General features: G+C 59.1%; 53 protein-coding genes, 2 tRNA genes, 1 rRNA gene and 4 pseudogenes (1 of these 60 running past the window's edge). 31 read left to right on the forward strand and 29 right to left on the reverse strand.

What is annotated here, in order from left to right:
- Together hemH and AC1DIH_RS23655 are read right to left on the reverse strand one after the other, a co-directional pair.
- Nucleotides 1-355, reverse strand: partial view of a ferrochelatase gene (gene hemH, locus AC1DIH_RS23650; protein ID WP_477773482.1) — the 5' portion only. It extends 668 nt beyond the left edge of the window; only the first 355 of its 1,023 coding nucleotides appear in the window; it begins with the start codon at nucleotides 353-355; its stop codon lies off the left edge, out of view.
- A 13-nt stretch (nucleotides 356-368) separates the two neighbouring features.
- A complete protein-coding gene (locus AC1DIH_RS23655) occupies nucleotides 369-1,271 on the reverse strand; it encodes a TIGR01777 family oxidoreductase (protein ID WP_477773483.1) in 903 nt (300 codons plus the stop codon).
- 196 nt (nucleotides 1,272-1,467) lie between these two features.
- Here AC1DIH_RS23655 and AC1DIH_RS23660 point away from each other — a divergent pair, with 196 nt between their 5' ends.
- The 6 genes from AC1DIH_RS23660 (at nucleotide 1,468) to AC1DIH_RS23685 (ending at nucleotide 7,175) form a co-directional block, all read left to right on the forward strand.
- A complete protein-coding gene (locus tag AC1DIH_RS23660) occupies nucleotides 1,468-2,454 on the forward strand; it encodes an NAD(P)/FAD-dependent oxidoreductase (RefSeq protein ID WP_427531450.1) in 987 nt (328 codons plus the stop codon).
- 163 nt (nucleotides 2,455-2,617) lie between these two features.
- Nucleotides 2,618-3,580 (forward strand): YbgA family protein, encoded by a 963-nt coding sequence (locus AC1DIH_RS23665; RefSeq protein ID WP_477773484.1) that lies wholly within the window; start codon nucleotides 2,618-2,620, stop codon nucleotides 3,578-3,580.
- On the forward strand, nucleotides 3,581-4,510 hold the full coding sequence (locus AC1DIH_RS23670) for a MerR family transcriptional regulator (RefSeq protein WP_477773485.1): 930 nt from the start codon (nucleotides 3,581-3,583) through the stop codon (nucleotides 4,508-4,510). It begins immediately after the preceding gene.
- 21 nt (nucleotides 4,511-4,531) lie between these two features.
- Entirely contained in the window at nucleotides 4,532-5,977 is a 1,446-nt protein-coding gene (phrB, locus tag AC1DIH_RS23675; RefSeq protein ID WP_477773524.1) for a deoxyribodipyrimidine photo-lyase, read from the forward strand.
- A 13-nt stretch (nucleotides 5,978-5,990) separates the two neighbouring features.
- Entirely contained in the window at nucleotides 5,991-6,773 is a 783-nt protein-coding gene (locus AC1DIH_RS23680) for an SDR family NAD(P)-dependent oxidoreductase (RefSeq protein ID WP_477773486.1), read from the forward strand.
- A 96-nt stretch (nucleotides 6,774-6,869) separates the two neighbouring features.
- The gene (locus tag AC1DIH_RS23685) at nucleotides 6,870-7,175 is read left to right on the forward strand and encodes a YkgJ family cysteine cluster protein (RefSeq protein WP_145019823.1); all 306 of its coding nucleotides are present in this window, start codon (nucleotides 6,870-6,872) and stop codon (nucleotides 7,173-7,175) included.
- Nucleotides 7,176-7,317: 142 nt separating this feature from the next.
- Here the strand turns inward: AC1DIH_RS23685 and AC1DIH_RS23690 are convergent, their stop codons facing one another.
- The 6 genes from AC1DIH_RS23690 to hemA all read right to left on the reverse strand — a co-directional run bounded on the left by AC1DIH_RS23690 (nucleotide 7,318) and on the right by hemA (nucleotide 12,684).
- Entirely contained in the window at nucleotides 7,318-7,836 is a 519-nt protein-coding gene (locus tag AC1DIH_RS23690) for an acyloxyacyl hydrolase (protein WP_477773487.1), read from the reverse strand.
- Between the two features lie 115 nt (nucleotides 7,837-7,951).
- Nucleotides 7,952-8,743, reverse strand: coding sequence for a glutamate racemase (gene murI / locus AC1DIH_RS23695; RefSeq protein WP_429540278.1), 792 nt, complete (start codon nucleotides 8,741-8,743; stop codon nucleotides 7,952-7,954).
- A complete protein-coding gene (locus AC1DIH_RS23700; RefSeq protein WP_103318437.1) occupies nucleotides 8,736-9,491 on the reverse strand; it encodes a molybdopterin-synthase adenylyltransferase MoeB in 756 nt (251 codons plus the stop codon). Before AC1DIH_RS23700 ends, murI begins: the two co-directional genes overlap by 8 nt.
- Nucleotides 9,485-10,315 carry a peptide chain release factor N(5)-glutamine methyltransferase gene (prmC, locus tag AC1DIH_RS23705; protein WP_477773488.1) on the reverse strand — a complete coding sequence of 277 codons (831 nt, stop codon included), beginning with the start codon at nucleotides 10,313-10,315 and terminating at the stop codon, nucleotides 9,485-9,487. Before prmC ends, AC1DIH_RS23700 begins: the two co-directional genes overlap by 7 nt.
- Nucleotides 10,316-11,398 (reverse strand): peptide chain release factor 1, encoded by a 1,083-nt coding sequence (gene prfA / locus AC1DIH_RS23710; protein ID WP_477773489.1) that lies wholly within the window; start codon nucleotides 11,396-11,398, stop codon nucleotides 10,316-10,318.
- On the reverse strand, nucleotides 11,395-12,684 hold the full coding sequence (hemA, locus tag AC1DIH_RS23715; protein WP_145019834.1) for a glutamyl-tRNA reductase: 1,290 nt from the start codon (nucleotides 12,682-12,684) through the stop codon (nucleotides 11,395-11,397). Before hemA ends, prfA begins: the two co-directional genes overlap by 4 nt.
- A 216-nt stretch (nucleotides 12,685-12,900) precedes the next feature.
- Here hemA and AC1DIH_RS23720 point away from each other — a divergent pair, with 216 nt between their 5' ends.
- The 8 genes from AC1DIH_RS23720 (at nucleotide 12,901) to ychF (ending at nucleotide 19,819) form a co-directional block, all read left to right on the forward strand.
- The gene (locus AC1DIH_RS23720) at nucleotides 12,901-14,625 is read left to right on the forward strand and encodes a tetratricopeptide repeat protein (protein WP_477773490.1); all 1,725 of its coding nucleotides are present in this window, start codon (nucleotides 12,901-12,903) and stop codon (nucleotides 14,623-14,625) included.
- Between the two features lie 4 nt (nucleotides 14,626-14,629).
- The gene (gene lolB, locus AC1DIH_RS23725) at nucleotides 14,630-15,247 is read left to right on the forward strand and encodes a lipoprotein insertase outer membrane protein LolB (RefSeq protein ID WP_477773491.1); all 618 of its coding nucleotides are present in this window, start codon (nucleotides 14,630-14,632) and stop codon (nucleotides 15,245-15,247) included.
- A gap of 1 nt (nucleotide 15,248) precedes the next feature.
- On the forward strand, nucleotides 15,249-16,100 hold the full coding sequence (ispE, locus tag AC1DIH_RS23730) for a 4-(cytidine 5'-diphospho)-2-C-methyl-D-erythritol kinase (protein ID WP_477773492.1): 852 nt from the start codon (nucleotides 15,249-15,251) through the stop codon (nucleotides 16,098-16,100).
- 36 nt (nucleotides 16,101-16,136) lie between these two features.
- Nucleotides 16,137-16,211 (forward strand) — tRNA-Gln (locus AC1DIH_RS23735).
- 46 nt (nucleotides 16,212-16,257) lie between these two features.
- Nucleotides 16,258-17,199: a ribose-phosphate pyrophosphokinase gene (locus AC1DIH_RS23740; RefSeq protein WP_003171603.1), complete on the forward strand. Its 942-nt coding sequence runs from the start codon at nucleotides 16,258-16,260 to the stop codon at nucleotides 17,197-17,199.
- Nucleotides 17,200-17,341: 142 nt separating this feature from the next.
- Entirely contained in the window at nucleotides 17,342-17,941 is a 600-nt protein-coding gene (locus tag AC1DIH_RS23745; RefSeq protein WP_054595617.1) for a 50S ribosomal protein L25/general stress protein Ctc, read from the forward strand.
- A 169-nt stretch (nucleotides 17,942-18,110) separates the two neighbouring features.
- Nucleotides 18,111-18,695 carry an aminoacyl-tRNA hydrolase gene (gene pth, locus AC1DIH_RS23750; RefSeq protein WP_123582826.1) on the forward strand — a complete coding sequence of 195 codons (585 nt, stop codon included), beginning with the start codon at nucleotides 18,111-18,113 and terminating at the stop codon, nucleotides 18,693-18,695.
- Between the two features lie 23 nt (nucleotides 18,696-18,718).
- Nucleotides 18,719-19,819, forward strand: coding sequence for a redox-regulated ATPase YchF (gene ychF / locus AC1DIH_RS23755; protein ID WP_477773493.1), 1,101 nt, complete (start codon nucleotides 18,719-18,721; stop codon nucleotides 19,817-19,819).
- Between the two features lie 73 nt (nucleotides 19,820-19,892).
- Here the strand turns inward: ychF and AC1DIH_RS23760 are convergent, their stop codons facing one another.
- The 3 genes from AC1DIH_RS23760 to AC1DIH_RS23770 all read right to left on the reverse strand — a co-directional run bounded on the left by AC1DIH_RS23760 (nucleotide 19,893) and on the right by AC1DIH_RS23770 (nucleotide 21,761).
- The gene (locus tag AC1DIH_RS23760) at nucleotides 19,893-20,480 is read right to left on the reverse strand and encodes a hypothetical protein (RefSeq protein WP_477773494.1); all 588 of its coding nucleotides are present in this window, start codon (nucleotides 20,478-20,480) and stop codon (nucleotides 19,893-19,895) included.
- 3 nt (nucleotides 20,481-20,483) lie between these two features.
- Nucleotides 20,484-20,927, reverse strand: a complete 444-nt coding sequence (locus AC1DIH_RS23765; protein ID WP_477773495.1) for a DUF3592 domain-containing protein — start codon at nucleotides 20,925-20,927, stop codon at nucleotides 20,484-20,486.
- A 255-nt stretch (nucleotides 20,928-21,182) separates the two neighbouring features.
- Nucleotides 21,183-21,761, reverse strand: coding sequence for a hypothetical protein (locus AC1DIH_RS23770; protein WP_477773496.1), 579 nt, complete (start codon nucleotides 21,759-21,761; stop codon nucleotides 21,183-21,185).
- 216 nt (nucleotides 21,762-21,977) lie between these two features.
- Between AC1DIH_RS23770 and AC1DIH_RS23775 the strand changes: the two are divergent.
- A pseudogene (locus AC1DIH_RS23775) lies at nucleotides 21,978-22,372 on the forward strand (aldo/keto reductase); the annotation flags it as partial.
- Nucleotides 22,373-22,387: 15 nt separating this feature from the next.
- Here AC1DIH_RS23775 and AC1DIH_RS23780 read toward each other — a convergent pair.
- The 6 genes and pseudogenes from AC1DIH_RS23780 to AC1DIH_RS23805 form a co-directional block, all read right to left on the reverse strand.
- Nucleotides 22,388-23,011 carry a glutathione S-transferase family protein gene (locus AC1DIH_RS23780; protein ID WP_477773497.1) on the reverse strand — a complete coding sequence of 208 codons (624 nt, stop codon included), beginning with the start codon at nucleotides 23,009-23,011 and terminating at the stop codon, nucleotides 22,388-22,390.
- A 152-nt stretch (nucleotides 23,012-23,163) separates the two neighbouring features.
- A pseudogene (locus AC1DIH_RS23785) lies at nucleotides 23,164-23,479 on the reverse strand (LysE family translocator); the annotation flags it as partial.
- Between the two features lie 455 nt (nucleotides 23,480-23,934).
- Nucleotides 23,935-24,822 (reverse strand): helix-turn-helix transcriptional regulator, encoded by an 888-nt coding sequence (locus AC1DIH_RS23790; RefSeq protein WP_477773498.1) that lies wholly within the window; start codon nucleotides 24,820-24,822, stop codon nucleotides 23,935-23,937.
- A gap of 218 nt (nucleotides 24,823-25,040) precedes the next feature.
- Nucleotides 25,041-25,328 carry a putative quinol monooxygenase gene (locus AC1DIH_RS23795; RefSeq protein ID WP_018929562.1) on the reverse strand — a complete coding sequence of 96 codons (288 nt, stop codon included), beginning with the start codon at nucleotides 25,326-25,328 and terminating at the stop codon, nucleotides 25,041-25,043.
- A gap of 103 nt (nucleotides 25,329-25,431) precedes the next feature.
- Nucleotides 25,432-25,596, reverse strand: coding sequence for a hypothetical protein (locus tag AC1DIH_RS23800; RefSeq protein ID WP_477773499.1), 165 nt, complete (start codon nucleotides 25,594-25,596; stop codon nucleotides 25,432-25,434).
- Nucleotides 25,597-26,133: 537 nt separating this feature from the next.
- Nucleotides 26,134-27,351, reverse strand: a complete 1,218-nt coding sequence (locus tag AC1DIH_RS23805; protein ID WP_477773500.1) for an MFS transporter — start codon at nucleotides 27,349-27,351, stop codon at nucleotides 26,134-26,136.
- 332 nt (nucleotides 27,352-27,683) lie between these two features.
- On the opposite strand from AC1DIH_RS23805, the gene AC1DIH_RS23810 reads away from it, so the two are divergent.
- Together AC1DIH_RS23810 and AC1DIH_RS23815 are read left to right on the forward strand one after the other, a co-directional pair.
- Complete coding sequence (locus tag AC1DIH_RS23810; RefSeq protein WP_477773501.1) at nucleotides 27,684-29,741, forward strand: methyl-accepting chemotaxis protein; 2,058 nt, start codon at nucleotides 27,684-27,686, stop codon at nucleotides 29,739-29,741.
- A gap of 116 nt (nucleotides 29,742-29,857) precedes the next feature.
- A tRNA-Met gene (locus tag AC1DIH_RS23815) sits at nucleotides 29,858-29,934 on the forward strand.
- Between the two features lie 123 nt (nucleotides 29,935-30,057).
- On the opposite strand, the gene AC1DIH_RS23820 is transcribed toward AC1DIH_RS23815, so the two are convergent.
- A complete protein-coding gene (locus AC1DIH_RS23820) occupies nucleotides 30,058-31,161 on the reverse strand; it encodes a DUF2817 domain-containing protein (RefSeq protein ID WP_477773502.1) in 1,104 nt (367 codons plus the stop codon).
- Between the two features lie 200 nt (nucleotides 31,162-31,361).
- Between AC1DIH_RS23820 and ggt the strand changes: the two genes are divergently transcribed.
- The 3 genes and pseudogenes from ggt (at nucleotide 31,362) to AC1DIH_RS23835 (ending at nucleotide 33,736) form a co-directional block, all read left to right on the forward strand.
- A complete protein-coding gene (gene ggt, locus AC1DIH_RS23825; protein WP_477773503.1) occupies nucleotides 31,362-33,206 on the forward strand; it encodes a gamma-glutamyltransferase in 1,845 nt (614 codons plus the stop codon).
- Nucleotides 33,207-33,249: 43 nt separating this feature from the next.
- Nucleotides 33,250-33,361: pseudogene (locus tag AC1DIH_RS23830) on the forward strand (type II toxin-antitoxin system HigB family toxin); the annotation flags it as partial.
- A 3-nt stretch (nucleotides 33,362-33,364) separates the two neighbouring features.
- Nucleotides 33,365-33,736, forward strand: coding sequence for a helix-turn-helix domain-containing protein (locus tag AC1DIH_RS23835; RefSeq protein ID WP_477773504.1), 372 nt, complete (start codon nucleotides 33,365-33,367; stop codon nucleotides 33,734-33,736).
- A gap of 44 nt (nucleotides 33,737-33,780) precedes the next feature.
- Here AC1DIH_RS23835 and AC1DIH_RS23840 read toward each other — a convergent pair whose 3' ends face one another.
- A complete protein-coding gene (locus tag AC1DIH_RS23840) occupies nucleotides 33,781-34,134 on the reverse strand; it encodes a gamma-glutamylcyclotransferase family protein (RefSeq protein ID WP_477773505.1) in 354 nt (117 codons plus the stop codon).
- Between the two features lie 174 nt (nucleotides 34,135-34,308).
- On the opposite strand from AC1DIH_RS23840, the gene AC1DIH_RS23845 reads away from it, so the two are divergent.
- Together AC1DIH_RS23845 and AC1DIH_RS23850 are read left to right on the forward strand one after the other, a co-directional pair.
- Nucleotides 34,309-35,118 carry an AraC family transcriptional regulator gene (locus AC1DIH_RS23845; protein WP_477773506.1) on the forward strand — a complete coding sequence of 270 codons (810 nt, stop codon included), beginning with the start codon at nucleotides 34,309-34,311 and terminating at the stop codon, nucleotides 35,116-35,118.
- 77 nt (nucleotides 35,119-35,195) lie between these two features.
- Nucleotides 35,196-35,564: a cupin domain-containing protein gene (locus tag AC1DIH_RS23850; RefSeq protein WP_477773507.1), complete on the forward strand. Its 369-nt coding sequence runs from the start codon at nucleotides 35,196-35,198 to the stop codon at nucleotides 35,562-35,564.
- 21 nt (nucleotides 35,565-35,585) lie between these two features.
- On the opposite strand, the gene AC1DIH_RS23855 is transcribed toward AC1DIH_RS23850, so the two are convergent.
- Complete coding sequence (locus tag AC1DIH_RS23855) at nucleotides 35,586-36,017, reverse strand: methyl-accepting chemotaxis protein (protein WP_401123478.1); 432 nt, start codon at nucleotides 36,015-36,017, stop codon at nucleotides 35,586-35,588.
- Between the two features lie 108 nt (nucleotides 36,018-36,125).
- A pseudogene (locus tag AC1DIH_RS23860) lies at nucleotides 36,126-37,010 on the reverse strand (PAS domain-containing protein); the annotation flags it as partial.
- Nucleotides 37,011-37,114: 104 nt separating this feature from the next.
- Between AC1DIH_RS23860 and AC1DIH_RS23865 the strand changes: the two are divergent.
- Nucleotides 37,115-37,612 (forward strand): RidA family protein, encoded by a 498-nt coding sequence (locus AC1DIH_RS23865; protein WP_477773508.1) that lies wholly within the window; start codon nucleotides 37,115-37,117, stop codon nucleotides 37,610-37,612.
- Nucleotides 37,613-37,634: 22 nt separating this feature from the next.
- Here AC1DIH_RS23865 and AC1DIH_RS23870 read toward each other — a convergent pair whose 3' ends face one another.
- A complete protein-coding gene (locus tag AC1DIH_RS23870) occupies nucleotides 37,635-38,951 on the reverse strand; it encodes an MFS transporter (protein ID WP_477773509.1) in 1,317 nt (438 codons plus the stop codon).
- Nucleotides 38,952-39,156: 205 nt separating this feature from the next.
- Between AC1DIH_RS23870 and AC1DIH_RS23875 the strand changes: the two genes are divergently transcribed.
- The 4 genes from AC1DIH_RS23875 to AC1DIH_RS23890 all read left to right on the forward strand — a co-directional run bounded on the left by AC1DIH_RS23875 (nucleotide 39,157) and on the right by AC1DIH_RS23890 (nucleotide 44,358).
- Entirely contained in the window at nucleotides 39,157-40,575 is a 1,419-nt protein-coding gene (locus AC1DIH_RS23875; RefSeq protein ID WP_477773510.1) for a short-chain fatty acid transporter, read from the forward strand.
- Between the two features lie 102 nt (nucleotides 40,576-40,677).
- Nucleotides 40,678-42,378 carry an acid phosphatase gene (locus AC1DIH_RS23880; protein WP_477773511.1) on the forward strand — a complete coding sequence of 567 codons (1,701 nt, stop codon included), beginning with the start codon at nucleotides 40,678-40,680 and terminating at the stop codon, nucleotides 42,376-42,378.
- Between the two features lie 112 nt (nucleotides 42,379-42,490).
- Complete coding sequence (locus AC1DIH_RS23885; RefSeq protein WP_477773512.1) at nucleotides 42,491-43,657, forward strand: hypothetical protein; 1,167 nt, start codon at nucleotides 42,491-42,493, stop codon at nucleotides 43,655-43,657.
- 182 nt (nucleotides 43,658-43,839) lie between these two features.
- Nucleotides 43,840-44,358, forward strand: a complete 519-nt coding sequence (locus AC1DIH_RS23890) for a lysine methyltransferase (protein WP_477773513.1) — start codon at nucleotides 43,840-43,842, stop codon at nucleotides 44,356-44,358.
- A 21-nt stretch (nucleotides 44,359-44,379) separates the two neighbouring features.
- Here the strand turns inward: AC1DIH_RS23890 and can are convergent, their stop codons facing one another.
- Complete coding sequence (gene can, locus AC1DIH_RS23895; protein WP_103318388.1) at nucleotides 44,380-45,024, reverse strand: carbonate dehydratase; 645 nt, start codon at nucleotides 45,022-45,024, stop codon at nucleotides 44,380-44,382.
- A gap of 150 nt (nucleotides 45,025-45,174) precedes the next feature.
- On the opposite strand from can, the gene AC1DIH_RS23900 reads away from it, so the two are divergent.
- Nucleotides 45,175-45,579 (forward strand): serine kinase/phosphatase, encoded by a 405-nt coding sequence (locus AC1DIH_RS23900; RefSeq protein ID WP_477773514.1) that lies wholly within the window; start codon nucleotides 45,175-45,177, stop codon nucleotides 45,577-45,579.
- Nucleotides 45,580-45,581: 2 nt separating this feature from the next.
- Here the strand turns inward: AC1DIH_RS23900 and rimI are convergent, their stop codons facing one another.
- A complete protein-coding gene (rimI, locus tag AC1DIH_RS23905) occupies nucleotides 45,582-46,034 on the reverse strand; it encodes a ribosomal protein S18-alanine N-acetyltransferase (RefSeq protein ID WP_477773515.1) in 453 nt (150 codons plus the stop codon).
- Complete coding sequence (locus AC1DIH_RS23910; protein ID WP_477773525.1) at nucleotides 46,027-46,773, reverse strand: energy transducer TonB; 747 nt, start codon at nucleotides 46,771-46,773, stop codon at nucleotides 46,027-46,029. The genes rimI and AC1DIH_RS23910 overlap by 8 nt, the downstream gene beginning before the upstream one ends.
- A gap of 218 nt (nucleotides 46,774-46,991) precedes the next feature.
- Here AC1DIH_RS23910 and mksB point away from each other — a divergent pair, with 218 nt between their 5' ends.
- Genes mksB through mksF form a run of 3 tightly spaced genes read left to right on the forward strand, consistent with a single transcriptional unit; the run spans nucleotide 46,992 to nucleotide 51,797 of the window.
- Nucleotides 46,992-48,269 carry an Mks condensin complex protein MksB gene (gene mksB, locus AC1DIH_RS23915; RefSeq protein ID WP_178098849.1) on the forward strand — a complete coding sequence of 426 codons (1,278 nt, stop codon included), beginning with the start codon at nucleotides 46,992-46,994 and terminating at the stop codon, nucleotides 48,267-48,269.
- A complete protein-coding gene (gene mksE / locus AC1DIH_RS23920) occupies nucleotides 48,259-48,960 on the forward strand; it encodes an Mks condensin complex protein MksE (protein ID WP_145019932.1) in 702 nt (233 codons plus the stop codon). The genes mksB and mksE overlap by 11 nt, the downstream gene beginning before the upstream one ends.
- Entirely contained in the window at nucleotides 48,957-51,797 is a 2,841-nt protein-coding gene (mksF, locus tag AC1DIH_RS23925) for an Mks condensin complex protein MksF (RefSeq protein WP_477773516.1), read from the forward strand. Before mksE ends, mksF begins: the two co-directional genes overlap by 4 nt.
- A gap of 75 nt (nucleotides 51,798-51,872) precedes the next feature.
- Here the strand turns inward: mksF and AC1DIH_RS23930 are convergent, their stop codons facing one another.
- The 4 genes from AC1DIH_RS23930 to rrf all read right to left on the reverse strand — a co-directional run.
- Nucleotides 51,873-54,176 (reverse strand): PqiB family protein, encoded by a 2,304-nt coding sequence (locus tag AC1DIH_RS23930; protein WP_477773517.1) that lies wholly within the window; start codon nucleotides 54,174-54,176, stop codon nucleotides 51,873-51,875.
- Nucleotides 54,169-54,792, reverse strand: coding sequence for a paraquat-inducible protein A (locus AC1DIH_RS23935; protein ID WP_019693707.1), 624 nt, complete (start codon nucleotides 54,790-54,792; stop codon nucleotides 54,169-54,171). Before AC1DIH_RS23935 ends, AC1DIH_RS23930 begins: the two co-directional genes overlap by 8 nt.
- Nucleotides 54,779-55,438, reverse strand: a complete 660-nt coding sequence (locus AC1DIH_RS23940) for a paraquat-inducible protein A (protein ID WP_477773518.1) — start codon at nucleotides 55,436-55,438, stop codon at nucleotides 54,779-54,781. The genes AC1DIH_RS23935 and AC1DIH_RS23940 overlap by 14 nt, the downstream gene beginning before the upstream one ends.
- Before the next feature lie 147 nt (nucleotides 55,439-55,585).
- A 5S ribosomal RNA gene (gene rrf, locus AC1DIH_RS23945) occupies nucleotides 55,586-55,668 on the reverse strand; the annotation flags it as partial.

A 55,668-nucleotide genomic window follows, 5' to 3' on the forward strand; every position in this document is an offset into this window, starting at 1 on the left:
TTTTCTTGATCCCTTGAGCAGCCATCCGGGTCAACACCGACTCAATCGACGGCTCGCCGTAACGCATGGCCAACTCGACCGGCCCCTGGGTCCACTGCGCGGTCATCGCTTGCTGCAAACGGCGACTGAGCACCACCAGCGGCGAACCTTCGTCCCACCAGATCGAGGCATAGGCGTGAGCCGATTGCTCAGGGCGCTTGATCAGAATCAGCGAGACCAGCAAACGTCGCACCGGCCATGGCAGGTCGATGACATAAGGGTCCATCAGAAATTGATTGAGGTAGCTGCGCACGTCCGCCACCTGTGTGGAAGCGGGCGAACCCAAATTGACCAGGAGCAACGCGTGATCGGTCATGCAACGTCCTATTTCAAAGGCGGCTGGACACGTCGTCCAGGGCCGCACGCAAATCAGTGAAGCGGAATGTGAAACCCGCCGCCAGCAGGCGCGCGGGGGTTGCCCGCTGACCACCCAGCAGCAACAGTGACAACTCGCCAAGACCGACCTTCAGCACAAATGAAGGCATCGGCATAAACGCCGGCCGGTGCAAAATGCTGGCGAGGGTCTTGGCGAACTCGCGATTGCGCACCGGTTTTGGCGCGCACGCATTATAAGGACCGCTGGCGTCTTTCTGATGCAGAAGAAAATCAATCAGGGCGATTTGATCATCAATGTGAATCCACGGCATCCACTGCCGACCATTGCCGATCGGCCCGCCCAGCCCCAATTTGAATKGCAATAACAGCCGCGACAAAAAGCCGCCCTCCGCCGACAGCACCAACCCGGTACRCACCAGCACTACCCGAATCCCCAACGCCTCGGCGCGCTGTGCGGTCTCCTCCCAGGCAATGCACAACTGGCTGGCGAAGTCTTCGCTGACCGGCGGTGATTTTTCGGTCAACTCACGCTCACCGCCGTCGCCGTACCAGCCGACCGCAGAGCCCGAAATCAACAGCTGCGGTTTCTGCTCACGGCTTTCAAGCCACGCCAGCAGGGTTTCGGTAAGCTTGATACGACTGCTCCAGAGCAGCGCCTTGCGTCGATGAGTCCAGAGGCGATCAGCAATCGGGGCGCCCGCGAGATTGATCACCGCATCCACCGGGCGTTGGCCAATGTCTTCCAGACGCCTGACGCCACGTACCTGAGCGCCGCACAATTTGGCGACTTGTTCGGGCCTGCGACTCCACACCGTCAGGCTATGACCCTGGCTCAACCAGTGTCGGCAGAGTTGACGTCCTATCAAACCAGTACCGCCGGTCAGCAATATGTGCATGACTTCTTCCTCGCGTGGCGTTTTACCCTGATCACTAGTCTATTTTTATAAGCAGGGGTGTTTCGGATCAGACAGGTTCTGTGTTTAACAATAGGCGAACCTGTCAGAACGAGAACGCTGAAAGTTATACCAGAAATCGATGTTGTACAGGTTTAACCTGCAGCGTAGCCTGTACAGAAAGGTAAACGAGGCCTCTATGACTGTACCCATCGCAATCATCGGCACCGGCATTGCCGGACTCTCGGCAGCCCAAGCCTTGCAAGAGGCCGGGTACGTCGTTCAATTGTTCGATAAAAGCCGTGGCAGCGGCGGTCGCATGTCGAGCAAACGCAGCGACGCCGGCGCACTGGACATGGGCGCACAATATTTCACCGCCCGTGATCGCCGCTTTGTCATTGAAGTCCAGCGCTGGCAAGCCAATGGCTGGGTCGCCGAATGGACGCCGCAGCTCTACCACTATCAGGGCGGCCAGCTCAGCCCATCACCGGATGAACAGACCCGCTGGGTCGGCACCCCTCGCATGAGCGCCATCACCCGAGCGCTGATCGGCGATACGGAAGCGCATTTCGCTTGCCGGATTACCGAGGTCTATCGCGGCGAAGAACATTGGCATTTGCAGGATGCCGAAGGCTTCACCCACGGTCCCTTCAGCCATGTCGTCATCGCTACGCCTGCGCCGCAGGCCACCGCCCTGCTGGCCGCCGCGCCGAAACTCGCCGGGGTCGCCGCCGGGGTAAAAATGGACCCGACCTGGGCCATTGCGCTGGCCTTCGACACGCCGCTGGATACGCCGATGGAAGGCTGCTTTGTGCAGGACAGCCCGCTCGACTGGCTGGCGCGTAACCGTAGCAAGCCGGGGCGCGACACCACCCTCGACACCTGGGTATTGCACGCCAACAGCAACTGGAGCCGACAACATATCGACCTGTCCAAAGAGGCAGTGATCGAACAACTGCACGGTGCCTTCGCCGAGTTGCTGCACGACTCCATGCCCGCACCGGTCTTCAGCCTTGCCCATCGCTGGCTCTACGCACGCCCGTCCAGCAGCCATGAATGGGGCGTATTGGCCGATGCCGACCTGGGTTTGTACGTGTGCGGCGACTGGTGCCTGTCAGGGCGTGTCGAAGGGGCCTGGATGAGCGGTCAGGAAGCGGCTCGTCGTCTGCACGCCCACCTGCAGTGAAGCGCATCAACCCGCGCATCCACTGAACGATGGGGCAGCTACAGAGGTTTAGCCTTCGAGCGAAACTTGTACAAACAATTTGACTTGTACACCTTTGGATCTATGATCAAACCGAGCTGTACAGCGCAAACAGCCTGTACAGGTATAGATCCGAGGTGCCTCCATGCCCAGCGACTCCGCAAGCAAACCAAAAATCGCTATCAGTGCCTGCCTGATGGGCGCCGAGTTGCGTTACAACGGCGGGCATAAAGCCTCTTCGCTGTGCAGTCGAACCCTCACGGATTATTTCGAGTTCATTGCAGTGTGCCCGGAAGTTGCCATCGGTCTGGGAGTTCCCCGGGAACCGATTCGACTGGTCGGCGATCCGCAGCATCCTCAAGCCGTCGGTACGGTTCACCACGAACTGGATGTCACTCAGCCGCTGGCGAACTACGGCCAGCAAATGGCCGGCGCGCTGGGCGACATTTGCGGCTATATCTTCATGCAGAAATCACCGTCCTGTGGCCTGGAGCGGGTCAAGGTTTACCACCCCAATGGCAGCCCGCGCGACGGCGGTGCACGCGGCATCTACGCTCAAGCGTTTTGTGCCCGCCACCCGGACCTGCCGGTGGAAGAAGACGGTCGACTGAACGATCCCGTACTACGCGAAAACTTCCTGACCCGGGTATTTGCCTACGCGGCCTGGCAGGAGCTGCTGAAAAACGGCTTGAGTCGCAATGGCCTGACCGACTTTCACGCACGCTACAAGTACCTGTTGATGGCCCATAACCCACTGCAATACAAAGCCTTGGGCAAACTCCTGGGTGATATGGGCCAGACCGATCCCGATGAACTCGGCCCGCGTTATTTCAGCGAACTGATGACGGCACTGAAAAAATGTGCCACCCGCGGCACCCACACCAATGTGCTGCAACACCTCAGCGGCTATCTCAAACAGGTCATCAGCGCCGAAGACAAACAGGAAGTGCAGCATGTGATCGGCCAGTACCGCCACGGCATCGTGCCCTTGGTGGTGCCGCTGACATTGCTCAAGCATCACTTGCGCCATCATCCCGATCCGTACGTCACGCGGCAGGCGTACCTGCAACCGCACCCGGAAAATCTCAGCTTGCGAAATGCGATTTAAATGAAAACCAAACCTGACGACGACCTCGGCGCCGACTATCAACAGGCCCTGGAGGACGGTTGGCTGCCGATCCGCGATGTCGCCCGAATCACCGGCGTCAACGCCGTGACTCTGCGCGCCTGGGAACGCCGTTACGGGCTGATCGTGCCGCAGCGCACGCCCAAGGGACACCGGCTGTTCTCGGCCGAGCATGTGCAACGGATCCATAACATCCTCACCTGGCTCAATCGCGGCGTAGCCGTCAGCCAGGTCAAGCAACTGCTGGGGACGCGACAAACGTTGAGCGGCCCAGTCGGGAACGACTGGCACGCCTTGCGACTGAACCTGATACAGGCGATCAGCCAACTGGCCGAGCGTCAGGTCGACGACACGCTCAATCAGGCCATGTCGCTGTATCCACCGCGTACTTTGTGCGAACAACTGCTGATGCCGCTGCTGGCCGAACTCGAGCAGCGCTGGCAAGGTCAGTTCGGCGCGCAGATGGAGCGGGGGTTCTTTTATTCCTGGTTGCGCAGCAAGTTCGGTGCGAGGGTCTACCACAACAACCGTCAGTTGCGCGGCACGCCGTTGCTGCTGGTCAATCACTCCGACTTACCCCTGGAGCCGCATCTGTGGCTCACTGCCTGGCTGCTCAGCAGCGCCGATTGCCCCGTGGAAGTGTTCGACTGGCCGTTGCCGACCGGCGAACTGGCTCTGGCGGTCGAGCATCTGCAAGCGCGCGGTGTGCTGCTGTATTCCAGCCAATCAATCGATCTCAAACATTTATCGAAACTTCTGACCAATGTCGGCTGCCCAAAACTCATTGCCGGCCCTGCGGTGTGCATCCACCACGCCGAGTTGTCCGCCAAAACCTCTGAAATAGCCGATTTATTTCTGGCCGAAGATCCGTTGTCGGCCCATCAGGCACTGGTTCAGCGTGGGCTCATTTAAATGCGTGTACGCAAAAACCTTCTGCAATTGATCTGGCTGCGCAGCGACTTGCGCGTACATGACAACACCGCCCTCTCGGCCGCCGCTGCTCGTGGCCCGTGCGTGGCGGTGTATTTGTTGAGCCCGCAGCAATGGCAGATCCACGACGATGCACCGTGCAAAGTGGATTTCTGGCTGCGCAACCTGCGCGAGTTGAGCCAGGCCCTCGGCGAGCTGAACATTCCCTTGCTGATCCGTACTGCCGAGCGCTGGGAAGATGCACCGCAGGTACTTGGCCAGTTAGGCACAGTGCTGAACGTCGAGACGGTTCACGCCAACGAGGAATACGGTGTGAACGAAAGTCGCCGTGATGCGGCCGTCAGCAAGACTCTCGACGCTGCGGGCATTGGCTTCAACAGCTACCTCGATCAATTGCTGTTCAAACCCGGCAGCGTGCTGACCAAAACCGGTACGTACTTTCAGGTCTTCAGCCAGTTCCGCAAAGCTTGCTACGCCCGCCTGCACGGCGTGTTACCGCGCCTGATTGCCGCCCCGGGAGTTCAGGTGCCAACGGCCATCATCCGGGACCCGATTCCATTGCAGGTCGAGGGTTTCGACACGCCAAGCGAACCTCTGCGCGCGCTCTGGCCGGCCGGTGAAGGTGAGGCCCATCGGCGTCTGGCGAACTTCGCCCAAGGGCAGATTGATCACTACAAAGACCAACGCGACTTCCCGGCACAACCCGGTACCAGCCAGCTGTCCGCGTACCTCGCAGCCGGGGTGATTTCGCCACGCCAGTGCCTGCACGCCGCCCTGAAAAGCAATCAAGGCGAGTTCGACAGTGGCAGCGCCGGTGCTGTCGCCTGGATCAACGAATTGCTCTGGCGCGAGTTTTACAAACACATTCTGGTGGGCTATCCACGGGTCTCCCGACACCGCGCCTTTCGCCCGGAAACCGAAGCGCTGGCCTGGCGCGACGCTCCGGATGAGCTGGCGGCCTGGAAAGAGGCGCGTACCGGGTTGCCGATCATCGACGCGGCCATGCGCCAACTGCTGGAAACCGGCTGGATGCACAACCGTCTGCGGATGCTCGTCGCAATGTTCCTGACAAAAAACCTGCTGATCGACTGGCGCGAAGGCGAGCGATTCTTCATGCGCCATTTGATCGATGGCGATCTGGCCGCGAACAACGGCGGCTGGCAGTGGAGCGCTTCCACCGGCACCGATTCGGCGCCCTGGTTCCGGATTTTCAACCCGCTGAGCCAGTCGGAAAAATTCGACACTGAAGGTCTGTTCATCAAGCACTGGCTGCCGGAACTGACGGGGCTGAACAACAAAGCTATCCACAACCCGGCGACCCTGGGCGGACTGTTTGGCGTGGCCGACTATCCACTGCCGATCGTCGATCTGGGGCTGTCACGCGAACGCGCACTGGCGGCGTTCAAACACTTGCCTTCGCGCCTGGATGTCGGAGCGATACATGGCTGAAAAGGAGAATGGATTGAGTCATACAACGCCACGGCGATACTGGCTGACAGGAGCCGGCAACGGTATTGGCGCTGCAATGGCCGAAGAACTGTTGAAGTCCGGCGCGCACCTGGCGGTTAGCGCCCGCACGATTGCACCATTGAAAGTCCTGGCCCAGCGCTATCCGGGACAAGTGCTGGTGGTGGCGGGCAATCTGACCAACAGCCAGACCGTGCGCGAGATCTGCGAGCGGATCCATCAGGAGTGGGGCTCGCTGGACACCGTGATCCTCAACGCCGGCACCTGTGAATATGTTGACACCAGGCGATTCGACAACTCGATCATCGAACACGTGGTGCGCACCAACCTGCTCGCCTGCAGCTATTGCATCGAAGCCGCATTGCCGTTACTGCGCGCCRGAGTAAAGCCACATCTGGTGGGTATCGCCAGCTCGGTGACCGACCTGGCCCTGCCTCGGGCCGAAGCCTATGGCACCTCGAAACCCGGGCTGCGGTGCCTGTTTGAGTCCCAACGCATCGATCTGGCACCGGAAGGTATTGAAGTCACGCTGGTTAGCCCCTGCTTCATCGGCACCCCGCTGACCGGGAACAGCGACCATCAGATGCCACAGATGTGGTCAGCCGACAAAGCTGCACACTATGTCGTCGAAACACTCGGGCAGCGCCCACAGGAAGTCCCCCTCCTCGCCCTGTCCATGGCAGCACTCTGGCCGCTGTCGACAATGTCCAGCCGCGGAAAATTAGTGATCGGAAAACGCATGGCCAGGCGCTCACCACCGAGTATCGATACACCGTAAACAGGTCATGACCAACGCCTGTCGGCAGCCTCATCGGATTGAGCGTCCGTCAGGCCTTTCACACAGTACCGGCGCGCTGCCTTACACTGCGCGCCTATGAACACGATCCCCATCAAGACCATCGCCGAACCGGCGGTCACCTGCTCGACCTGTGCAGCCTGCTGTTGCCAGCTCGAAGTCATGCTGATCACCGACACTGGCGTGCCCGAACGTTTCATCGACACCGACGATTGGGGCGGGGAAGTCATGCTGCGCCTGGATGACGGTTGGTGCGCCGCGCTGGATCGCGACAGCATGATGTGCACCATTTATGAAAAACGCCCGCTGATCTGCCGGGAGTTCGAGATGGGTGCGCCGGAGTGCATCGACGAGCGTCAGGGGATTGCGACGGCGTATCGCTGAGTGCAAGTCAGCCAAATATACCTGTGGGAGCGAGCCTGCTCGCGATAGCGGTTTAACATTCAACATTGCAGCTGACTGTCAGACCGCTATCGCGAGCAGGCTCGCTCCCACAAAAGCCCGCACACAATAAAGCAGCCCGTCATTACAGCGGCATCGTGTAATGCAACGCGAAGCTTTCTATACCGTCATTGGTGACGTTGATATGGGCGTTGGAGTAATGCGTCGCGCGAATCCCGATTTCATGCCCGCCAGCAAACCGCAGGCCGAACCCCAATCGATCCTCAAATTGAAAAGCCTCGCCCAACCGGCGATCGTCCACTTCGTCGTGAGCGAATACCGCAACGCCGATGCCGGCCTCCAGATAAGGTTTGACGGTTTGCCCGGAAAACTCATAAACGAACACCGGAGAGAACGACAGGCTGTGATTGCTTACGGTCTTGTCACCATTCCAATAGGTGTACGCACCGCTCCAGTAGCCCGTCACGCGCCCGACATCTGTCTGCCACCAGCTTTTATCCCAATCCCATTGCAGGCCCAGGCGATAAGTCTGGGTCGAACCGCTGGTCTGGCCAACCGCAAACTCGACGCCAGCCGCTTGTGCGGTAAAACTGTGCCCCAACAACGCGACCGCGATCGCGGCTAAACAGAACAGTCGCTTCATGAGAAACATCCCTTTCTGAACGATTGTGTTTGTTTTTTTGGCTCAACAGACGTGCTATGAAGATCCACGCTTCAATAGGAATGCACCCACTTGAAGCGCTCCCCAAAACGACTTTCTACAGACTGAAGCTTTGCACAACCCCGGCGTTACGCCAGAGCAGCGGCAGGATATTTCTCAAATGCTCGGGGCTGGCACTGGTCCAGAACTGCGCGTCGCGAGGTGGCCCCTCTGCGAGCAACTCACGCTCGGCCAGCAGGCGCTGGGTTTGCCGGGCAACCGCCGCGCCAGTGTCGATCAGGCTGATGTCGGCGGGGAGCATCTGCTTGAGCAATGGCTTGAGGAAAGGATAGTGCGTGCAACCGAGAATAATCGTGTCACATCCAGCCGCCAGCAGAGGTTCGAGATAACCGGCCAGTAACTGGCACAGCTCCTGGCTGTGCAGGTCACCGGCTTCGATCAGCTCCACCAACCCTGGGCACGGCTGAGTGATGACCCGCACATCGGTAGCAAAACGGTCGAGCAAGGCAGCGAACTTGGCGCTCTGCAACGTCCCGGTGGTGGCGAGTACACCGACCACGCCACTGCGAGTGGCCGCAGCGGCGGGCTTGACCGCAGGCTCCATGCCGATGATGGGCCAGTCCGGGTAGTCGCGACGCAAATCCGCGACACCGGCCACGGTTGCCGTGTTGCAGGCCACGACCAAGGCCTTGGCACCCTGCCGGACAAAAAACTCCGCGACTACGCTGCAACGTTGGCGAATGAACTCGGGAGATTTCTCGCCATAGGGAATGTTCCCGCAATCGCCGACATACAACAGCGATTCATTGGGTAACAATTGCTGGATCTCAGCCAGCACCGACAACCCGCCGACCCCGGAATCGAACACGCCGATGGGCGCTTCACGCATGCCTGCCCCCGCAAACACTGCAGCCTGGATCACGCTTGACCCGCAACTCACGGAACCGCGCCCCCAAGGCATCGATTAATAATAACCGTCCCACCAACGGCTCACCGAACCCGACCAACAGTTTCAGCGCCTCAAGCGCTTGCAGGCTGCCCACCAACCCCACCAGCGGACCGAGCACGCCAGCTTCGCTGCAGGTCAGTTCGGCTTCGCTGCCGTGCCCGTATAAGCAGTGGTAACACGGGCTCTCGGCGCGACGTGGGTCGAACACCGACAACTGCCCTTCCAGGCGAATCGCCGCGCCGCTGACCAAGGGTTTTCGCGCCGCCACACACGCCGCGTTCACCGCTTCGCGGGTGGAAAAATTGTCGGAGCAGTCGAGCACCACGTCGACCGCCGACACCGCAGCCGCCAACGAGTCTTCGTCCAGTGCGGTGCGATGAGCGATCAGTTGAATCTCGGGGTTGATCGCCGTCAGACGCCGGATCGCCGAGTCGACCTTGCTCAACCCGACGCTGTCGGTGTCGTGAATGATCTGCCGTTGCAGGTTGGTCAGGTCGACCGTGTCGAAATCCGCCAGATGCAACTCGCCGACGCCGGCCGCCGCCAGGTACAGCGCGACCGGCGCACCGAGCCCGCCGAGGCCGACTATCAAGACGCGGCTTTGCTTGAGTCGCAATTGGCCGTCGATGTCGACGTGTTGCAACAGAATCTGCCGGCTATAACGCAACAGCTCCTGATCATTCAGCACGGTAGACGCCCCAGACTGATACGTTCATGGTCACCGAGGTCCTTGCGGCTGTGGACCTCTTCAAAACCTTGGGTCAGCAACAAATCGCGCACGGCATCGGCCTGATCATAACCGTGCTCGAGCATCAACCAGCCGCCCGCTTCCAGGTGCTGCGGCGCCTGGGCGACGATCAAACGCAAATCATCGAGCCCGTCGGTGCCGGCCACCAACGCGCTGGCTGGTTCGAATCGCACGTCACCGGCCACCAGATGCGGGTCGGCGCAGGCGATATAAGGCGGGTTGCTGATGATCAGCGTGTAGCGATGATCTTTCAGCGCACTGAACCAGTGACTGCTCAGCACCGTGACGTTGTTCAAGTTCAGACGCTGGCGATTGCGCTCGGCCAGGGCCACGGCCTCGAGGATCCGGTCCACTGCCGTGACTTGCCAGGCTGGACGCTCGCTGGCCAACGCCAGGGCAATCGCGCCGCTGCCGGTGCCCAGATCGAGAACCGTGGCGGGTGTTGCGGGCAACAGTTCCAGCGCAGCCTCGACCAGCAACTCGGTGTCCGGGCGCGGGATCAGCGTGTGCGGCGCCACTTCCAGGTCCAGCTTCCAGAAACCCTGCTGGCCGAGAATATAGGCCACCGGCTCGCCGGCGCGGCGACGTTGCAGGTACTCGGCAAAGGTCAGCGCGGCTTCGCTGGGAACGATGCGCTCCGGCCAGGTGTGCAGAAAACTGCGTGACTTGCCCAGGGCCGCGGCCAGCAGCAACTCGGCATCCAGGCGCGCGGTCGGCGAGTCTGGCAGGTCGGCTGCACGTAACAAACTGGCAATGATGGTCATTTATTCACCTATCGCTGCCAGTTGGTCAGCCTGATACTCGGCCAGCAACGGCTCGATCACAGCTTCGACGCCACCCGCGAGGATTTCGTCGAGGGAATACAGCGTCAGGTTGACCCGGTGGTCGGTGACCCGGCCCTGGGCAAAGTTGTAGGTACGGATTCGCTCGGAACGGTCGCCCGAGCCCACCAGCAATTTGCGTTCGCTGGCGATGGCATTCGCCGCGGCGCTGGTTTGCTGGTCGTTCAATTTAGCCGAGAGCCAGGACATCGCCCGCGCCCGGTTCTTGTGCTGGGAACGCTCTTCCTGGCACTCGACCACGATGCCCGACGGCAAGTGGGTAATCCGGATCGCCGAGTCGGTCTTGTTCACGTGCTGACCGCCTGCACCGGAGGAACGATAGGTATCGACGCGCAAATCTGCCGGGTTGATCTCGATCGCTTCCTGTTCGTCCGGCTCCGGCAACACCGCCACGGTGCAGGCCGAGGTGTGGATACGGCCCTGGGACTCGGTGGCCGGAACCCGTTGCACGCGGTGTGCGCCGGATTCGAACTTCAGCTTGCCGTAGACATTGTCGCCTTCGACCCGCGCGATAACTTCTTTAAAGCCGCCGTGCTCCCCGATGTTCTCCGACAGAATCTCGACCCGCCAGCCACGCCGTTCGGCGTAACGCGAATACATGCGGAACAGGTCACCGGAGAAAATCGCCGCTTCGTCACCACCGGTGCCGGCACGAATTTCCAGAAACACGTTGCGCCCGTCGTTCGGGTCCTTGGGCAGCAGCATGCGTTGCAGGCTGGCTTCAAGTTCGATCAGTTGCTCTTTGGCTTCGCGGACTTCTTCGACGGCCATTTCGCGCATGTCCGGATCGCTGTCCTTGAGCAGCGCCTGGGCACCTTCGAGATCGCCCTGAACCTTGAGCAGCTGTTTATAGGTGGCGACAATCGGCTCAACTTCCGCGTACTCCTTGGAATAGGTGCGGAATTTGTTCTGATCGGAAATGACTTCGCCATCGCCAAGCAAGGCGGTCAGTTCCTCGAAACGGTCCTGGAGGATGTCCAGCTTATTGAGCAGTGACGCTTTCATTGCGGTTTTTTATCCGAAGAGCTATCCGAATTACCCTCACCGAGGGCAAAGAGTTCCTGGGCCATGGCCAGCGCATCGAGGCGGCCTTCGGCGGTAAGCTTTTTCAACTGCACGCTGGGGGCATGCAACAGTTTGTTGGTCAGGCCACGAGCCAGTTGCACCAGCACGTCTTCAGCGCTGCTGCCGTTGGCAAGCAGGCGCTGGGCTTTTTGCAATTCTTCATCGCGCAGGCGTTCGCTCTGTTGACGATAGGCCTTGAGCACATCCACCGCCGCCAGTTCACGCAGACGAACCATGAAGTCGTCGGCACCGATGGAAACCATTTCTTCCGCCGCCTGGGCAGCACCCTGACGGCTCTTGAGGTTTTCGGCGACCACTTCGTGGAGATCGTCGACGCTATAGAGGTAAACGTCGTCCAACTCGCCGACTTCCGGTTCGATATCCCGTGGTACAGCGATATCAACCATGAAGATCGGTTTATGCTTGCGCAATTTCAAGGCACTTTCTACCGCGCCTTTGCCAAGAATCGGCAACTGGCTGGCGGTCGAGCTGATGACGATATCACTGCGCACCAGTTCTGCCGGGATGTCCGAGAGCAGCACCGCGTGGGCGCCAAACTGCTCAGCCAGGATGCTGGCGCGCTCCAGGGTCCGGTTGGCGACCACGATCCGCTTCACGCCCAGCTCATGCAAATGGCGGGCGACCAGGGTAATGGTCTCGCCAGCGCCGATCAGCAATGCCTGGCTGCGCTGCAAATCGCTGAAAATCTGTTTCGCCAGGCTGACCGCGGCAAACGCCACGGACACCGGGTTTTCACCGATGGCGGTGTCGGTGCGCACCTGCTTCGCCGCATTGAACGTGGCCTGGAACAAACGCCCAAGCAGCGGACCAATGGTGCCGGCCTCGCGGGCCACGGCGTAGGCCGATTTCATCTGGCCGAGAATCTGTGGTTCGCCCAACACCAGCGAATCGAGCCCGGAGGCGACACGCATCATGTGACGAACGGCCGCATCATCTTCATGCACATAAGCGCTGGCACGCAGCTCATCGAGGCTCAAATGGTGATAATCGGCCAACCAGCGCAACACGGTATCGGCAGAAAGCTGATCCTGTTCTATATAGAGTTCACTGCGATTGCAGGTGGAGAGGATCGCAGCTTCGCGGCTGTCGGTGAGTCGGCAGAGCTGCTGCAAGGCCTCAACCAGCTGTTCCGGGGTAAAAGCCACGCGCTCGCGGACGTCTACGGAAGCAGTCTTGTGGTTAATACCGAGTGCGAGGAAGGCCATTCAAGATCGCTGATGATGTCGAGAAGCCGACAATTGTCCTACTTCGCCTGACTCAGAACAACCATTGCCGACTATTGTCCTGATACCTTGCCTCTATACTGGGGCTCGGGCACCTGCACAGGGATTAAGTTCAACGGCAAATTGACAGGCCGGTTATGTTTGGCCGAAGGCTTGTGTCATGATGATCCGACCGCAGGTTAGTCGTCCTCTTCCCCTATGAATAGATCTTCCGCGTTGCTCCTCGCTTTTGTCTTCCTCAGCGGCTGCCAGGCCTTGGCACCCGTTTCGCCGAGCGGTACGCCGCCGGTCGAAGACAGCACGAAAGCCCCTGAAAAGCCCAAGGTTTACAGCTCGTTCAGCGAAGACACGATCTTCAGCCTGCTGAGCGCGGAACTGGCTGGCCAGCGCAATCGTTTCGACATTGCGCTGGACAACTACGTGACCCAGGCCGTCAACACCCAGGACCCGGGCATCTCCGAGCGAGCCTTTCGCATCGCCGAATACCTGGGCGCCGATCAGGCAGCGCTTGATAGCTCGCTGATCTGGGCAAAAAACGCCCCGAACGACCTCGAAGCACAGCGGGCCGCCGCCGTGCAACTGGCCCGCGCCGGGCGTTATGACGACTCCATGGCTTATATGGAGAAGGTTCTGCTGGGCAAGGGCGATACTCACTTCGACTTCCTCGCCCTGTCTGCGGCCGATACCGATCAGGACACCCGCAACGGCCTGATGAAAAGTTTTGACCGCTTGCTACTGCGCCACCCGAAGAACAGCCAGCTGATTTTCGGCAAGGCCCTGTTGCTGCAACAGGACGGTGACAGCAAGGGTGCACTGGCGCTGCTTGAGAAAAACCCTCCGCAAGACGGTGAAATCGCCCCGATCCTGTTGCGCGCGCGCCTGCTGCAAAGCCTTAGCCGTGGCAAAGAAGCGCTGCCGCTGCTGGAAAAAAGCATCCGCAAATACCCGGACGACAAGCGCTTGCGCCTGACGTATGCCCGCATGCTGGTCGAACAGGACCGCATGGACGACGCCAAAGAGCAGTTTTCAAGCCTGGTCCAGCAGTATCCGGAAGACGACGAGTTGCGCTATTCCCTGGCACTGGTTTGCCTGGAAGCCAAGGCCTGGAAGGAGGCTAAGGGTTACCTGGAAGACCTGATCGCCCGGGAAAGCCATGTCGACTCGGCCCACCTGAACCTGGGGCGCATCGCCGAAGAACGCAACGACCCGCAAGGCGCCCTGATCGAGTACGCACTGGTCGGTCCGGGCAACGACTATTTGCCGGCGCAACTGCGTCAGTCCGACATCCTGATGAACAACGGACGCACCGCCGAAGCCCAAAGCCGTTTGGCCAGAGCACGCGACGAACAACCGGATTACGCGATCCAGCTGTATCTGATCGAAGCCGAAACCCTGTCTGCCAACAAGCAGGACGATCGCGCCTGGGCCGTTCTCGATAAAGGCTTGAAGCAGTATCCGGACGATCTGAATCTGCTTTATACCCGGGCCATGCTCGCGGAAAAACGCAATGACCTGGCGCAGATGGAAAAAGACCTGCGACTGATCATCAAGCGTGACCCGGACAACGCCATGGCGCTGAATGCCCTTGGTTACACCCTGTCCGACCGCACCACGCGTTATGACGAAGCCAAGACCTTGATCGAGCACGCGCACCAGCTGAACCCGGAAGACCCGGCCGTTCTCGACAGCCTCGGCTGGGTGAATTACCGCCTGGGCAACCTCGATATAGCCGAACGCTACTTGCGCCAGGCCCTGGAGCGTTTCCCCGATCAGGAAGTCGCGGCGCACCTGGGCGAAGTTCTGTGGGCCAACGGCAAGCAACGCGAAGCCAAACAAATCTGGGGCAAATTCCTCAAGGAACAACCCGACAGCCCAACCCTGCGCAGCACCATCAAGCGCCTGACCGGTTCCGAGACTCTTTAAAATCATGTTTTTGCGCCACATCATCGCTTTCAGCTTCATCGCCCTGCTCGCCGGTTGCGCGGGCTTTGGCGCCCGTGAATCCGTCGAGGGCCACGGCAACCCCGCGCAATGGCGCGAGCATAAACAGCAACTGACCAGCCTCGATGGCTGGCAAATCAACGGCAAGGTCGGTATCCGGGCCCCGAAAGACTCGGGCAGCGGCACCGTGTTCTGGCTGCAACGACAGGACTACTACGATATTCGCCTGTCCGGCCCGTTGGGTCGCGGTGCTGCCCGCCTGACCGGTCGTCCTGGCCAGGTCTCGCTGGAAGTGGCCAACCAGGGTCGCTTCGAGGCATCAACGCCTGAAGCCCTGCTCGAAGAACAGCTGGGCTGGAAACTGCCGGTTTCGCATCTGGTCTGGTGGGTTCGCGGATTGCCCGCGCCTGACAGCAAAAGCCGCCTGAACCTGGATGCCGACAGTCGCCTGGCCACGCTTGAACAGGATGGCTGGCAAGTCGAGTACCTCAGCTACATCCAGCAAAACGGTTATTGGCTGCCCGAGCGGATCAAACTGCACGGCACCGACCTTGATGTCACGCTGGTGATCAAGGACTGGCAACCTCGCAAATTGGGGCAATGACATGCCTGCCACTCGCCTGACCCTGCCCTCGCCGGCAAAACTGAATTTGATGCTGCATATCCTGGGTCGCCGTGAAGACGGCTACCACGAGTTGCAGACGCTGTTTCAATTTCTCGATTACGGCGACGAAATTACCTTCGCCGTACGCGATGACGGTGTCATTCGCCTGCACACCGAGTTCGAAGGCGTCCCTCACGACAGCAACCTGATCGTCAAAGCCGCCAAAAAACTTCAGGAACAATCCGGTTGTTCGCTGGGCATTGATATCTGGATCGAAAAAATCCTGCCCATGGGCGGTGGAATCGGTGGCGGCAGTTCGAATGCGGCCACCACGCTGCTGGGCCTCAATCATCTCTGGCAACTGGGCTGGGACGAGGATCAACTGGCCACGCTGGGCCTGACACTCGGCGCGGACGTCCCGGTTTTCGTGCGTGGGCACGCGGCTTTCGCCGAAGGCGTGGGAGAAAAGCTCACCCCTGTAGACCCGGAAGAACCGTGGTATCTCGTACTGGTGCCGCAAGTATCTGTAAGTACAGCAGAAATTTTTTCAGATCCGCTGTTGACACGTAACTCTTCTCCCATTAAAGTGCGCCCCGTTCCCAAGGGAAACAGTCGAAATGACTGCTTACCGGTGGTAACAAGGCGTTATCCAGAGGTACGTAACGCTTTGAATTTGTTAGGTAATTTTACCGAAGCAAAACTCACCGGAACTGGAAGTTGTGTGTTTGGGGGCTTCCCAAGCAAAGCTGAAGCTGATAAAGTCTCGGCCCTTCTTACAGAGACCCTTACAGGGTTTGTAGCAAAAGGAAGCAACGTTTCGATGTTGCATCGCAAGCTGCAAAGTCTGCTCTAAAAGAACCGGGTACTGGGTACTCGTTGCAACAGATACAGGGGCGTCGCCAAGCGGTAAGGCAGCAGGTTTTGATCCTGCCATGCGTTGGTTCGAATCCAGCCGCCCCTGCCATTTTCCTATACTCATCCAGGTTACCCTCAGCCTTCAGGTACTGCGCGTGTCCAAGATGATGGTCTTTACGGGGAACGCTAACCCCGATCTGGCTCGGCGTGTTGTACGTCAGCTGCATATCCCTCTCGGTGACATTTCTGTCGGTAAGTTTTCCGACGGCGAAATCACTGCGGAGATCAATGAAAACGTCCGCGGTAAAGACGTCTTCATTATTCAGCCGACTTGCGCTCCGACCAACGATAACCTGATGGAACTCGTCGTGATGGCTGATGCCTTCCGTCGTTCCTCAGCCACTCGAATCACTGCGGTGATCCCCTACTTTGGTTATGCCCGTCAGGATCGCCGTCCGCGTTCCGCACGTGTGGCTATCAGCGCGAAAGTCGTCGCTGACATGCTTACCGTAGTCGGCATCGATCGTGTTCTCACGGTTGATTTGCATGCTGACCAGATCCAGGGCTTCTTCGATATTCCGGTAGATAACATCTACGGCTCCCCGGTACTGGTGGATGACATTGAAGATCAACGCTTCGAAAACCTGATGATCGTGTCCCCGGACATTGGCGGCGTCGTGCGTGCACGTGCTGTTGCCAAATCCCTGGGCGTGGATCTCGGGATCATCGACAAGCGCCGTGAGAAAGCCAATCACTCTGAAGTGATGCATATCATCGGTGATGTCGAAGGGCGTACCTGTATTCTGGTTGACGACATGGTCGATACCGCCGGCACCCTGTGCCACGCGGCTAAAGCCTTGAAAGAGCATGGCGCTGCCAAAGTCTTTGCCTACTGCACACACCCTGTGCTGTCGGGTCGGGCCATCGAAAACATTGAAAATTCCGTGCTGGACGAGCTGGTGGTGACTAACACCATCCCGCTGTCCGCTGCAGCACAAGCCTGTGCACGTATCCGCCAACTGGATATCGCACCGGTAGTTGCCGAAGCGGTTCGCCGCATCAGCAACGAAGAATCGATCAGCGCGATGTTCCGCTAAGGGCCCTGCCCTTCGGATACATCTCGATGACGAAAAGCGCCCCGCCCCGGCATAACCTGTCGGGGCGGGGCTTTTTTGCCCATATCGCCTTTAGCGCTGGTCGCAAACGCTGGGGCGAATGTGGTTATTTTGGAGATACAACATGAACGATTTTACTCTGAATGCTGAAGTGCGTTCCGACCTGGGGAAAGGTGCGAGCCGCCGCCTGCGTCGTCTCGCAAGCCTGGTTCCAGCTGTAGTTTACGGTGGCGAAAAAGCCCCTGAATCCATCAGCATGCTGGCCAAAGAAGTTGCCAAACTGCTCGAAAACGAAGCGGCTTACAGCCACATCATCGAGCTGAATGTTGGCGGCACCAAGCAAAACGTAATCATCAAGGCTCTGCAACGTCACCCGGCCAAAGGCCACGTGATGCACGCTGACTTCGTACGCGTTGTTGCTGGTCAGAAACTGTCCGCTCACGTTCCTGTGCACTTCGTCAACGAAGCTGCTGCAGTGAAAAAAGGCGGCGAAATTTCGCACGTTGTTGCTGAAGTTGAAGTTTCCTGCCTGCCAAAAGACCTGCCTGAATTCATCGAAGTCGACCTGGCTAACGCCGAAATCGGTTCGATCATTCACCTGTCCGACCTCAAGGCCCCTAAAGGCGTTGAATTTGTTGCTCTGGCTCACGGTAACGACCTGGCTGTTGCCAACGTTCACGCTCCACGTGTTGCTCCAGAAGCTGCAGAAGGCGCTGCAGAGTAATTCACTCTGTACGCCGGAGTGAGCAAGTAACATCGCGGACTGGAACGTAGCGAGAAAGCGGGCGGGAACGCGAAGTTTACATCATGGTAAATGAGCACTTTTCGTCCACTTTCGCCGCACATCCCCATTGCAGCGATGTTATCCACCACTCCAAAGAAGGGCCCCTGATGTGACTGCCATAAAACTGATCGTTGGCCTGGGAAATCCAGGCGCCGAATACGAACAGACCCGGCATAACGCAGGGGCCTTTTTTGTTGAGCGCATCGCGCAAGCACAAGGCGTCAATCTTGTGGCCGATCGCAAATATTTCGGCCTGACCGGGCGCTTCTCGCATCAGGGTCAGGATGTTCGTCTGTTGATTCCCACCACCTACATGAACCGTAGCGGCCAGGCCGTGGCGGCTCTTGCCGGTTTTTTCCGGATCAAACCGGAAGAAATCCTGGTGGCGCATGACGAACTCGACTTGCCACCCGGCGTTGCCAAGCTCAAGCAGGGCGGCGGGCATGGCGGTCACAACGGGTTGCGCGACATCATCGCGCAACTGGGCAATCAAAATACCTTTTACCGCTTGCGGCTCGGCATTGGCCACCCAGGCGTTGCCAGTATGGTTTCAAACTTTGTCCTGGGTCGTGCGCCACGCGCCGAACAGGAAAAACTCGATGCCAGCATCGACTTTGCCCTCGGCGTGCTGCCGGATATCCTCGCAGGTGAATGGAACCGCGCGATGAAAAACCTGCACAGCCAGAAGGCCTGACTCTAACTCCTTGGGGAAATACCATGGGATTCAACTGCGGCATCGTCGGCCTGCCTAACGTCGGCAAGTCCACCCTGTTCAACGCCCTGACCAAATCCGGTATCGCGGCCGAGAACTTCCCCTTCTGCACCATCGAGCCGARCAGCGGCATCGTGCCGATGCCGGACCCGCGCCTGGAAGCCCTGTCGGCCATCGTCAATCCGAAGCGCATCCTGCCGACCACCATGGAATTCGTCGACATCGCTGGCCTGGTTGCCGGCGCCTCGAAGGGTGAAGGCCTGGGCAACAAGTTCCTGGCCAACATCCGCGAAACCGATGCCATCGCTCACGTGGTCCGCTGCTTCGAAGACGAGAACGTGATTCACGTCTCCAACAGCGTCGACCCGAAACGCGATATCGAAATCATCGACCTCGAACTGATCTTCGCCGACCTCGACAGCTGCGAGAAGCAACTGCAGAAAGTCGCGCGCAACGCCAAGGGCGGTGACAAGGACGCAGTGGTCCAGAAAGGCCTGCTGGAGCAACTGATCGCTCACTTCACCGAAGGCAAGCCTGCGCGCAGCCTGATGAAGAACATGGGGACCGACGAAAAAGCAGTGATCAAGGGCTTCCACCTGCTGACCACCAAGCCGGTCATGTACATCGCCAACGTCGCTGAAGACGGCTTCGAGAACAACCCGCATCTGGACGTGGTCAAGGCCATTGCCGAAGAAGAAGGCGCCGTGGTCGTACCGGTCTGCAACAAGATCGAAGCGGAAATCGCCGAGCTTGAAGACGGCGAAGAAAAAGACATGTTCCTCGAAGCCCTGGGCCTCGAAGAACCTGGCCTGAACCGTGTAATCCGCGCCGGCTACGAAATGCTGCACCTGCAGACCTATTTCACCGCCGGTGTTGAAGAAGTCCGCGCCTGGACCGTCCGCGTCGGTGCCACCGCACCACAAGCCGCTGGCGTGATCCACACCGACTTCGAGAAAGGCTTCATTCGCGCCGAAGTCATCGCCTACAACGACTTCATCCAGTACAAGGGCGAAGCCGGTGCCAAAGAAGCCGGTAAATGGCGTCTGGAAGGCAAGGATTACATCGTCAAAGACGGCGACGTGATGCACTTCCGCTTCAACGTCTAGCGTTGTCGGAATCGAAAAAGCCGCGTTGATTCGCGGCTTTTTTGTGGGCGTTATATCGACCCGCTATGCGCGACTAGAACAGATAGCCCATGTAGATCGCGGCGGCTCCACCGGCCTGCACGCCAGCGTTCATGCCGGCCATGACCACCGCCCCCTTGGCCGACTGCAGCAACTGCCGGTTGACCGTGGAGGAGGCAATGAGCGAGGTCGCCGGGTTGGAGCTTAGCACCGCCGCCAACGCCAGCAGCTTGGGGTCAAGCCCGAACAACAGGGCCGTGGCCGAACCGCCGACCACCAGCCCCGCCCCCACTTCGGTATACAGGCAAGGCCCGGTGATGTCGTCACTGGTCAGGTCACGACTGACCAGGGCGTCGCTGACAAACACCTTGCCAGTGCTGGGAAAAGCCTCCGCCGCACCGGCGGCCCCTACGCTCTTACCCTTGAGCTGGATATTGATCTTGCCGAAACGCGGCAGGCGCGCGCCAAACCCGACCCCCAACCCGACGCCGCCGTAGCGGTAGCTGACGTTCTCGCCCTGGGGCGAACGCAGGATGATCGAACCACCACTGCCCGCCACCAAGGCTACGGCCAGACCGCCGCCGCTGGCGGTCTGATACTGCCAGCGACTGTCATTGAGCGGGATCGGGATGTTGTAGCTCATCGTTCAAAGTCCTTTATGTGAATGAACTGCGCCGCGATCGCACTGGCCGATGCCCCTTAACAGGCCGGCAAGGGTGAACAGCAGACCAATACAACCCAGTACCCCGGGAGTGGCCCACAGTGCGGCAGGGTTATCGACCACGGCGCTACTGGCCGGCTGCTCGGGCAGGTAATACACCCGCACCGGCTGACCCTGCCGATAGCCAAAAATAAAGCCGCCCTGGGGATAGGAAATCTTTTCACCACTGCTGGTGGTGAAGGCGATTTCGGGATGCGAACCACCGGCATTCAAGTGGCTGACAATGCCATCGGCGGTCTGTGCATGGGCGAGGAATTCGCGTCGTTCAAGCGTGAGATTGACGGCAATGCCCAACAAGCCGATACCAATCAGGGCAAAGAGCAGCCCCTGAAGCATCTTCCCGAGGCGTGACGGGGTGAGGTTAGCCATGGCGTGTCTCGGTATTCGTCCATGAAAGAAGGCGGTCAGGATAACAAGAAACCACCGGGAAGTGCCTTGTACGACGCAGCAGATAATGCCTGTTCGAGCATTGCGACGCCCTGACCGAAGCAGTTCATAAATAGGTGGACACCATCGCCCTAAGCGATGGCGTCAGGAAGGCGTGTCTGCCGGACACTTGCCGGGTAGCGGCATTGAAGCTGTTCCTGGGTGAGTGAAGGGCAAGCAGGTGACACTGAATCCAGCTTAGTAAAATTTTTCTTGCGATTTCACCACACTCACTGGTTTGCGCTCACCCGAACTCGAAATCTCATAAACAGTCATGACGTAGTTTTCCGCGATCACTGTTTCAATGAGATAGGTGGTCATCGGCTTAGGGGTAAAGACTTGAGTGTCAGGCTGCGCCGTTATGGCATAACCAAACATGGAGTGCATGGGAATACCGTTGAGGGTAGCAACCTGCTGCTTGACCTGCGCATTCACCTTTAGAGGCTTATTCGCCTCTACCAACTTGTCGATAGCGGACGTGCCTCCGGCTATTTTCTTCAAGTACCCAGGTATGCGCTCGAAATAAGCCGAGTCATACATGCGCTCACCCGCAGACTGCATGCCATACGGGCCTGCGCCACCAGGCCCGGTGGAATAACTGACGGGATGATCGCCTGCACTGCCGACGGTGCGGAATGCAAGACTTGCATGCTGCTCATCGGGAGCGATTGTCACCAGCGCTGGCGGTGTGGCAGGAACAGCTGGCTGACGGCTTGAACAACCGGTGATGGCAATAGCCAGAGTAATGCCGAGGGTAAAAGCGAGAGATGTTTTCATTCGGTCCCTGAATTCAGATGTGATGGGCAAAAAACATGACTGGAGAGCTATTCCAGCCTGGACAGGTCCAGTTCCATGGCCTGAGACATGAGACTGGAATTTTCGCGCAATGGTTCCAAAACCCCGACAGGACGAAAGCCATGAGCCTTGTACGGGTGCCACCCGCTCGATGCTGCCATCCACATCAAATGCTCCAAGTCAGCGTCAGCAGCCAGTGAGTGGGCCGGGATGGGTGTCCTTGCCTATTCCACGCTTCAATGGGGCTACTTTCCAGCAGCATGACACGCGAACGCATCTTGCAACTGCCCGAAGCCGATTGGCGTAAGACCAGAAGTGCTGACTTCCAGGAGCCCCGTTTGAGCGCGAACCTGACATTGGTTGATGTTATGGCACGCATCGGAGAAAGGCACGGGGTGAGCGCTGCTGCGGTTGCCATCGCCTGGGTACTTCGCAAACCTGTAGTGACGGGCGCTATTGTCGGCGCCCGCCGTCCCTCACAAGTAGACGGGCTGATTGCAGCCTCGGAGTTGCGCCTTCACACGGCGGAAATCGACGAAATTCGGCCGTTTCTGCCGTCGGGCATGGGAACAAATGTCCCTGGCGCCGCCTGACACCATGCTGAACTATTACGGAGTCCCGTTTCTTCCATGCAGGAGGTAGCCAGGTCGACGACTCAACCGTTCGTAATAGGCACTTACAGCAGGAAAGTCTGGATGATCGAGCGGTGTTTCAAACCACCGGTTAACCGACAGGCCTATCGGTATGTCAGCGAGAGAAAACCCGTCTTCACAGACGTAGGCTCCTGTTGATTCGAGTTGTCGATTCAGGATCTCCATGTGCCTTGACCACAGGCTGCAAGCGGCTGCCAAGGCTCTGCTGTCCTGATGTTCAGGCGAATGCCTGACCAACGACATGAAGGCATACGTCCACGATTTGTTGAGGTCCGACGCCTGCCAGTCTATCCATTGGTCCACCCGCGCTCTGGCTCTCGGTTGGACCGGGTAAAAATGACCTCCGTTATAGCGAGACGCCAAATAGCGAATGATCGAGTTTGACTCCCAGAGCACGAAGTCGTCGTCCAGGATCACCGGCACCATTGCGTTGGGGTTCAGCGAAATGAATTTGGGCGTGCGCGTCGACTTGAAGCCAGAACCCCAATCCTCCCGCTCAAAGGGGATTTCGATCTCGGCGCATGCCCAGAGTACCTTTCGTACATTGATCGACGATGCCTTACCCAATATGCGCAACATTTAATGTCCTTATCGTTCGGGGTGGTTGGTCAGGGGCTTTCGACAACCCGCTCGGATCTTTTTCTAGCGCGCATGGCGCGACGCACAGGGGCCGCTCTCAAATCCTGGCGACGCAGGTTTACCGCGCCCGCGCCAACCGCAGATAACCCGGTTCAGCGCCGCCCTTCGACGGCCATGCGCACGGCCAGCCCGCGAGGACCGTCCCCATCAGCCAGCGTTGCACGATCTGCCACACGGGCCGGCTGGCGAGAAATGTTGCGATGGAGCCAGCCATGACGGCAATCAGCGCGTTGACGCTCACGTTAATGACGATCTGCGTAAAGCCAAGCATGATGGATTGCGCCAGCATGCTGCCGTGGTCGGCGTGTTGGACTTGACCGCTTGCCAGGCAAGCTAGAGCGGATAGCGCGCGCCGCCGAGTCGTAGCGCGTCATACGCAAAGGGAACCGCCAAGACCAAGGCTGCGATAGTAGGGCGGTCAAAGGGGGAACGTTAGATACAGATTGACTGACAAAACGTCATACAGCGGTCGCAGCACTGGGTATCCGCTCCCTGGGAATACGTTTGACTTCAACGTGAGCAATGGCATGCCCCAATAGCGCATCCAAACACTCTGACGCGGTCAGCCGCGTGCATTATGGATGAGGGCTTTCGGTCAGGAGCCGCCTGTTGTGACAGGCCGGAATCGACCGATTCTGTTGAAAAAGTCGGTCATGGCTTACGCATCAAAAAAGTACACGTCCGGGATTGAAATCTTTACTTTTGGCAGAGGCTTCCGGACTCGGATTTTACGTAGCAGCGTGCAAAAAAGGCGTTTTCACCAGTCAATGATCGGGCAGTTTGGGCAGATCGACTTTTTCAACAGAATCGGCCACCCGGGTCAAAATTTAGTCGCGGCAGCGGGGGGCTTGGGCCTTGTCGCGCTACAGTTCTGCCGCGAAGGTCTTGGCTTTCTTCGGCGTGACACCGTACCGTTGCTTGTAGACCTTGATGAAGTGGGAGGTATTTTCATATCCCACCTCCGCAGCCGCGTCGGTGACGGAATAATTTTCAGCCGTCAACAGCTGATGCGCGATGTCGACTTTTTTTTCGATGATCCAGCGGTTCGGAGTGGTGTTGTAGCTGCGCCTGAAGTCGCGGATAAAGGTCGACACGCTGCGTCCCGTCAGCAGGGCATAGTCTTCAATCTTCAGCTTGTGCGAATAGTACTGCTCCATGAAGTCGGTGATGAGGCGGCGTTTGCGGCTGCCGCCGCAGGACAGCTCGCGCAGGAAACGGAAGGACTTGTCCTGGATGGCGATCAGGTGCAGTAGTTCGAGCAGTTTCAATTCCAGCAGCGCGTCGGAGCCCTCCGCGCCCTTGTAGACATAATTCAGCGAATCGATATAGCGCTGAATCTGTTCATTGGCGTGCAGGGTATAAGTGCCGTGCACGTTTTTCTGCAGGCCGTCCGTGTGCGAATTGCCTGTGCCGGCCGCACGAGACAGGTATTTGGCGATCAGCTTGTCGTCGAAAAACAGCAGCACCGCCTCGAAGATATCGCTGCCAGTGACATAGTCCGACACCGTATAAACGCCTTTGGAGAGGAAAATCAAATGATTCTCGTCGACTACATTGGCCATGGCGTCATAGTCGCGAATAATCTGCTTGCCCTGCTTGATGTAGACGATCAACGGCGTGGCGATATAGATCGCCTTGTTTTCCAGGTTCGTTTCAAGCGTTTTATGGAGGATGGACGAGCTACCGTCAGCGAGGATAGGCTTTACGTTGCGCATCGAATAAAGCGCCGCCGGTACTACTTCGAGTGTCATTGTTATGGCTTCTCAACAAATTGGCCGCCCCATTTGGACAGGACGGTATCCAGCAGCGCGACATGCTGCTGCCCAAGCGTGTAGGACGTTCGGGACGGAAGAGGATATCCAGGAAAATAGCAGAAAATACATAACAGCAAGTAGCACGTGTATGCCCGAGATGGCGCCGGAGGCGCGGCCGGACTCGCCGCACGCGCCGTGCCGCTGACGTTACGGCATCAAACTTCGCTGAAATAGCCGCTGACCGGCGCACTGCTCAGATGCTCGACGATGACGCTCCACTGACCGCTCGAGATCATCTGGTCGACGTGGGTGCCGTGCATTTCACGCGAATCCCAGGCTTCCACTAGCGTGAACGCGAGTGGATCCTCCAAGTGGTTGAGGATCTTGACCGTTTGGCAACCGTCCACCTTCGGCAGATTGATCTTCACGTCGTTCATGATGTCCTTGAACGATTGCAGCTTTTCTTCTTTTACATTAAAGCTGATGACGAGATTGACGGACATATTACTTCTCCAGTTGGATTTGACTACAAAAAACATCGTCGATTGCAGGAACCGTAGATTGACGAGGCGGCCAAACAAAATGCGCAGAATACGAAAAGAATGTTCAGGTTTTCATTTGCTGTTTCGTTCCCGGATCTAACATGGCCAAGCCGACCAGCGAAACCACTAAGTTCTTGATCCATTGTTTGAACTGGACGGCATCAATAAAATCTTTTCCTTTCACATGACGCGCAGCGCTAGCCCAAAACCCTCTTTCGTTAGAGGTCATTATGTAAATTCCTTTTTGGTGTAGATTCGATAGGGCGCAAAGAATTCGCTATGGAAGCAACGACTATATATATAGTTAAAAAATGAAAATGATTAAAAATGATTAAAAATGCACGATTCCAGTCACTCTTGCGTTTTTCTTGCGCGACAGCCGATGGCATGCGCCGCCTGCGGGAACAGGTCCGTGATTCACTCTCTGGATGACTTATCTACAGGAAGCGGGACAAACCGCGCATCAAGACCTGAAAAAAGAGTAGCCAACATTAACGTGTACACAGGGGTGACTCTATTTCTGATTTCAGCGCAAACATCCCTTCAGTCCCGGCCCCTGCAGCCTCGACTTCCGGTTTAACGTGTAAAACACACGTTCAAGAAAAAGCCGCGTTCAGACGCGGCTTTTTTATGCCTGAAAACATCATCCGCTACACCACCGAACAACTGTGGGAGCGAGCTTGCTCGCGATGATGTCGGCACATCCGACATTGATGTGACGGCTGGATTGCTATCGCGAGCAAACCCACAGGGGATTCGCGCGGCCTTAGATTTTTTTGGTTCTCGGCAAAAAGATCGCCAATACCCCGAACAGTGGCAAGAACGAACACAGCCTGTACACGTATTCAATGCCGCGAATGTCCGCCAGATGCCCCAGCAACGCCGCACCAATTCCGCCGAAACCAAACATCAGGCCGAAGAACACCCCCGCGATCATGCCGACATTACCCGGCACCAGTTCCTGCGCGTAGACCACGATGGCCGAAAATGCCGAGGCCAGGATGAAACCGATCACCACGCTCAAGATACTGGTCCAGAACAGATCAACGTGAGGCAGGATCAAGGTGAACGGTGCAACGCCGAGGATCGAGAACCAGATCACCGCCTTACGGCCGACCTTGTCGCCAATCGGCCCACCAAAGAAGGTCCCCGCCGCGACCGCTCCGAGAAACAGGAACAGGTGCAGCTGCGAACTGGCCACCGACAGATCGAACTTCTCGATCAGGTAGAACGTGAAATAACTGGTGAAGCTGGCCATGTAGAAATACTTGGAAAACACCAACAGCCCCAGCACGACCAACGCGCTCACCACCCTGCCCTTCGACAGCCCGTGAGTCGCCGCCTGGCCCTGCTTGAGTTTGAACAGGCTCAAGTGGTTGGCGTACCAACGGCTGATGCCATACATCACCACCAGCGCAAACACGGCGAACAATCCGAACCAGGCGACATTGCCCTGACCGAACGGAATGATGATCGCCGCTGCCAGCAGCGGCCCAAATGCAGAGCCGGCGTTGCCACCGACCTGGAAGGTCGATTGCGCCAACCCAAAACGCCCGCCCGAGGCCAACCGTGCCACGCGAGAAGCTTCTGGGTGAAAGGTCGAGGAGCCGACGCCGATCAACCCCGCGGCCAACAGAATCAACGGAAAACTGCCGACCTGGGACATCATCAAAATGCCGACCAGGGTGCAGATCGCGCCTGCCGGCAGCAGATACGGCTTGGGATGGCGATCGGTGTAGTAACCGACCCAAGGCTGCAACAGCGACGCCGTGAGCTGAAACGTCAGGGTAATCAGGCCAACCTGGGTGAAGGTCAGCCCGTAATTGGCCTTGAGCATCGGGTAGATCGACGGCAGCACCGACTGAATCAGGTCGTTGATCAAATGCGCCAGCGCCACCGCGCCGATGATTCGCATGACCAACGGGCTGCTTTGCGAAGTCGCGAGTGCCGGCGATGCGGCCGTTTGAGCGTTACTGATAGCCATGAGAGTTTCCATACAACGGATGGGTGTGCACTTGCAGGTGCGTCAATGTGCCATCTTTCGGTGCAGCAATACCATCCCCTTAGCCTGCTAACGACCTCTGGATTGTCGACCGTCACGTAATAGCGCAGTGCCATGGTCTGAATCTTGCCTTACTTATCCGCTTCAACGCGGCCCCTTACAAAGGGGATCGAGAATGGGAAGTTTCACCACAGCGCCGGTCCCATCAGGCCTGCCGAAGTGAACTTTCGAGGCCTTTTATGAGGGCACGGGTAGCGGCCACCACGCCGCGACCGCACGCCATTGGTGCGTGGTGCCCAGAGGAGTAGTCGGGCATGCAGGCTTTTCTGGCACCGGGGATTGGACTGCTTGGGCGTTTCGGTTTCGCCCGCAAGTTTCAGTTGTTGTTTCTGCTGTTTATCCTGCCGCTGGCGGGCAGCCTGTGGATGATTGGCCAGGATTACCGCGACAAGCTCAGCCTGATTGCCGGCGAGCGTGCCGGTGTGCACCAGTTGATAGCGCTCGATGCGTTGGACAATCTGCTCGCCGCCCAACGCGACCGCGCCGCCCGCTGGCGCGCCACCGAAACCAATCGCCAGCCAACCCCGGCCACTGTCGCCGCGATGGCCGCGTTCGATGCAGTGCAGCCGGCACTGAATCAAGCTGTCAGCGATCTGGGTCATGCGCTGACAACCGAGGGGGCCGAGTCCGATACCCTCAGTCGCTATCAAACCCTGCAAACCGCGCTCAACGGTCTGGACTCGAAAAGCCTGAGCAGCGTCGGTTGGTGGCCGGATGGCTATGAGCGCTTCACTGCGGCCCTCAGCGCGCTGCAAGCACTGCGCGAACAGATCGCCATGGATAACCGCCTGACACTGGCTCCCTGGCTGGAAACCTACCTGCTGACGCAGATCTCGACCCAGCATGCGCCTGACCTGATCGAACGGGTCGGGCGCCTCGCCAGCATCGGCCAGGCATCGGTGGTGTCCGGACAGTTCTCATTGCAAAGCCGCCTGCAACTGCGCGACCTGCGTGGCCGCATTGGTGACGCTCGCGAGCAACTGATCAAGACTGGCAGCCTGCTCGAAGCACGGCTGCCCAGTGCATTGCAGGCCTGGGCCGGGCAATACCACGACAGCCTCAAGCATCTGGACGCCGGACTGAAAGGCCTGGATGACGGCATGTTCGGCGCCAGCATCACGCTCAAACCGGAAGACTTCGAACGCAACCTCGACGCCCTCCTCTCTGACCTCGCCTCGCTGCGCCAGCAATCGCTGGTGTCACTGGATCAGCGTCTGGACTACTACCACGGCTCGGCCATTCGCCAGTTCATCCTGGTGGCGAGCGTCCTCGGTTGCCTGCTGCTGGCCGCGCTGTATTTGTTCATCTGCCTGCAAGCTTCGATCCGCCGTAGCGCCAGCGGCATTACGCTGCTCGCCGAAGCCTTGCGCGATGGCAACCTGAGCCTGCAAGTGCCGGTGCACGGTCGCGACGAGCTGGCAGCGATCAGCACCGCGCTCAACGTTGCGGTGGTGCAATTGCGCACCAGCCTGCTGGGGGTCGATCACGAAACCCTGCAACTGGGCAACGCGGTGCGCGCCCTCAATACTCACGCCAGCGAGGCACTGGGCGAAGTCGAAGCCCAGCAGTTGCAGATCAGCCAGATCGCCGCTGCGGCGACGCAACTGGCCGCGACCTCGCAAGGGGTCGCCCAGAATTGCGAGCAGGCGTCAGGCAGCGCTCAGCAAACCCAGCGCATCGCCGCCGAGAGCAGCCGTGACAGCCAACGCACCACCGCGAGCATTCAGCAGCTCAATCAACGCCTGAACGACACTGCCGCCGCCCTTGGCCGGGTCAGCGAACAAGGGCAGCAGATTCAACTGGTGGTGGACACTATTCGCGGCGTGGCCGAGCAAACCAACCTGCTGGCACTCAATGCCGCCATCGAAGCCGCCCGCGCCGGCGAACAAGGCCGGGGCTTTGCGGTGGTCGCCGATGAAGTGCGCAGCCTGTCGCAGCGCACCCAATCCTCCACGGCACAGATCGCCGGCACCGTCGACAGCCTGCGCAGCACTGTCAACGAAGCCGTGAGCCTGATGGAGGCCGCCTGCAGCCAGGCCCAAACCGACGCACAAGCCGTCACCGGTCTTGGCGAACGGCTGGGGGAAATCGCCAGCGCAGTGCAAAGCGTCACCGATACCCTGGCGCAGATCGCGACGGCGGTAGAAGAGCAAGCCAGCACGGCCGATGAGGTCAGTGGCAACATCCAGCAAGTCGATCAGGCCGCCGTGCGCCTGCTTGAAGGCGCACGGGCGGTGAACCTCGCGGCGGACACCTTGAGCTCGGGCAGCAAGGCTTTGAGCGAGAATACCGGGCGGTTTCAGCTGGGTTAATGCTGAAAACTCATCCGTTTTTATGGGGCGGGTTGATAAGCGGTTGAAAGCGTAGAGAAATATTTTAGATTTACGCTTGACACTTCATCGTTACGAGCCAATAATGCGCGCCACTTGGCTACATAGCTCAGTTGGTTAGAGCATAGCATTCATAATGCTGGGGTCCGGGGTTCAAGTCCCTGTGTAGCCACCAAGTACTAAAAACGGCTTACCGAAAGGTAGGCCGTTTTTTTATGCCTGAAGAAAAGTACCCGGCCCACCGACGGCTCACATCTCAATGTGAGCCGCAGCGTTCATCAAGTGCCGAGGCGTTCGACTATAGCGTGGGCAATGCCGACAACGCCTTTTCCCATATCTGCCGGGTGCGAACCCAGACCATTTCCTGCCAGTCACTGTCGGCGGGATAGAACTGCTCAACAAGATTCAGCTTGATCGCGCGCCCCACGGCATCCCCCGGATTGCCGTGCAGGTGCAACCAGTGATCGTCACGCAGATGAGCATGCACCGCCTCTCCCGGGTAGGTGCCACACTCGATGACAAACGGCATCAGGCGCACCTGCGGCAACGCATCGAGCAGCGCCTGCGAGGTGTAGCCAGTGGCCGATGCCGCAATCCCGGTTTCGCTGTGGGTCTGCGCGCCGGTCTGAATGGTGTAGAGCCACGGACCGTATATGGCCTGCGCCTGTTCCAGTGCCGGGTAAGCTGCTTGTGTAACGGTCAGCAGCATCGGATGACCGTACTCTCCCGCGCCGGAGTGCAGGTCGAAACACATCGCGACCTCGGCCTGGGAGAGATGCGCCGCAATGATCTGATGCAAGGTCCGGTTCGACCAGCTCGGTGCCAGCCCACCGTAAAACAGACCGTCGGGATGACTGTGCTGACCGCCCTCGACAATCGACATCACTGCCGGCCAGCCATGCTCGCTCAACTGCGCGGCGAGCAAGGCATCGGCGCGATCACGCTCCGGCCCCTGTAACCGGGAGAAGGCATAAATCGGGTGCAACGCCGCATAGGCCTGATTGTCGGGCAGCGGTCGATCGAAGTTCAGGTGGTTGCGGTTCAGGTCGATGTTGTCTTCGTTGACGCGACGCAACCACGCCGTGCCCCAGGGGTTGATCAAGTGGATCATCACCACCGCGACATCGGTGGGCAGTGGGCGTTTGCCGAACTCGTTCAGCCAGTTGATCTGGCACTCCGAACCGTAGAAGCCCTCGACCCCGTGGGTGCCGCTCAGCATCACCAGCAAACGCTTTGCCCCGGGTTCGCCGAGCACCGCCACGTCAGTGCTCAAGGACTCGCCAAACGGCCCTTTGAGTGGATGCGGGTATTCGGTCAGCCGGGCGCCGGCTGCGGTCGCTGCCGCCAGGAATTGTTCGCGCTGCGAACGGTAACTTGGCTGCGTTGGGAACTCGGTCTGCATGTCGGCCTCTTGTTGTTATGGACTTGTTATTGGCTGGTTATCCGCGAAGATCTCGCGCCCCCGACCCTACAGAAAAACCCTGCGTCGAAGAAGGGAAAAGGTGCCCATCCATCGATCAATACGCACAAGGCCAGCGTTGCAGCTGACTCGATGCGCAGATACAGTCCGTTGATCCTTATCCCACGGACGGAGTGCTCCACGTGTTCCCAGCCTTCCACTTGAACCGCTACCGCCTGAGTGCCCTGTCGCTGCTAGCCACCGCACTGACCCTCGCGGCCTGCAACGCCCCGCCCGCTTCGCCGTCCGTCAGCGCCTTGCCGGTGGCCCCGGAAATCGCTTCGGGGTATCGCACCGACCTGCACACCCAATACGCTGCCAGACACATGGCGGCAGCGGCCAACCCACTGGCAGCCGCTGCGGGACGGGAGATGCTGCGTCAGGGCGGCTCGGCAATTGATGCCGCCATCGCCATGCAAGCGGTGCTGACACTGGTTGAGCCGCAATCCTCGGGGATCGGTGGCGGCGCGTTGATCGTGCTCTGGGACGGCAAGGCCGTGCGCACCTACGACGGTCGCGAAACCGCACCCGCTGGCGCAACTGAAAAGCTCTTCCTGCAAGCCGACGGTAAACCCATGCCCTTCCCCGACGCTCAGATTGGTGGTCGTTCGGTCGGAACACCGGGGGTGTTGCGTGCATTGGAGCTGGCGCATAAGCAGCACGGCCGCCTTCCGTGGGCGAAGCTGTTCGAGCCGGCCATTGCCCTGGCGGAAAAGGGCTTTGCGATCTCGCCGCGCCTGCACACGATGATCGCCTCCGATCCGTTCCTGCCTCGCTCACCCGACATGGCTGCGTACTTCCTGAATGCCGATGGCAGCCCGAAAGCCGTTGGCACACTGCTGAAAAACCCGGCACTGGCCAAGGTCCTCAAGCGCGTTGCGGCAGAAGGTCCGAATGCGCTGTATCAAGGTCCGATTGCCCAGGAAATCGTCGCCAAGGTTCAAGGCAATTCCAACCCCGGCAGCCTGTCGCTGAACGACCTCAACGGCTACAGCGCCAAAGAGCGTGCCCCGCTGTGCACCGACTACAAGCGCTGGCAGGTGTGCGGCATGCCGCCGCCATCGTCGGGCGGGATCGCCGTGGCGCAGATCCTCGGCACCTTGCAGGCACTCGAAAGCTACGACAGTCGCTTCACTCTGGCGCGCCTGAAACCACTCAAGAGCAACAAACCGGCAGGTCTCGAACCCGCGCCTGAAGCCGTGCACCTGATCGCCGAAGCCGAGCGCCTGGCGTACGCCGACCGCGCGCAGTACGTCGCCGACTCGGACTTCGTGCCGGTCCCGGTCGCCGGCCTGGTCTCCCCCGCCTACCTGGCCAGCCGCGCAACGTTGATCAGCGATCGCAGCATGGGCAGCGCCAAACCCGGCACGCCACCGGGCATCCAGGTGGCCTACGCCCCAGACCGCTCACCACTGCGGATCTCTACCTCGCAAGTGGTGGCCGTCGACGATCAGGGCGGTGCCGTGTCGATGACCACCACCGTTGAAGCGGCCTTCGGCTCGCACCTGATGGTGCAGGGTTTCATGCTCAACAATCAGATGACCGACTTCTCGTTCATCCCCGAAGAAAACGGCCAACCCGTGGCCAACCGCGTCGAACCCGGCAAGCGCCCGCGCTCATCCATGGCGCCGACGCTGATCTTTGATCGTCAGAGCGGTGATCTGGTCGCGACACTCGGCTCGCCCGGTGGCTCGCAAATCATCGAGTACGTCGCCAAGTCGGTGGTCGGCCTGCTCGACTGGAACCTCGACCCACAAGCCGCCATCAGCTTGCCCAACTTCGGCAGCCGCAATGGCTCGACCGAACTGGAACAAGGCCAGTTCAGCCCGGCGCTGATTCAGGCCCTCAAGGACAAAGGGCATACCGTCAATCAAATCGACATGACCAGCGGCACCCAGGCCATCGTTCGGGTACGTGACGCGCAGGGCAAAGCCTCCTGGGCCGGCGGCGCCGATCCACGGCGTGAAGGTGAAGCGCTGGGGGATTGATCGGGACTGGAAACGAGAAAGGGCTTACCGCGAGGTAGGCCCTTATCAGGGCAACGACTATCGACTCGTCGTCGCCGTGGCCTACCGCTTTGGGGCTGTTTAGCACCCACCAGCAATACGACGCTATCGACGCCGATACCGTTGAAATGGAGTAACCCATGAATATTCGTCCGATTCACACCGAACAGGACTACCGTACGGCCCTCAAGGAAGTGTCTGCGCTATTCGACAACGAACCAGAACCAGGCACGCCTGAAGGTGACTACTTCGACGTCATGATCACCCTCATTCAAGCCTACGAAGCAAAGCAGTTCCCGGTTGACCTGCCCAACCCGATCGATGCGATCAAATTTCGCATGGAACAGTCGGGCTTGTCTGCCGCTGATCTTGCGCCAGCCATTGGCCGGACAAACAGAGTGTATGAGGTGCTGAACGGCAAACGCGCATTGACGCTGCCGATGATCTGGAAACTCCATGAGCTGTTCGGGATTCCAGCAGAGAGCCTGATCAAACCGGTCAGAAGCATTTGAACCGTGAATGGCTAGCTTCCGCTGGAAGGACATCCATTACCAACTCAGGCACTCACATACACCCACGCCTCGATCCCGGACGCCAGCACCACGCTGACTCGTTTGTAATCCGAGACTTCATAACTGTCAGCAGCCGCCAACTCCGCTGGCGTGATCCGGAACACCATACCGGGAATCGGCACACTGTCAGCGCCGCCGGGGCGCAGGATCGGATGGTGAGTCTTGCCGCTGGTGGCCAATACTTCGGGGTCGGTAATTTCGACCCAGGACTGCTCGTAACCGAGCATCTGATCCGCACTACCGGACAATTCGCGACCGAAGTTGGCGAGCTGCACGGCCTTGTCCTGCAGGGTTCCGTAGGAAAAAAGGTAGACCTGTGTATTGCTGGAATCGGTCATCAGCGAACCTCGTCTCTAAAAGTAGTGTTTCTTAACACGGCAAGCGGGACCGGTTAAAGACTCAGTTCCCGAGTAAAACGCAGATGGATCAATCAACCGGTTATCCGGCTGACAGTCAGCCTGCACCTGAGCTACCGTGTTCGCCACCGAACACCCGGTCACGAAGACTCACCCATGGGCAAGCAGAAAATCCTCACCGACTGGTTCCAGCGAGCCCCCGACTCGGGCGGGCTGGAGCGTATCGAGGCGTTTTTTTCGGGCCATGGTTACGACCTTCATCGTCACGACACCTATGCCATTGGCCGCACACTGTCCGGCGTGCAGAGTTTTCAGTATCGCGGCGGTTGGCGGCATAGCCTGCCGGGCGGGACCATGGTGTTGCACCCCGACGAAGTCCACGATGGCGAGGCCGGTACCGAGAATGGCTTCAAATACCGGATGCTTTACGTCGAGCCCGCACTGATCCAGCAGATGCTCGGCGGCCAGCCGTTGCCCTTTATCAAGACCGGTATTTCCACTGATCCACGCTTGTTCGCTGCGACCGAGGTCCTGTTGCAGAGTATCGATCGCCCCCTCGACCCGCTGGAGCAGCAGGATGCGCTGTTTGATCTGGCGCAGGCCATGAGTGCCGTATCGGGAGTACCCAGCCATCGTCAGAGTTTCGATTACCTGGCGGCAGAACGCGCTCGCGAATTCATGCACAGCGCCCTCGACCAATCGGTGACCCTGGATCAACTCGCCGAACACAGCGGGCGTGATCGCTGGAGTCTGTCGCGGGACTTTCGCTTGCTGTTCGGCACCAGCCCCTATCGCTACCTGACCATGCGCCGTCTGGACCTGGTGCGCTCGTTACTCATTCAAGGTGAATCGCTGACCAACGCTGCGCTGATCGCAGGCTTCAGCGATCAAAGCCACATGACCCGGCAGTTTGGCAAAACCTACGGTCTGTCACCCGCCCGCTGGATGAAAATGCACCGCCGCTGAGCCACGCACAATCGTGCAAGAAGTGCGCTACGCCGCAGCGCTACCGTGGGCTCACAATCACCAACGGGAGCCGTGCCATGCAGTCATATCAAAGCCTGAATTTTGCCAACAAGCTGGTGCAGATCAACGAACACTGGTCGCCGCGGGTCATCGCCGAAATGAACGACTACCAGTTCAAGGTGGTGAAGCTACTGGGAGATTTCATCTGGCACGACCATCAGGACACCGACGAAACGTTTATCGTCCTCGAAGGCCAACTGCGCATCGATTTTCGCGATGGTCAGGTGCTGGTGTCCCAAGGCGAAATGTACGTGGTGCCCAAGGGCGTCGAGCACAAGCCGTTTGCCGAACAAGAGGTCAAACTGCTGCTGATCGAACCCAAGGGCGTGCTCAATACCGGGAGCGAAGGTGGAGAGCGTACGGCGCTGAATGATCTTTGGATCTGACGAGGCTCAATCGAGCCGCGCTTACGTCGACAACTGATTGGCGAACTGCCCGACCGCGTTGACCACTTTCTGTGCGCCATCCTGGATCTCGACGATCACCGTGCCCGCCTCGGCGGCCAGTGCCAAACCCTGTTCGGCCTGGAGCTTGCCATCCGTCATCAACACCACGGCATCGCGCGCCATGTCCTGGTTCTGACGCACTACACCGACAATTTCGTCGGTGGCTTTGCTGGTGCGCGAAGCCAGTTGCCGGACCTCGTCCGCTACCACTGCAAAACCTCGGCCCTGCTCACCGGCACGGGCCGCTTCAATGGCGGCGTTGAGCGCCAGCAGGTTGGTCTGTTCGGCAATGCCGCTGATGGTTTTGACGATGGTGCCGATCACCAGCGACTGTTCGTTCAGCGCCTCGATGCCTTCGCCAGCCTGCTGCATGTGCCTGGCCAGTTCACGCATCACGTCCACCGCCTGAGTGACCACGGCGGTACCGCGTTGTGCACAGCTATCGGTCTGCAACGAGGTGCTGTAAGCGATGTTCGCCGCTTCGGCAACTGCTTGTTCCTGATTGACCTGATCGGTGATCACGGTGGCAAACTTGACCACTTTGTAGAGCTTTTCGTTGGCGTCGAGCACCGGGTTGTAGGACGCTTCGAGCCAGACTACTCGGCCATGGCTGTCGACACGCTTGAAGCGGTCGGCTATGAATTCGCCGGCGTTCAAGCGTCGCCAGAAGTCCTGATACGCGGAGCTGTTGTACTCCTCGGGCTCACAGAACATGCGGTGATGCTTGCCTTTGATCTGCGCCAGGCTGTAACCCATCCCGTTCAGGAACCGCTCGTTGGCCGCCAGCACATTGCCGTTGAGGTCGAATTCGATGACGGCTGTCGAACGAACCAACGCGCCGATCAGGTTCTCGTGTTCACGAGACGCTTCGATGGTGCGGGTCAGGTCACTGGAGTAAATCGAAAAGTGTTTGATCTGGCCGTCCGAACTACGAATCGGCTGGGCAATGGAGCGCAACCAGGCTTCTTCACCATTGCCTCTGAGCAGGCGCACGGCGCCCGCGAAGTGCTCGCCACGGGTCAGGGCGTTCTTGAAGCGCAGGTGAAACTCATCGGTTTTGACATGGCCCGGAACGATCTCTTCGATGTGCCGGCCAATCAGGTCATTGCCCTTGTAGAGCATTTCCTGGGCGAAATTCTGGTTAATCGAATGCACCCGCCCATCAGGGTCCAGGGTGAGCACGAGCATCTCGCTTTCCAGGCTTTCCTTCACTTGTTGAAGGCTGGAGAGTTCCTCGCGAAGAGCCGACAGCTCCTGCTTCAAACGTTTATTGAACATTGCGATGCACCGATGGGCAGGGTTGAGAGCGTCCTTCAGACTTACCATCGGCCTTACCCGGTTTTTCTGAAGAGCGTTGCCCGGTTGTCCTACAAAAATAGTTGGCATCTAGCCACCATGCGCCCGAAATACCTCAAGACCGGCGTTTTGAAGGGTGATTCAACACGCTATAGTCTGCGCTGCACCACCGCCACTCACAGGGGAATCGACACATGGATCAGTCACGCAAAGCGCTATTCGATGGCATCGCCCAACAGCTGGGGCACCGCTTCGACGGTGAAATGCGTATTGGCGGCAACTACGTGCCCGCGGTGCAAAACGGTGATGAGGTGTACATCAGCGGACAGATTCCACGCATTGAAAACACGGTAATGGTGGTGGGCCGGGTCGGTGCCGAGGTTTCTCTGGAACAAGGCCGGCATGCGGCGCAGATCTGCACGATGCGCGCATTGGCGATCCTCATGCAGTTGCTCGGCGACCTCGAACGCATCAAGAAGATCTTGCGGATTAACGTCTACGTGCAAAGCGCCGCCGATTTCACGCAACAAAGTGAAGTCGCCGACGGCGCATCGGAAGTGCTTTACCGGATCTTTGCCGAAGCCGGTGTTCACACACGGACCTCGGTGGGCGTGTACCAGTTGCCGAAAAACGCCTCGGTCGAAGTCGATATGATCGTCACGCTCGAGCCTGAACCGGCACCGCGTGGGTAAGACCAGCCTTACGACTGAAGTCTCAGGGACTGCAGGCCACGCCAGCCGCATGATCGACCCGTGGCAGGCGTGAGCCGAAGTACAGCGCTGCGCCAATCCCGACCGCCCCCATCACCGCGCAGAACATCACGCAGATCCATGGGCTCCACGGCATCAGGCCAATCAGCAACAACGGCGTGATACTGGCCCAAATGGCGTAGGCGATGTTGTAGGTGAAGGAAATCCCCGAGACACGAATCCGCGCCGGGAACAGATTGACCATCACCGACGGCACCGCGCCGACCACCCCGCAACCCAGACCGGCAATGGCGTAGGCCAGGCCAATCCAGTGTGCATCGCCAATCAGGCTGGTATAGAGCACGCCAATCCCCAACGGCAGCAGCAGGCTATAGAGCATTACCGTACGCCAGGCGCCGATGCGGTCGACGATCAACCCGGCGATCACGCAACCGACGTTCAGAAAGACGATGCCCAGACTGCTCAGGGCGAAAGTATGGCTGGCGGTCATGCCGAAGGTTTTTTGCATCATGGTCGGGGTGATGACGACGAAGGTCACCACCGCCGAGGTCAACACGCAGGTGAGAAGCACCGCCGGCAGCATTGCCAGCCGATGCTCACGCAATACTGTGCGCAGCGGCAGCTCGACATGCCGTTCGCGACTGGCCTGCATGGCCATGAACACCGGCGTTTCATTCAGCCAACGGCGCAGCCAGACACCAATTACCCCGAACACGCCACCTAACAGAAATGGATAACGCCAGGCGTAATCGAGGATCTCCGTCGGGGTGTAGACCTGCGCCAGCAAGGTCGCGGTCAACGCGCCGATCAAGTAACCAAAGGTCAATCCGGCCTGCAGGAAGCCCAGGGCATACCCCCGGTGCGCGGCCGGTGCGTGCTCGGCCACGAACACCCAGGCGCTAGGCACTTCACCGCCCACCGCCGCGCCCTGCAGCACTCGCAGGAGCAACAACAGCAACGGGGCGAAATAGCCGATCTGGGCGTAGGTCGGCATGATCCCGATCAGCAGGCACGGCAGCGCCATCATCAGGATGCTCAGACTGAAGACCTTCTTGCGCCCCAGCCGGTCAGCGAAGTGCGCCATCAGAATCCCGCCCAGCGGCCGCGCCAGGTAGCCGGTGACAAAAATCCCGAAACTTTGCAGCAAACGCAGCCACTCGGGCATTTCCGGAGGAAAGAACAACTGGCTGAGGGTCAGGGCGAAAAATACGAAGATGATGAAGTCGTAGATTTCCAGTGCCCCGCCGAGCGCCGCCAGGCCCAGGGTCTTGTAGTCAGACCGGGAGAACGGCGCAGGTCGAGTGGCAGCGGTGGCAGTCATGAAAACAGGCTCTGAAGTAGGCAAAAAAAATCACGGCGCCCATGGTCTACGCAAAAACGCGTTCGAACAACCCGTTAGACCATAGTCACACATCAGCAAAAGAGCACCGCAAAACCCTCTTGATTGATTTACTGTTTATGTCTGACCGCAAGGGCCCGCGCGGTCCGGTCCGCACCACAATAAACATAAAAATCGAGGTACTTCCGTGGCCGCTGCAATCGAAGATAGCCGCTCCGCCCGCTTTGCCCTGCATTGCTCGAACTTTGCCGAACGCTGGTTTCCCGACTCCTGGGTGTTTGCCGCGCTCGCGGTCATTATCGTTGCCGTAGCCACCATGATCATGGGCGCCAAGCCCACCGATGCCGCGATGGCCTTCGGTGACGGCTTCTGGAGCCTGATCCCGTTCACCATGCAAATGGCCTTCGTGGTGATCGGCGGCTATGTGGTCGCCAGCTCGCCACCGGCGGTGAAACTGATCGACCGCCTGGCGCGCATCCCGAAAAACGGTCGCTCGGCCGTGGCCTGGGTCGCCCTGATTTCCATGGTCGCATCATTGCTCAACTGGGGGCTGTCGCTGGTGTTTGGCGGTTTGCTGGTGCGTGCACTGGCGCGCCGTACCGATCTGCACATGGATTATCGCGCCGCCGGTGCCGCCGCTTACCTGGGGCTCGGCGCAGTCTGGGCGCTGGGACTGTCTTCGTCGGCAGCGCAGTTGCAGGCCAACCCGGCCAGTTTGCCGCCGTCGATCCTGTCGATCACCGGGATGATTCCATTCACCCAAACGATTTTCCTCTGGCAGTCCGGTGTGCTCTTGCTGGCGCTGATCGTGGTCTCGTTGATCATCGCCTATGCCACCGCCCCTGGCCCGAATTCCGCCCGTGACGCCACGGCCTGCGGCATCGACCCAAGCTTCAGCCTGCCGGCGCCACAGCCACGCACTCGCCCTGGTGAATGGCTGGAGTACAGCCCGATACTGACTATTTTGCTGGTGCTGCTGGCGGCCGGATGGCTGTTTCATGAGTTTTCGACCAAACCGGCGATCAGCGCGATCTCGGGCCTGAACACCTACAACTTCCTGTTCCTGATGCTTGGTGCTCTGCTGCACTGGCGCCCGCGCAGCTTCCTGGATGCGGTGGCCCGCGCGGTGCCGACCACCACGGGCGTGATGATCCAGTTCCCGCTGTACGGCTCCATCGCCGCACTGATGACCGTGGTCAAAGGTACCGACGGCCAGACCCTGGCGCACCACATCTCGACCTTCTTCGTCAGCATCGCGTCCCACGACACCTATGCCCTGCTGATGGGTGTGTACTCGGCGATCCTGGGTTTCTTCATTCCGTCCGGCGGCGGTAAATGGATTATCGAAGCGCCGTACGTGATGCAAGTCGCCAACGACCTTAAGTACCACCTGGGCTGGGCCGTACAGATCTACAACGCCGCCGAAGCCCTGCCCAACCTGATCAACCCGTTCTACATGCTGCCGCTGCTCGGCGTGCTCGGCTTGAAGGCGCGGGACCTGATCGGGTTTTCGTTCGTGCAACTGCTGGTGCACACGCCGCTGGTGCTGTTTCTGTTGTGGGCGCTGGGGACGACGCTGACGTATGTGGCGCCGGTGATGCCTTAGTAAAAAGGGGGCTGAAACCCTCTTGTCACCTCGCCGTCATATCTCGCTGCTAGCGTCCAGCCGAAATATACGGCAACACTTTTCCGCAAAACAGGATTCAGGATGAACGACGACAAAACCGGCAACGACGCACCTCCTCCAGCAGACGATAGCCCTGCCGACACCAGCCGTCGGCGCTTTCTGGGGGGCGTTGCCGTCCTGGGTGTCGGCGCAACACTGAGCGCGTGCGGCAACACTGGCGACACACCGGGCAAGCCGGAAGAGCGTCCACTGTCGCCTGCCGAGCTGGACAAGGCGTTGCGCGATCAGGTGAAAAACGTGGTGGTGATCTACGCCGAGAACCGCAGTTTCAATAACCTGTTCAGTGACTTCCCTGGCCTTGAAAAACCGTTGTCAGCGCTCAAGCCTGAGGATTATCAACAGCGCGACCGGGATGGCAGCCTGCTGGAAACCTTGCCGCCGGCCTGGGGTGGCGTGCTGCAGATCGGTCCGCAAACTCTTGATGGCGTGACCTATCCTCACGAAACCCAATTTCAGGAGCACTTGCCCAACGCCCCCTACGCCCTCAAAGGCCCGAATGGCGAAGACTTGCCGCTTGGCCTGGTGACACGGGATCTGTGGCATGTGTTCTATCAGAACCAGATGCAGATCAACGGCGGCAAGAACGACCGCTTTGTCGCCTGGGCCGACTCGGGCGGCTTGACCATGGGGCATTACGCCCAAAGCCGTTATTCCCTGCGTCTGTGGGACGTGGCCCGGGAATTCGTACTCTGCGATAACTTCTTCCAGGGTGCTTTCGGTGGCTCGTTTCTCAACCATCAATACCTGATCAGTGCTGCCGTGCCGTTTTACCCGGATGCCGCCAACTCGGTGGCCAAGGCGCAAATCGCTTCGCTGCAAAGCGATGACCCGCTCGACACGCGCCTCAAGCCGCTGGAGAAATCCCCGGCCAGCGCAATGAGCGGTCCACCGCAGTTCGGCCCCAGCGCCCTGACCCCGGATGGTTATGCGGTCAACACCATGGCCCCGCCTTATTGGCCGACCTGGATCCGCGACCCGGAACGCCCGGAATACGCCAAAGCCGATCTACCCAGCGTGCTGGTACCGCAAACCCACGAACACATCGGCGACAAGCTGTCGAAGAAGAACATCGACTGGGCCTGGTACGCCGGTGCCTGGCAGGCGACGCTGGACCAGTTCAAGGACTCGGGGGGCATTCCGAAGATCCCCAACTTCCAGTATCACCATCAGCCGTTCAACTACTTCAAGCAGTTGGGTCCGGAAAACCCGGCCGAACGCAGTAAACACCTGCGCGATGGCGGTCTGGGTGACGAGTCGACCACCAACCGGTTTTTTGCCGATGCCGAAGCCGGGAAGTTGCCGGCGGTGAGTTTCTACAAACCTCAGGGCAACCTGAACATGCACGCCGGTTATGCCGACGTGGCGTCCGGTGACCGGCATATCGTCCGTGCGCTGAAAGTACTGCGCGAAAGCCCGCAGTGGAAAAACATGGTGGTGGTGGTCACAGTCGACGAAAACGGCGGCTGGTGGGACCACATCGCGCCGCCGCAAGGTGATCGCTGGGGCCCAGGCACGCGGGTGCCGGCGCTGGTGGTGTCGCCGTTCGCCCGCAAAGGCACGGTGGATCACACGGTGTACGACACCGCGTCGATCCTGCGGCTGATCACCCGGGTGTTCCAGCTTGAGACACTCGACGGGATCAAGCAGCGCGATAGCGCAATGATTGCCCGGGGCCAGAAGCCCATGGGCGATTTGAGCAATGCGCTGCATTTCCCTGGCTGATTGTTGTTCTGTCTTGCGATCTTTTCGCGTGGGTACTAGACCTATCAACGCAAGTGGTTTCAGTATGTAACCGCCCTCGCTTTCGAGGACCCACGCTGAAAAGGATCTGAGCATGTTCAAACTCGCAGGATTGAGCCTCACCCTCGCCGCCCTTACCTTGAGTGCTACCGCCCACGCCGATACCGACCTGAAACTGGGCAGTACCGAACGGGTAACTCAGCTGTTTGCCTACCCCAACAACTGCAACGTGATTTGCTATCGCAACTGGACGCTGGAGCAAACGGTCGAGCACTACCTGACTCAAAGTGTTCAACGAGACGGCTACGCCACGGCAAAAGTCCAGGTAAAAACCGATAACAATCAACTCTACGCAAACATCAGCGGCGTACCAAAGGACTACGCAAAACCGTTGACTGCATTGCTCGATGCCGGGGATCTGGCCCACGCCGGCGCCAACAAGCTGAACGCCGACGACAAGTGGGCATACAACTGGTACCTGTTCCTGCCCTTGGGCATGGCGCTGGAAAACCGCAAAAGCGTCGAGCTGCTGCACTTTCCACCGGACTATTCGCTGACCCAGGCCCAGGACTACCTGGAATCGAAGACCACCGACCGCTGGGCCACGCTGTTGACCGCCAACGGTATCGCCGCCGGACAAACACCGGCCTACCAGACCATCATCGACATCGCGCCGATTGCCGCTCCGTCCACCGCCGGCAAGGACCTTGAAGGCGTCTACGGCTACTTCAAGGACTACCAGACCACCCTGGTCAAGCAATTCAGCCAGACCAGCAGCGGCGTGACCTTGCCGATGGTCGCGTTTGGTGCGCCGGTGCGCAACTGGGTCAAGGAACAGTATGGGCAGACCGTGGCCGTGTTGGGCCTGGCACAAATCATCCCGACCCCGGGCGTGAAGGTGCCGGTGCTGGGTTCCAACCACCCTAGCTACATCTGGTATGCGGCCGACCCGGCGAACTATAACGATGATCAGGCCAAGGCCGATGCCGTGGGTTTGAAGGTGATGGGCCAGGACTTGAGTGCGGCGTGCTGGCAAGCGGGTATGGGCAGCAAACCCGGCAGTGACCCGAGCGCACAACTCAACACTTGCACGCAAACCTGGCAAGTGGCCCAGAAAGAGAAAACCTGCGAGCTGTTCTACACCTCGATCCGCAATCTGACGCCCGAGCAAGCCGCAACCAAGTGTTCGGCCCCGGACATCAAACCCCAGCTGGACCAGTTGAAGGTGCCTGCACCCGCACTGGCTGCATCACACCTGTAATCCTGCGGGTATGCCAACTGCGTAAGCATTCGCTGACGCAGTTGGCAGCCTCTATCGCCTGTCAGATCTGACAGTAGACCCTCTGATTCATTTGCGAGACTCTTTAGGCGTACCCATGTGCTGCAGGGCTGGCAGGATCGCCAGCCTCCTGTGGTCGCAGCGCCCAATAAACAAGGATCGTTATGAAACCCCAGGTCAGCGACAAGGCAGCTACGCTGTCGAGCTGCATTTACCCGAACAAAGAACTCAGGGCCCGTCAGGGCTACCCCTCCAAAGCTCACTTCACGGTAATCCAGACGGACGATGGGCGCGGTGCGGCAATCACGGCACAGCGCAATTACCTGCGTATCAGTCGTATCTGTCGGGTATCGGGACTGCTGATGCATACCCGCCGTTTGCATACCCTGCAACTGGCGCCGGGTATTCACGTCTACGATCCGTTTTTTTCCGGGCTACTGCTGCATTCCTGCGACCCGAACGTCTTTCTCGACATGAGCGAGCTGTGGCTATGGGCGCTGAAGGACATCGCCCCCGGCACTGTGCTGTGCATGGACTACGCCAGCACTGAAGAGAAGCTGACGCGTCAGTTCGCCTGTCAGTGCGGCTCGCCCGATTGCCGTGGCTGGATCACCGGCTACGATGATCCGCCAAACGCCGAAGGCCAGAAGTTCTTGCAACACTGGCATCGACATAGCCTCTGATAAACGGAGGCTCAGCGTCGTTTACAAGGCACCGACCGGACGCAGACGGTATTGCGGCGGCAATTGCTCGAAACCGCTGATGGTCGCGTTCAGGCTCTTCCAGCGACCGTCCTTGATGCCATAGATGCAGCCGTGGACCGACAGGCTCTGCCCACGGTGCCAGGCATTTTGCACAATGCTGGTATGGCCGACGTTGGCCACTTGCTGGATGACGTTGAGTTCGCAGAGACGGTCGACCCGCTCTTCTTCAGTCGGCAATTGGCCAAGCTCTTCGCGGTGTTCGTAATAAAGATCGCGAATCGAGCGCAGCCAGCCGTCGATCAGGCCCAACTGGCGGTCCTGCATCGAGGCGCGCACACCGCCGCAACCGTAGTGGCCGGTGACCAGGATGTGTTTGACCTTGAGCACGTCCACCGCGTACTGAATCACCGACAGGCAGTTGAGGTCGGTGTGCAACACCACGTTGGCAACGTTACGGTGCACAAACAGGTCGCCAGGCAGCATGCCGACGATTTCGTTGGCCGGTACGCGTGCGTCGGAGCAACCGATCCACAGGTATTCAGGGGTTTGTTGGCGGGCCAGTTTGGCGAAAAACTCAGGATCTTCCTGATTGATCGCATCGGCCCAACGCGCGTTGTTATCAATCAGATCTTGTAATTCGTTCATGCTCTGAAGCCTCAAGAATGGTGCGTTGCTTTGACAGACAACCGCCCGTCGGGGTCACGCGGATGTTGCAGTAGCCGAACAGAAATGCCTTGGAATCTTTAAGGATAACGCCTGTCCACCCTATAAGGCCCCACATTATGAGGAATTTCCATGACTGATTCACGACGTCCTTATGGCGCGGTCCAGCCCGAGCCTATCGACGACAATGAAGACCGCATGGGTTCGATGCGCGAACTGGACTTCGATGAAGAAGAACCCGGCGAGACTATCGGTGGCCTGACCCGCGAGCATGAGCGCGAGCAACAAATGCCCACAGAACGCGTACGTGAAACAAGTATGACCGGGGACTCGGCCGATGATGAGGAGTCCACCGATGACGACATGAGCCCTGGAAACCTGATCCGTGAAGATGGCGCCCGCGACGCTCATGAGGCTGGAGAAGGCGAACAGGCTGATTGGGACTTGAGTATTGTCGATGAGGACGAGATCGGCGGCGGCTACGGGCTGGATGAGGCTGAACTGGCGGAGCGCGATCCGATTGATGGCAATCGGTAGGCTCAATCCACCAACGTGCAGGCCATCACCACCGCATCTTCACGCCCACCGACTGCCGGGTAGTAATCGCGGCGGCGACCGATTTCATTGAAACCATAACGCTCATACAGACGGAACGCCGCCTGATTGCTGTCGCGCACTTCCAGGAAACATTCCCGGGCTTTGGCTTCATAAGCACGGGACATCAAGTGCTCAAGCAGCCTCAAACCCAGCCCGCGCCCCTGGTTTTCCGGCTTGACCGTGATGTTCAGCAGATGCGCCTCATCGAGGATGATCTGCACGACGCCGTGGCCAACCTGTTGCTGTCCTTCGAACATCAGCCATATCTGGTATTTGCCCAGGCCATCAAGAAAAATCCCACGGGTCCAGGGATGGCTGAACGCCGCGTATTCGATTTTCAGTACAGCGTCCAAATCCGCTTCAGTCATCGGGCGGAACGATACAGCGTCACTCATTCGATTCTTTCCAACGCGCCATCAGCCGACGCATGGCTTGCCAGGCATCAGCCTTACGCTGTGGCTCTTCCATTAATAATTCCAGGCCAGGTAGCGCCCAGACCGACCCCAGGCCTTCAACCTGAAGTTCGCGGTTGTAGGCTTCAGCATTTGCCTCACCGGCAAAACGCACCGCCGGCAGTCCGATCAACCACAGGCATACACAAGGCGCGTCTTCCAGGCGAGCCGAAAGGAACCCCTGAACGAAATCACGGGCTGCCTCCGGGCCTTGATCCATGGTTCCGCGTGCCAGCAGCGGCCAGCGAACCGGTTCGCCGACAATTTGCGGGCTGTCCGGCAGACCGGCGGCGCGCAGCATGTCCTTGAGCAACAAATAGGCCGGATCGCGAGTCTGGAACGCACCGCCTGTGGGTAACTCCACCAGCAGCAGGCAACGGCCGGCACGCAGCAATTGCAAGGCAAAACGCGGCGGTGGCACGTGCGGCGCCTTGGCCACGACGGGTGCGTCTTCGGCGTCCTCGACCGGCTTGCTCGTTGGGCGAGCGACCGAAGGCGTTGGACGCGGCACTTCGACCTTGACCCGCTCGGCCGGCTTGGCCACAGGCTCTGCAGCAGCTTTCGCGACCTGAGCCGGCGCAATCGGCGTCTCGACCAACGGCTCTGGCGCTTCCAGCAGCTCAGGCCGCGACGGCGCGGCAAAGGGCAATTCGGTGCGCGGCAGCCAGTTGACCACCTGCATGGCGGTCAAATAGGCGCGGCGACGGGACTCGATAAGCAAGGGTCGGCCACTTGTGGATAACGGATAGTGCAGGGATTCTACCGCCCTTCGCTCAAGATCGCCCGCAGTTGATCGATAGAAAAGCGACTGTCCGTCCCATCGATCCCTCGAGAGTGATTCCCATCGCACGTGATGCAGTACAATCGCTGCTTTTAATCGCCAACCAGCCGGCCATTCCAATGATCGAACCCAAGCGCGTCTTGCGCGCCCTCGCCGAACACTGGGCACTTCTGGAGCCTTTGTGCGAGCACTTCGACCAAGGCACCCTGAGCCTCAACGAACTGCGTTCACAGCTGGCCGCCCAGCAACTGGACAGCACGCCACAGGACATCACCAGCCTGCTGGACGTGTGGATCCGCCTCGACATTCTGGTTCCGGTGGCCAAAAGCCCGAACCGTTTTGAACTGAACGCGCAGATTCACGACTTCCTCGCCTATCTGCGCCGCGAGCACCGTCTGGGCCTGTGCCTGGAAATCGAAGCCTACCTGCGCCATCTGGAGCGGTTGGCCGGTTACATTCAGGACGCCTTCGACATCCGTGACGGCAACGATCTGGCACGCCAGCTGCGCTTGCTCGACATGCGCGTACGCGACGTCCTGAAGAAACTCGCCAACGACGAACAGGCCCTGGTGGCCGTCGCCGAACGGGCCAAGACCAGCGACCGGCAGATCCCGTTGCGTCAGCGTTATGCCGAAGTGCTGGCGACGTGGGACGAATACGTCGAGCCGATGATTCAGTTGGTCAACGCCGACGGCGCCTTCGAGCAAGGCGTGCGCAAGGTTGAAAACGTGCTGCTGCGCATGCTCAGCGAGCAACAGCGCCTCGGCCACCTGGTCGACGACGACATGCTGTTGCGCACCCACGCGCGCATCCTCGAAATGCAGACCAGCGCCCAACTGACCTTGCGTCATGCTCGCGAGCTGTTGCTGCCGCTGCGCGAAGAGGCCCGTCGGCACAACGCCGTGACCCGTGGCGCGGCGCTGGCCCTGTCGATGATCCGCCGCAAGGGCATCGACGCAGTGCCGCAAGCGGCAATGCCGATGTTCACCCGACCGCAAAGTACCTTTCTCGGCAGCGCCAGTCAGGTCGAAGCCTACGTTTATGCACTGGCGCGTTTCGAGCCAAAACCGGCGCGTTTCCCCAAGGCCCACAAAACCCAAAAAGGCGAAGCCCCACGGGCACCGCGCACCGTTCGGGAAATGCTCGAACGCTGCGAAGACGCGCTGCCGATGCCGGACTTGATGACCTGGCTGCTGGAACAGGAACCGGACGGCGCGACCGACGAGTTGCTGTACTGGTTCTCCCGTCTGTCGCGGGAAAAACGCTTCAAGCGCGAGCGCCTGGAACGCCGCGATTACCACACTCACGAGCACCAGGTCAGCCTGCGCTCCTTCGCCCTGCTCTCGGCCCGCGATGACGCGCCCGAGAATTCTGCGAGCACTCCTCATGCATCTTGATCTATCCGAACTGTCTCAGCTGGCGCCGATCTTTCGCGAGCTGTTCAAGGGCTACCACGTCAGCCGTCGCGATCCTGAACTCTACGCGCAGCTGTCGAACTTTCAGGACCAGTACCGCACGCTGTTCAAGGCCCTGGGGTTTGAACTGGTCTGCGACACCCGTGGCTTCTACTACTTTGTGCCGGACCTCGCCGCCGCGGCGGTGAACAAGACCGCCCAGCGCCTGGCACTGTTCACCTTCATCCTTGTCGAGCATCTGGCCGACCAGGGCCGCGATCCGATTGCCGTGCTCGATGGTGGCAGCCTCGGTCGCGATGAACTGCCGTCGTTGCTGGAAAAATACCGCGACCTGTTCATTCAGGCCGAAGTACAGACCGTCGAAGAACTCGAAGAAAAGATCATGCGCCGCATGACCCAGCTCGGGTTCGCCAGCGAAGAGAACGGCATCTACCGTTTCCTGCCGCCGATGCACCGTTTCCTCGACGTTTGCCTCTCGGTCCAGCAGGACCGTGACCTGGCCGCCAGCCTGCACAGTGTGCTGCCGTTGCCGGCGCCGGTGCTGATCGATGACGACAGCGACGAAAAACTGCTGCAAACCGATGACCCGCTCGACCTTAGCGATTTCGCTGAAGAAAGCGAAGAAGACGCCCTGGCCCGTGCCATTGCCGAAGAACAGGAGCTCGACGCATGAGCAAGGAACGCTACGGCATTCGCCGCTTTGCCCTTTTGAACACCGCCGGTTACAGCCTCGGTCTGTTCCCGCTGGAAGAGCCGCTGTCGGTCTACGGCGCGAACAACCTTGGTAAATCCGCCTCGATCAACGCCTTGCAGTTCCCGATCCTGGCGCGCATGTCGGACATGAGCTTCGGCAAGTACAGCCTGGAACAGTCGCGGCGTTTCTATTTCGCCACCGACACCAGTTACATTCTGGTCGAAGTCGCCCTGCCCCACGGCCCCCACGTGATTGGTGTGGTCGGACGTGGCCCGGGCGGTGGTTTCGGTCACCAGTTCTTCGCCTACGCCGGCAAACTGGACCTGTCCCATTACCAGAAAAACGATACCTGCCTGCGCCAGAAAGAGCTGTTCACCAACCTTGAACGCGAAGGCCTGAAAGCCTACGAGCTCAAGCCTGATGAACTGCGTCGCTTGCTGGTCGGTGGTCACACGTCGGTCCCGCTGGACCTGACACTGATCCCGCTGCGCTCCACCAGCGAGCAGAGCCTGAAAACCTTCCGTGCACTGTTCATCAACCTGCTGCACATGCGCGAAATCACTGCGGCCAAGCTCAAGCAACTGTTCCTCGATGCCTTCGAACACAGCCTGCGTTCCGGTAGCGTCGATTACATCGCCGCGTGCGAAGAAGCCTTCCGCGACGTGCGCCGCATGGAGCAGGACTACAACTCGCTGGTCACCGCCGGTCCGTTGGTCGAAGCGCTTGCTGCCGGCGTTACCCAGCGCAACATCCTGCGCGGCAAGTTGCACCGCATCTCACCGTTGCTCGACTCGTTGCTCGGCACCTGGTCGGACTACGCCAGCGCGCGCAAGGAAGAGCTGACGATTCAGGCCGAGCACTACCGCAACGAGCAGGACGCGCTGCAAAACGATCAGCGCGGCGGTACTCAGGAACTGATGCGCCTGGAGCGCGAAATCACCGGCATCCAGCGCTGGCTCGGCGAATTGTCGGTGCTCAAGCATCGCTTCGCCCTGGTCGATGACGTCAAGGTGCTTGAGCAGCAACTGCTCGCCGCCAAGGACGCGCACGATGAACTGGCCGGTGCGCTGGCGCAGTCCCGCCAATTCAGCGCCGAAGACCTCGAAGAGCGTCTGCGGGATCTGGAAAAGCGCCTGAAGTCGGTCAAGCAGCAACTCGATCACGCCGACAACAACAGCTACGCCCGCTTGCGCGAAGAGTTCTCGCAACAGGACGTCGAACGCCTGATGCGTCTGTTCAACAGTGCGTTGTTCAGCTTGCCGCTGGGCGAACATGGGATTGCCCTGGACGAAGACGGCCAGTGGGTGAAATCCATGGAGCTGATCCTCGACAGTTTCAAAGGCGAGCGTTTCGAAGCGCCGGGCCTGTCCATCGACCTGTCACACATCGAGCCGCCGGCCCTGCAAGCCTTGGCCGACCGCGCCGCGCTGCGTGATCAGAAAGAGCGTCTGGACAAAGAGCTCAAGCAACTGAAAACCCAAGCGGCCGTCGCGGCGGACCGCGCGGCCAGCAAGACCCAGACCGAAGCGCTCTACCAGCAAGTGCTGGATGCGCAAAAAGCCCTGGAAGACTTCCGCCGCTCGCAAACCCTGAGCGCCGAAGAAGGCGACAAACTGGAACAACTGGCGCAGATGGAAGCCGCACAGGACGAGTTGAAGCGTTCCAGCGATGCCTTCACCGAACGCGTCCAGCAACTGTCGGCCAAGCTGCAACTGGTCGGCCGGCAGATCGGCGACATGGAAGCCAAGCAACGCACCCTCGACGATGCCCTGCGCCGCCGTCAGCTGTTGCCGGCAGACCTGCCGTTCGGTACGCCGTTCATGGACCCGATCGACGATTCGATGGATAACCTGCTGCCGCTGCTCAATGACTACCAGGACAGCTGGCAAGGTTTGCTGCGTGTCGACGGGCAGATCGAAGCGCTTTACGCGCAGGTTCGCCTCAAGGGCGTGGCCAAGTTCGATAGTGAAGACGATGTCGAGCGTCGCCTGCAATTGCTGATCAACGCTTACGCGCACCGCACCGACGAAGCCCTGACCCTGGGCAAGGCCCGCCGTGCAGCGGTGACCGACATCGCCCGGACCCTGCGCAACATTCGCAGCGACTACGACAGCCTTGAACACCAACTGGCGCTGTTCAACCGCGAGATCAACAAACGTCAGGTCTCCAACCTGCAAAGCTTCCGCATCGTGCTGGCGCCGAACAAGGAAGCCCTCAAGCATATCGACCAGATCATCCACAGCGCCGGTCAATATGAGGAAGGCGAAACCCTGTCGGTGTTCGACCTGAGTCAAAGCGCCGATCAGGACAACAAGAACGAAGAAGCCAAGGAATACCTGGCGCGGTTGGTGGCGGCGAACCACAACCAGTTGGGCCTGAAGGACCTGTTCGAGCTGGCGTTCGAAATCACCAAGGTCAACGGTCAGCCGGTGATTCATACCGACATTGATGGCGCGGCGTCCAACGGCACCACCATGACCATCAAGGCGCTGACCAACATGTACTTGTTGCTGCACTTGATGGACCGTGACCAGGCCGGGCGTGTGCGCTTGCCGTACTACCTCGACGAGGCCGCGGACATCGACGAGAAAAACCAGGCCGCCTTGCTGGAAACCAGCTTGCAGCTGGGCTTCGTGCCGATCCTCGCCAGTGTGAAGCCGCAGGTCTGCGCCAGTGTCGCCATCGACCTGGAAGGCGGTAGCGGGCCGCAGGGTATCTACATTGACGAGGCGGACTGGAAGTACATTCGCCGGCATGACGAGGTGAAGGCGACAGTCAACGTTGAGTCGACCGAACCGGAGCTGGACGAGGTCTGATCCTTTCACCGGCGTCGTAACGAAAAAGGCCGCGATCCAATGGATCGCGGCCTTTTTTATGGTTGCCGTTGCGAGTTATTTACCGAGGGAAATCTTCGGCGCCCAGGTCAGCCATTCATCTTCGAACTTGTCGAACAGCGGGAAGGTCTGCTCGGGCCGTGCCGGACTGCCCATGCGATCTCCTTCCGGAGTAGCGAACGCGATGCCGCCTTGGATCAGCGTCTCCAGCGACTCGGTCCGCACCGTTGCGCCTTTGAACAGGCCGAAGTCCAGGCCAAAGCCGCTGGTGTTCCAGAAACGTGTTCCGCTGCGTACCAACGGCGCGTATTTCGGCTCGATCAGGATGTGGACCAACACGCGATCCGCCGTTTGACCCAGTTCATAGCCGGTGACTTTACCGACGGTAATTTCACGATAAGTCACCGGCACGCCGGTTTTCAGCGAACCACGGCGAGCGGCGCTCAACACCAGACTCAGACCGGCCTCTTCCTTGGCAGACTCCGGAGGATTGGCCAGCGCCACGAAGCTCTTCTGTGGCCCAAGGTTTTTCGCAGCGGGCTGAACCTCGATGTATTGCCCGGTGACCAGGGTTTCCAGGTTGGACGTTTTGATCAGGCCCAGCTCCGGCTTGACCACCCAGAACTGGCTGCCGACTCGAGCAATGCGCTCCGGCACTTCGGTGATCCGTGCGGTGAGCAGCACCGATTGCAGATCATCACTGAGGTCGACGTTTTCTACCTTGCCGACATCCAGACCTTTGAAGCGAATCGGCGTGCCGGTGCGCAAACCGTCGGCACGATCGACCTTGATCGTGACCACGGCGCCTTTCTGGCTCGCCTCCTCGCGGCTGGCGAACAAACGGAAACGTGGAATCCGCTTCTGCAATGGCGCTGTAGCTTTCGGTGTTTCGAACGCAATACCGCCGGCCATCAGGCTTTGCAGGGATTCGCTTTTGACCTGAATCCCGCCGGTGAGGCCACCGGTCAGGGTAATTCCGCTGGCGTTCCAGAATCGCGTCGAGGCGTTGACCAGCCCTTCGTACTCTTTCTCAATGTGGACACCGATGACCAACTGCTTTTTGGTGTGTGAGAACTGATAGCTCTGTACCGATCCGACCTTGACCTGCTTGTAGAGAATCGGACTCCCGACTTCCAGCGAACCGAGGTTTTCGGTGAACAGCACCAGGTGCAGACCTGGAGAACGCAGATCCAGCGGCGGCGGCTTCGGCCGGGCCTCGAATTCGCGTTGCGGCGCGCCGCCCTTGTCGCCAGGGCGCACGGCAATGTAGTTACCTTTGACCAACGCCTCCAACCCGGTGATCCCCGCCAGCGAGATTGACGGTTTGACCACCCAGAACTGGGTCCCGGTCACCAGGTAATCTTCGGCGAGCGGGTCCAGGGTCAGCTCGACTGTCGCGCTGGACAAGTCCGGGTCGATCTTGAGCGCTTTCAGGTTACCGACCTGAATACCTTTGTACATCACGGGTGTGCGGCCGGCCTGCAAGCCTTCGAAATCGCTGAGTTTCACTTTGACGCGAATACCGGCCTGAGCGGCGTCGAAGTCTTCATAGAGACGAAACGGCAGGCTCGGATCGGTGGGTGGGCTGTCTTTGCGGTTGTCCGGCGTGGCGAAGGCAATACCGCCTGCGACGATACTGGCCAGCGACTCGCTGCGCACCTTCACGCCGGACAGGTTGGCATCGATGCTGATCCCGCTGGCATTCCAAAAACGCGTATGTTTGCGCACCAGGTTGGCGTAGGTGGGTTCGATAAAGACTTTGATCTCGACGGTGCTCTGGTCTTCGGACAGCAGGTAGCTTTTCACCTGGCCGACCTGGATCTGCTTATAGAACACCGGACTGCCGCGGTTCAGGGAGCCCAGACGGTCGGCTTTGATGGTCAGGTGCAAGCCAGGCTTGAAGTCAGACAGCGGCGGCTCTTTGGTCAAGGCGGTGAACTTGCGGCTTGGCTCACCTTCACCCGGACTGATTGCCACATAGTTACCGGAGACCAGCGTTTCCAGACCAGTAATCCCGGCCAGGGTGACGCTCGGCTTAACCAGCCAGAAACGAGTACTGGTCTTGAGGTATTGCTCGACATCCTTGTTCATCTCGATGGTGGCGATAACCCCACGGGTTTTCCCCTCGTCATCCAGCGTCAGGCTTTTTACCTTTCCGACCGGCATACCTTTGTAGACAACTTCGGTCTTGTTGGCCTGAATGCCTTCGCCACTTTCAAAGCGAACCTGAACTTCAATGCCGGTCTCATTGTAGGCACGCCAGCCTAACCATCCGCCAATCATCAAGGCGATCAAAGGCAAAACCCAAATGGCCGACCAGTTCGAAGCCGGTCGAGTTTTAGCTTTAGGCAAATCAGTCATGGTCGTCGTCCGACTCCGTGTTATCCCAAATCAGTCGGGGATCGAAAGTTACTGCAGCAAGCATTGTCAAAATCACCACACTGGCGAAGGCCACCGCACCGAGATTCGCCTCGATACTGGCAAGTCGACCAAAGTTCACCACTGCCACCAAAATGGCAATCACGAAAATATCCAGCATTGACCAACGACCAATGAACTCGATAAACCGATACATCACGATGCGTTGCCGTGCGGATAAAGGCTGACGCCGTTGCACCGAAAACAACAACAATGCGATGCCCACCAATTTGAAGGTCGGCACCAGAATACTGGCGACAAACACTACAGCAGCAATCGGAAACATCCCGTGCTGAACCAAGGTGATCACGCCGGACATGATGGTATCGCCTTCACCCTGCCCTAATGTGCTGACGGTCATGATCGGCAACACATTAGCGGGTATATAGAGAATCGCCGCGGTAATCAGCAACGCCCAGGTACGCATCAAACTATTGGGGCGACGTGCATGAACCAGCGCCCCACAGCGGGTGCATGTCTGCTCGTCGGTGTCCGGTTCCTGTTTGTTGAGCTCATGGCATTCGATACAAATCAGAATGCCTGCATCAATTGCCCGCATGAGCATCCTCTCCTGACAACGCTTGCCAGATCTGATGAGGCGACATCACTACCTCAAGTAAAACCTGCACCAATAGCAAACTGATAAAGCACACCAGACCCAAACCAACCGTTATCGACGCGAGGTCAGCCAGTTTGACGATGGCCACCAGCACGCCCATCAAATAAACCTCAAGCATTCCCCAATCACGTAGATGGTGATAAATGCGATAGAGCAGCAAGCCATAGCTGCGCCCTATATCAAAACGAACGCTCAGCAAAACCAACAACTGACAGAGCAACTTGAGCAGCGGGATTCCCATGCTGCACAGAAACACCACCACTGCCACGCCTTGCATCCCGGTATCGAACAGGCCAACGACGCCACTCCAGACAGTGTCGTGCGACGATTGTCCGAGTAAATGGAGTTGCATGATGGGTAAAAAGTTCGCCGGAACGTACAGCAGTAGCGCGGCGATCACTAAGGCGAGGCTACGCTCCACGACATTGTGCCGGTGGGCGTAGAGCTCATAACCACAGCGCGGACAGAGGGCTTTCTCGCCATGAGCGAGTTGCGGCTTGCGCATCAGCAAGTCGCACTCATGACACGCCACCAAGTCGTCCAGCGGTAAATCTGACAGCCCAGGGGCGTCAACCGGATCTGGCATAAAGGGCTCGGGTTCTGAAAATGACCGGACTATTCTAGTGTTCTGGCCGAGAAATAACTGTGCAAATTTGTCCGGATTCCGGAATCAACTTTCTCGCAGGCAAAACAAAACCCCAACTGCTTTCGCAATTGGGGTTTCGGAATTTAATCTTGACGATGACCTACTCTCACATGGGGAAACCCCACACTACCATCGGCGATGCATCGTTTCACTGCTGAGTTCGGGATGGG

Source organism: Pseudomonas sp. 05N36 (assembly GCF_056397385.1).

What these genes read in the sequence shown, in the direction of transcription:
- AC1DIH_RS23660 (WP_427531450.1), top strand. Translation starts at nt 1,468, where the DNA reads ATGACTGTACCCATCGCAATCATCGGCACCGGCATTGCCGGACTCTCG.
- AC1DIH_RS23665 (WP_477773484.1), top strand. Translation starts at nt 2,618, where the DNA reads ATGCCCAGCGACTCCGCAAGCAAACCAAAAATCGCTATCAGTGCCTGC.
- AC1DIH_RS23670 (WP_477773485.1), top strand. Translation starts at nt 3,581, where the DNA reads ATGAAAACCAAACCTGACGACGACCTCGGCGCCGACTATCAACAGGCC.
- AC1DIH_RS23685 (WP_145019823.1), top strand. Translation starts at nt 6,870, where the DNA reads ATGAACACGATCCCCATCAAGACCATCGCCGAACCGGCGGTCACCTGC.
- AC1DIH_RS23690 (WP_477773487.1), bottom strand. Translation starts at nt 7,836, where the DNA reads ATGAAGCGACTGTTCTGTTTAGCCGCGATCGCGGTCGCGTTGTTGGGG.
- murI (WP_429540278.1), bottom strand. Translation starts at nt 8,743, where the DNA reads ATGCGTGAAGCGCCCATCGGCGTGTTCGATTCCGGGGTCGGCGGGTTG.
- prmC (WP_477773488.1), bottom strand. Translation starts at nt 10,315, where the DNA reads ATGACCATCATTGCCAGTTTGTTACGTGCAGCCGACCTGCCAGACTCG.
- prfA (WP_477773489.1), bottom strand. Translation starts at nt 11,398, where the DNA reads ATGAAAGCGTCACTGCTCAATAAGCTGGACATCCTCCAGGACCGTTTC.
- hemA (WP_145019834.1), bottom strand. Translation starts at nt 12,684, where the DNA reads ATGGCCTTCCTCGCACTCGGTATTAACCACAAGACTGCTTCCGTAGAC.
- AC1DIH_RS23720 (WP_477773490.1), top strand. Translation starts at nt 12,901, where the DNA reads ATGAATAGATCTTCCGCGTTGCTCCTCGCTTTTGTCTTCCTCAGCGGC.
- lolB (WP_477773491.1), top strand. Translation starts at nt 14,630, where the DNA reads ATGTTTTTGCGCCACATCATCGCTTTCAGCTTCATCGCCCTGCTCGCC.
- ispE (WP_477773492.1), top strand. Translation starts at nt 15,249, where the DNA reads ATGCCTGCCACTCGCCTGACCCTGCCCTCGCCGGCAAAACTGAATTTG.
- AC1DIH_RS23745 (WP_054595617.1), top strand. Translation starts at nt 17,342, where the DNA reads ATGAACGATTTTACTCTGAATGCTGAAGTGCGTTCCGACCTGGGGAAA.
- AC1DIH_RS23760 (WP_477773494.1), bottom strand. Translation starts at nt 20,480, where the DNA reads ATGAGCTACAACATCCCGATCCCGCTCAATGACAGTCGCTGGCAGTAT.
- AC1DIH_RS23765 (WP_477773495.1), bottom strand. Translation starts at nt 20,927, where the DNA reads ATGGCTAACCTCACCCCGTCACGCCTCGGGAAGATGCTTCAGGGGCTG.
- AC1DIH_RS23770 (WP_477773496.1), bottom strand. Translation starts at nt 21,761, where the DNA reads ATGAAAACATCTCTCGCTTTTACCCTCGGCATTACTCTGGCTATTGCC.
- AC1DIH_RS23780 (WP_477773497.1), bottom strand. Translation starts at nt 23,011, where the DNA reads ATGTTGCGCATATTGGGTAAGGCATCGTCGATCAATGTACGAAAGGTA.
- AC1DIH_RS23790 (WP_477773498.1), bottom strand. Translation starts at nt 24,822, where the DNA reads ATGACACTCGAAGTAGTACCGGCGGCGCTTTATTCGATGCGCAACGTA.
- AC1DIH_RS23795 (WP_018929562.1), bottom strand. Translation starts at nt 25,328, where the DNA reads ATGTCCGTCAATCTCGTCATCAGCTTTAATGTAAAAGAAGAAAAGCTG.
- AC1DIH_RS23800 (WP_477773499.1), bottom strand. Translation starts at nt 25,596, where the DNA reads ATGACCTCTAACGAAAGAGGGTTTTGGGCTAGCGCTGCGCGTCATGTG.
- AC1DIH_RS23805 (WP_477773500.1), bottom strand. Translation starts at nt 27,351, where the DNA reads ATGGCTATCAGTAACGCTCAAACGGCCGCATCGCCGGCACTCGCGACT.
- AC1DIH_RS23810 (WP_477773501.1), top strand. Translation starts at nt 27,684, where the DNA reads ATGCAGGCTTTTCTGGCACCGGGGATTGGACTGCTTGGGCGTTTCGGT.
- AC1DIH_RS23820 (WP_477773502.1), bottom strand. Translation starts at nt 31,161, where the DNA reads ATGCAGACCGAGTTCCCAACGCAGCCAAGTTACCGTTCGCAGCGCGAA.
- AC1DIH_RS23835 (WP_477773504.1), top strand. Translation starts at nt 33,365, where the DNA reads ATGAATATTCGTCCGATTCACACCGAACAGGACTACCGTACGGCCCTC.
- AC1DIH_RS23840 (WP_477773505.1), bottom strand. Translation starts at nt 34,134, where the DNA reads ATGACCGATTCCAGCAATACACAGGTCTACCTTTTTTCCTACGGAACC.
- AC1DIH_RS23845 (WP_477773506.1), top strand. Translation starts at nt 34,309, where the DNA reads ATGGGCAAGCAGAAAATCCTCACCGACTGGTTCCAGCGAGCCCCCGAC.
- AC1DIH_RS23850 (WP_477773507.1), top strand. Translation starts at nt 35,196, where the DNA reads ATGCAGTCATATCAAAGCCTGAATTTTGCCAACAAGCTGGTGCAGATC.
- AC1DIH_RS23855 (WP_401123478.1), bottom strand. Translation starts at nt 36,017, where the DNA reads ATGCGTGAACTGGCCAGGCACATGCAGCAGGCTGGCGAAGGCATCGAG.
- AC1DIH_RS23865 (WP_477773508.1), top strand. Translation starts at nt 37,115, where the DNA reads ATGGATCAGTCACGCAAAGCGCTATTCGATGGCATCGCCCAACAGCTG.
- AC1DIH_RS23870 (WP_477773509.1), bottom strand. Translation starts at nt 38,951, where the DNA reads ATGACTGCCACCGCTGCCACTCGACCTGCGCCGTTCTCCCGGTCTGAC.
- AC1DIH_RS23880 (WP_477773511.1), top strand. Translation starts at nt 40,678, where the DNA reads ATGAACGACGACAAAACCGGCAACGACGCACCTCCTCCAGCAGACGAT.
- AC1DIH_RS23885 (WP_477773512.1), top strand. Translation starts at nt 42,491, where the DNA reads ATGTTCAAACTCGCAGGATTGAGCCTCACCCTCGCCGCCCTTACCTTG.
- AC1DIH_RS23890 (WP_477773513.1), top strand. Translation starts at nt 43,840, where the DNA reads ATGAAACCCCAGGTCAGCGACAAGGCAGCTACGCTGTCGAGCTGCATT.
- can (WP_103318388.1), bottom strand. Translation starts at nt 45,024, where the DNA reads ATGAACGAATTACAAGATCTGATTGATAACAACGCGCGTTGGGCCGAT.
- AC1DIH_RS23900 (WP_477773514.1), top strand. Translation starts at nt 45,175, where the DNA reads ATGACTGATTCACGACGTCCTTATGGCGCGGTCCAGCCCGAGCCTATC.
- rimI (WP_477773515.1), bottom strand. Translation starts at nt 46,034, where the DNA reads ATGAGTGACGCTGTATCGTTCCGCCCGATGACTGAAGCGGATTTGGAC.
- AC1DIH_RS23910 (WP_477773525.1), bottom strand. Translation starts at nt 46,773, where the DNA reads ATGCAGGTGGTCAACTGGCTGCCGCGCACCGAATTGCCCTTTGCCGCG.
- mksB (WP_178098849.1), top strand. Translation starts at nt 46,992, where the DNA reads ATGATCGAACCCAAGCGCGTCTTGCGCGCCCTCGCCGAACACTGGGCA.
- mksE (WP_145019932.1), top strand. Translation starts at nt 48,259, where the DNA reads ATGCATCTTGATCTATCCGAACTGTCTCAGCTGGCGCCGATCTTTCGC.
- mksF (WP_477773516.1), top strand. Translation starts at nt 48,957, where the DNA reads ATGAGCAAGGAACGCTACGGCATTCGCCGCTTTGCCCTTTTGAACACC.
- AC1DIH_RS23930 (WP_477773517.1), bottom strand. Translation starts at nt 54,176, where the DNA reads ATGACTGATTTGCCTAAAGCTAAAACTCGACCGGCTTCGAACTGGTCG.
- AC1DIH_RS23935 (WP_019693707.1), bottom strand. Translation starts at nt 54,792, where the DNA reads ATGCGGGCAATTGATGCAGGCATTCTGATTTGTATCGAATGCCATGAG.
- AC1DIH_RS23940 (WP_477773518.1), bottom strand. Translation starts at nt 55,438, where the DNA reads ATGCCAGATCCGGTTGACGCCCCTGGGCTGTCAGATTTACCGCTGGAC.